Here is a 43,995-nt window from a genome sequence, read left to right as displayed (position 1 = left end):
CAACCGCGTGGAGATCACCTTCGGCGAGCTCACCGACCGCATGGAGCTGGCCCGCCACGGCGCACACACCTTCTGGGGACTACTCACCCGCACCGCCGCCGTCATCGCCGCACATACCCTGCTGCGGACATGCCAGACCGAGCTCGAAGCCGGATAGATCAACCCACATAAGGCGCCTGAGGTCCCCGGGTGGGCCCGGCGCGCGCCGGGCCCACCCTCGCGGACGACTACCTGTCGTCGCGGAGGCCCGACGCCAGTAGCGTCGCGGTGCGATGACCGAGACAGCGAACACCTCAGCCGACAGCACCCCCGAGGTATCTCTCCGGCACCCGGGAGGTGAGCTCCCGCTGCGCGTGGTGCCGGCCACGGAGGGGTCCGCGGGCCTCGACGTCTCCAAGCTCCTGTCGACGACGGGCCAGGTGGCCCTCGACATCGGCTTCGTCAACACCGCCGCGTGCACCTCGGCGATCACCTACATCGACGGCGACGCCGGGATCCTGCGCTACCGCGGCTACCCGATCGACGCCCTCGCCGGGAAGGCCAGCTTCCTCGAGGTCAGCTACCTGCTGATCTACGGCGAGCTGCCCACCGCCGACCAGCTGGGCGAGTTCGACGAGCGGCTGCGGCGGCACACCCTCCTGCACGAGGACCTCAAGCAGTTCTTCAAGGGCTTCCCCCGCGACGCGCACCCGATGCCGGTGCTCTCCTCGGCGGTCAGCGCCCTGTCGACCTTCTACCAGGACTCGCTGGACCCCTTCGACGAGCGCCACGTGGAGATCTCCACCGTGCGGCTGCTCGCCAAGCTGCCCACCATCGCCGCCTACGCCTACAAGAAGTCGGTCGGCCAGCCCTTCCTCTACCCGGACAACTCGCTGGGCCTGGTGGAGAACTTCCTGCGGATGACCTTCGGCTTCCCCGCGGAGCCCTACGAGGTCGACCCCGAGCTGGCCGCGGCCCTCGACATGCTGTTCGTGCTGCACGCCGACCACGAGCAGAACTGCTCGACGTCGACGGTGCGGCTGGTCGGCTCCTCGCAGGCCAACCTCTTCGCCTCGATCTCGGCCGGCATCAACGCGCTGTTCGGCCCGCTGCACGGCGGGGCCAACCAGTCGGTGCTGGAGATGCTCGAGTCCATCCAGCGCGAGGGCGGGGACATCCCGGCCTTCGTCGAGCGGGTGAAGAAGAAGGAGCCCGGCGTCAAGCTCATGGGCTTCGGGCACCGGGTCTACAAGAACTACGACCCGCGCGCGGCGATCGTGAAGAAGACCGCCGACCAGGTGCTCGCCAAGCTCGGCGGCAACAACGAGCTGCTGGACCTGGCCCAGCAGCTCGAGGAGATCGCGCTGTCCGACGACTACTTCGTCGAGCGCAAGCTCTATCCGAACGTGGACTTCTACACCGGGCTCATCTACCGGGCGATGGGCTTCCCGACCCGGATGTTCACCGTGCTGTTCGCCCTGGGGCGGCTGCCGGGGTGGATCGCCCAGTGGCGGGAGATGATCAGCGACCCGTCCACCAAGATCGGCCGTCCGCGGCAGGTCTACACCGGTGAGACCGAGCGGGCCTTCGTCCCGCTCGCCGAGCGCTGACCCGGGCGGGCATGGGCAGCGAGCCGCCCGGCGAGGACGCCCTGGTCCTGCCACCGGTACCGCTGGCGACCGGGCGGCTGCTGCGCCTCGACGACGAGTCCACGGTGGCGGTCACCGCCGTGGAGCTCGTCGTCTCCACCGAGGACGGGGCGGAGCACCGCATCGCGCTGGTACCCCGCCACGGCGCCTGGTGGCCGCCCGACCGCTGACCACGCCCCGTGCACGTCCGCGGAGGTGCCCCGTGCACCTCCGCGGACGTGCGCGTCCGGTGCCCGCGCCCGTCCCCCGTCCGGGCCGACTCCCTCACCCCCTGGGGTGAGGCCGCCTCCCCCCTCCCTCCTCCGGGTCCCCCGCCGCGTCGATCTGACGGCGAGCGCTCCACGGCACGTCCGCCGCGGAGCCGGCCACGCCAGTCGAGACGCCCGGGGGACCCGCAGTGCCCGCACCACGCCGCACGGCCTCCCCGCGGACCACCGGTGCCCCCGCCCCCCGCCGCCGGCTGACCGCCCGCGAGACCGAGGCGCTGCAGGCCCTGCTCGCCGCCCGCGCCGCCGCCGGTGCTCCCGCCCGCCCCCGCCCCACCCGGCCGGCTCCCGGCCGGACGCGCACCGCGACCCGCCGCCGCCCGGCTCCCCGGCCCACCCGCACGCGCGGCCCCTGGCGCGCCCGGCTGCTCGTCGTCGGCCTGGCCACCCTGCTGGTGCCGGTGCTCACCGTGCTGCTGGCACCGGCCACCTCCGCCCCGGGCGCGGCCACCGTGCCCGGCGACCCCACCGGCCTGGCGCTGGCCGCCCGCGGCACGCTGCTGCAGGACGCCGACACGTACCGCCGGCTGCAGACCGAGATCGCCGCCCGCCGGACCGTGGTGGAGCAGGCCCGCGCCGCCGAGGAGGGCGCCCGCGCCGCCGTCGCCGCCGAGCAGGCCACCGTGGGCGGCGCCGCGGCCGACCTCTACCGCGCCTCCGCCCTCACCCGGATGCCGGTGCTCGGCCTGGACGCGACCGCGCCCGCCGGCACCGCCGACGTCCTCTACCGGCAGGCGCTGGCCGACCGCGCCGCCGGCGACCGCGAGGCGGCGGTCGCCCGCGCCGAGCGCGCCGAGGCCGCCGTCCGGACCGCCGCGGCGCGGGTGGCCGCCGCGCAGGCCGCCGTCGACTCGGCCACCGCGCAGGCCCGCTCGCTGCTGGGCGGCATCCGGGCGACCGCCGGTGACCTCGGGCTCGACGTCTCGGTGCAGCTGGCGGCCCTGGGCACCGTGCCCGCCGCCGGCGAGCAGCAGGCGCGCAACGCCGCCGCGCTGCAGCGCTGGCAGGGCTACCTCACCGAGCTGGCCACCGCCGGCATCGAGCCGCCGTCCGCGGCCGAGCTGGCCGACCCCGCGGTGCTGCCCGAGGGCTTCTCCCCCGCGCTCGACGCCGCCGGCCAGGCCGTGCCCGGCGTGGCGTGGGCCGTGGCCGGCAACCGCCCGGTGACCGTGCTGCCCGCCGAGACCGTGGCCGCGGTCAGCAGCGCGCTGGCGCAGGCGGGCCGCCCCTACGTCGCCGGCGCCGCCGGGCCCGACACCTACGACTGCGGCGGGCTGGTGGCCGCCTCCTACCTGCTCGGCGGGTACGCGCTGCCGGCCACCGCGGCCGAGCAGTGGGCCGCCGCCACCGTCGTGCCCGCGTCGCAGCTGCAGGTCGGCGACCTGGTGGTCTCCGACGGGGGCCTCGACGTGGGCGTCTACCTCGGCGGGGACGACGTGCTCGGCGCCTCGGCCGCGAGCTACCAGGTGGGCGTGCGGTCGGTGCCGGCCGACGCCCGCGCCGTCCGGGTGACCCTGCCCGCGCCCGCCGAGCCCAACGCGCCGCTGCCGGCGTCGACGTCGGGCCGGGGCGCCTGCGGTGCCGTGCCCGCGCCGGCCGGCCCGGTGAGCCCCGCGTGGGGCGGCTGGTCGAACGGCCGGATCCCGACCGCGGCCCTGTGCCCCGTCGCCCGCGGCCACGCGCTGCGCTGCGACGCGGCGGCCGGCTACGCGGGCCTGGCGCAGGCCTACCAGGCGGCGTTCGGCACCCCGCTGTGCATCACCGACTCCTACCGGTCGATGTCCGCGCAGGTGGACGCCTTCCGGCGCAAGCCGGCGCTGGCCGCGGTGCCGGGGACGTCGAACCACGGCTGGGCGCTCGCGGTGGACCTGTGCGGGGGGGTCAACGTCGCGGGCACCCCGCAGTGGACCTGGATGACCCAGCACGCCGGCGCGTTCGGCTTCGTCAACCCCGACTGGGCCCGGCCCGGCGGCGAGAAGCCCGAGCCCTGGCACTGGGAGTACGGCCACCTCACGTGACGTGCTGGAACGGCCCCGTCGCAGGGGCCCGCGCCGAGCTCGCGAGGCGTGGGGGGCGACGGGAGAAAGGACCCCTCCGCCCCCCACCACTCGCGAGCTCGCGGCGGGGCCCTGCGGAGGGGCCGCTCAGAGCCAGCGGAGGTCGGGGAGGCGCGACCAGGGCAGCCGGACGCAGGCCTCGCCGGTCTCGCCCAGCCGGGCGGCGACGGCGGCGGAGGCGCACGCCACCGGCCGCATCGGCGTGACCACGACGTGCGGCTCGGCCAGGTCCAGTCCGGCGTCGGCGATGTGGGCGAGCAGCCGGGCGGGGTCGGCCAGGGCCGCCGAGGCCAGCATCGGCGCGCCGGGGTGCGACCACAGCGCCACCGGCCCCTCGACCCGCAGCACGCCCCCGGCCTCGGCGGCGCGTCCGAGCGCGGCGGCCCGGGTGCGGCCGACGACGGCGGCGTCGGCGCGGTCCGACGGCGTCCAGCCGACGGTGCGCTCCCCCCGGCGGACGACGACCCGCCAGCCGACGGCGGCCCGGGCCCGGTCGGTCCAGTCGAGGACGGCGACCCCGGACGCGGCGGCCGCGGCGTCGGGGACCGGGCGGGTGGCGACGAGGTCGGTGAGCGCGGCGGCGACCGCGGCGGCGGTCGGCGGCACGCCGGCGTCGGTCATGTCCTCGGCGAGGTCGCGCAGCGGGGTGCGCACGCGGCGCTCGTCCTCGGCGAGGACCAGCACCGGGCCGCGGGCGGGGTCGGCCAGCACGGCGGCGCGCAGCCGACCGGTGGCCAGGCCCGGGAGCACGGCGGTGGCGGTCTCGTGCAGGAGGTCGACGTCGACCGGCCGGGGCCGCAGCCGCTGCAGCAGGCCGGCGCGGGACCGGCGGGGCTCGGGGCTCACGGGCGGCGGCTCCCGAGGACGGCACGCAGGGCGAGCGGCAGCGCGGCGAGGTCCAGGACGCTGTCGAGCTCGGCGGCCGAGAGCCGCACGGGCAGCACGTCGTCGGCCCAGCCGGTCACCCGGCGCACGCGCGCGGCCGGCGCGGGCCAGACGGCGTCGCGGGCGGCGGCCACGTGCAGCTCGGTGAGCACGTCGGCCAGGTGCACCGCGGCGACCGGGTGCACTCCCGGCTCGGCCATGGCGTCGCGGACGACGGCGGCCAGGTCGCCGCGGTCCCCCTCCGACAGCCAGTGCGGGAGCAGCGCCGCGGCGGCGGGGTCGCCGGCGGGCAGGATGCTCACCCTGCACCTCCCCCCGGACGGCTGTGCGGGTCCGCCCCTCCGGCGCCGGCGGCGCGGGATCGGGCAGGACTCGCGGTCACGCTCTCGGTATCGGCAGGTCCGGGCCCGGATGGACCCGGATCCGGCGGACCGATCGGATCCGTCCCGCCCGTTACTCGTCGAGCTCGGCCAGCCGGTCCTTGAGCGCCCGCTCGACGCGGTCGGCGTGCACGTTCATGTTGCGCACCGAGGTGCCCAGGTCGGCCGAGACCTGCGTCTTGGTCTGCCCGCCCCAGGTGGTCAGGTACCAGGTGGCCCAGCCCAGGACGTTGGGCTGGGCGGCCCGCTGGCCCCGTGCAGCGGTGGGGTCGGGCGCACACGCGGCGGTGAGCGCGTGCGAGAGCAGGGTCTGCTCGGCCTCGTCCATGATCTGGTCGGGCGCCTCGTCGGAGTCGGGCAGCAGCACCTCGGTCGCGTCCGGCGTGCCGTCCAGCGACTGCAGGTTGCGCAGCCCGTTGAGGGTGGCGACGGTCTGCGAGTTGCGGCGCAGGGTGGCCACGCTCTGCCCCATGTAGGCGGCGAGCTCCCGCTCCGTGGGCCGCCGCTGGTGCTCGGCCTGGAAGGCGGCGACCGCCTTCTGCTGCCGGTTCTCGGTGTCGGCCGCCGTCCGGCCGTGCGCGTTGCGGCCCAGGTCGTGCACCCACTTGGACAGCTGCGTGGCCAGGAAGGCCCCGAACGGGACGCCCTTGGTCTCGTCGTACTGGCCGACGGCCTTGAGGATCCACTCCGCGACCTGCTGGGCGAGGTCGTCGGGGTCGGGCAGGTGCAGCCGGATCGTGCTCATGTTGCGCTGCAGCCGCTTGAGGCTGACCGGCATGTAGTGCCGGCACAGGTCCTCGAGGAAGGCCGGTGGCAGGTCGCGCGGCGCGCGCCGGCGGACGTCGGCCTCGGCGCGCAGGCCGACGGTGGTGGCGCCGTGCGTGGCGCACCAGGCGCGGACCCAGTCGGCGAGCACCGCGCCCTGGCCGCAGGGTCCGTCGACCCGGTACAGCCCCTCCCCCTCGTCGTGGCTGACGCTCACGCCGTCGGGCAGGTCGGCGCACAGCCGCGCCAGCGGGAGCTCCCGGTCGGTGCGGAAGTGCACCCGGTCGCGCGGCGTGATGGGCACCCGGGCGAAGCCCTCGGCCTCGGGGACGCCGCCGAAGACGAGCGGCGCGCGGGTGTCGGTGGACGGGGCGGGGGCAGGGTGGCTCACCGGTACTCCTGGGCGATCGCGGGGAAGGCGACGGTCAGGCCTCCCTGTGGGGGCCCGCCCCGAGCGTCAGCGAGGGGTGGGGGGCCGGGAGGTCCTTCTGTTACGCGAGGACGTGGTCGGCCGGCTGCGTGCCACGGGGCCCGGGGACGGCGGCGACCTCGGGGTCGGCCGCGAGGAGGAGGGCCTCCGCGGCGGCGCGCTCGGCGGGGGCGGGCTCGGCGGCGTACACCGGCATGTGGTCGTAGAGGACCGTGAAGAGGTCGCTGACGAACGCGTAGGCGGCCTGGGCCTGCGGCGAGAAGCGCGCGATGGCCTCGCGGGGGCCGAGCTCGACGCCCACGGTCACCCGGACGACGCGCTCGTCCTTGCCGAGGCCGGTGACGCCGAAGCCGACGGTGGGGTGCGCGGCGGCCAGCGCGGCCAGCTCGGCGAGGCAGCGGCGGGTGGACCCGCGCCGCGGGCGGAGCTGGACGTGCACGACGACGGTGTCGGCCGTCGGACCGGTGCCGGCCTCGACGCCGGTCCCCTGCACTGCTGCAACGCTCTGTCGCATGTTCATCGCCCCCTGTGACGTGCTCGGGGCAACTCTGGCGCATGAGCGGACGGTGACGAGCACACAACTCGCCGTGCCCTACGCAATGTGCGGGGACACCTTCGTCAGTTGTTGCTGACGACGGTGTCCGAACGATCACGGCGGGCCGGCGCCACGGCGAGAGTTGCCGAGGCGCCGGGCCGGCGTCCGTGGCGAGTCGTCAGCGGGCGGGCGTCCCCGGCGAGGCGGAGCCCCGCGCGGCCCGCCGCGGAGCGGGTGCGGGAGCGGGGTCGGCGCCGGGCGCGGGATCGGCGTCCCCGTCGGAACGGGGGGCGAAGGCGGCGAGCGCGCCGAGCGTGTCGGCGGTGACCTGCGCGGCGAGCAGGTTGGCCTCGGCGATCTGCCGGTAGACCTCCTCGCGGTGGATGGCCACCTCGCGGGGCGCCTTGAAGCCGAGGCGGACGGTGCCGCCGCGCACCTCGACGACGTGCACCTCGATGTCGTCGCCGATGCGGATCGTCTCGCCGACGCTGCGGGTCAGTGTGAGCACGGGTACCCCTCCATGGGTGTGTGTCCGGCCTTCCGTGGCGGTGCCCGCCGGAGCGGGCCAGGACGGCGGGTGCGCCGTCCCCTTCCTCATCGGCAGAGGCGCCGCCGGATCGGATGACGTCCGTCGGGCAGCACGACCTGGGCGGCCCGCCAGGTGGCCGGGTTGACCACCACCGGGGCGCGCAGGTTCGCCGTCGCGGCCGACGGCCCCCCGGCCGGCACGGTCACCAGCACGTAGACCTGCGCGTCGGCGGGGTCCTCGAGGCCGAGCTCGTCGAGCAGCGCGGCCGGCAGGACGGGGTCGTAGTCGGCGAAGTACCGGGCCGGGGGGATGACCAGGAACCGCGGGCCGCCGACGTCCAGGGACTGCAGCCAGAACAGCAGCCCGTCCCCGTCGGCGGTGACGAGCACGTAGTCGCGGAACTCGGGGAAGCCGGGCAGCGGGGTGACCATGCCCAGCAGGGGCAGGGTGGCGACGGGGGCGAGCGTCACCGCAGGAAGTCCACGAGCGAGGGCTGGATGACCTGCGAGGTGGCCGACAGGGCCGCCTGGTAGCCGGTCTGCTGGAACTGCAGCTGCATGATCGTCTTGGGCAGGTCGACGTCCTCGACCTCGGCCAGCTGCCTGCTCAGCGAGAGCTGCACGTCGGTGTTGGTCTGCGCGGCGGTCTCCACCCGCGCCGCACGGGCGCCGATCGTCGACAGCCCGGTGAGCAGCCGCTCGAGCGAGGCGTCCAGCGCCTCGAGGTCGCCGCCGAGCGCGGCCGGGTCGCTGCCGACGTCGTCGGCGATCTTCCCCACCAGCGCGAACAGGTCGACGCCGGCGGGGTCACCGAAGGCCTCGGGCCCGACGACGTCGATGCGCACGTCCTCCCCGTTGGCGACCCGCCGGGTGGTCGCCACGACCGGGATCCCGGCGGCGCCGCCGACCCCGACGTAGGCACCGTCGTCGCCGTAGGCCGTGGCCCCGGTGGTGATCCCGCCGAACAGCGGCCGGCCGTCGACCGCGGTGTTGGCCAGGCCGATCAGGCTCTTGCGGATCTCCCGCAGCTCGGTGGTGACGGCGGTGCGGCCGCTGTCGGACAGCGCTCCCTCGTTGGACACCTGGACGGTGAGGTCCCGGACCCGCTGCACCTGCGCGGACATGGTCCGCAGCGTGGTGTCGGTGGTGTCCAGCCAGGCCCGCGCGTCGGAGATGTTGCGGGCCTGCTGGGTGACCGCCGCCTGGTCCTGCCGGATCTGCATGGCGCGGTTGACGCCGGTCGGCGAGTCCGACGGCTTGCTGACGACCTTGCCGGAGGTGAGCTGCTGCTGGAGCTTGCCCAGCTCGGTGAGGTTGCGGTTGAGGCCGAGCAGCGCGGTCTGCGCCACGGCCTTCTGGGTGATGCGCACTCAGGTCACCGCCCCACGACGCCGGTGCGGGTGATCAGGGTGTCCAGGGCCTCGTCGATCGCGCTCACCATGCGGGCCGCGGCGTTGTAGGCGTGCTGGAAGGACAGCATGTTCGTCATCTCCTCGTCGAGGTTGACCCCGGAGACCGACTCGCGGGCGGCGTCCACCTGGCTGGAGATCACCGACTGGACCTCCAGGTTGCGGGCGGCCACGGAGGACTCCACGCCCAGGGCGACCACGAACCTGCGGTAGGTGGCGTCCAGGCCGGCGGTGTCGAGGCTGAGCCGGAAGAGCGCGTCGGCGTTCTTGCCGTCGGCCGACGTCTTGCCCCCGAGGGTCGCGGGGTCGGTCGCCGCGGCGGCCACCTGCTCGGGTCGCAGCGACCGCAGGGTGATGGTCGCGGCGGTGACCGTGCTCAGGTCGACGGGAGCCGCGCCGGAGCCGTCGTCGAAGAGGGGCCCGCCCGGCTGGCCCGCGAGGTCGAAGCCCTGGGCGTGCGCGGCGTTGAGCGTGCCGGCCAGCGACCGGGCGAACTCGTCGAGCTGGGTGCGGTAGCCGGGCACGGTGGTGGTCAGCGCGGTGAGCTGGCCGGCCGCGGTCCCGCCCGGGCGCAGCACCGTGCCGCCGGGGACGGTGACCAGCCGGGGCGGGTCGGTGGCGGCGCCGTCGGCCGTGGCGGTGCCGGCCAGCCGGACGCCGACGGCGCTGCCGCCGGAGACCAGGCTGGTGCCGCCGACGGTGACGTCGACGACGCCGTCGGCGCGCGGGACGGCGGTGGCGCCGATCTGCTGCGCCAGCTGCAGCACCAGGGCGTCCCGCCGGTCGGCGAGCTCGTTGACCGGCAGGTCGGCCAGCGTCGACAGCCGGATGGTGGCGTTCAGCTCGGCGATCGCCCGGGTGCTGGTGTCGACCTCGGTGGCGAGGGTGGCCAGGCCGTCGCGGGTCTGGTCCCACTGCTGGTCGAGCGCGGCGCGGGTGGTGTTCAGGCCGCTGGCCAGGGTGTCCAGCCGCTCGAGCACCTGGCTGCGGGAGGCCAGCGTCAGCGGCGAGTTGGCCAGGTCGGAGAACCCGGCCCAGACCGCGGTCAGCATGCTCTGCAGGCCGGTGTCGCCGGGCTCGCGGAAGGCCTCCTCGACCCGGGACAGCGCCGCGCTCTCGGCGGTGAGGCGGGCGGTGTCGGCCGTCTCCAGGTGGGCGCGGGCCTCCAGGAGGGCGTCGCGGACCCGCCGGACCTTCTCGGCGTCCACGCCGCCGTCGACGGCGCTGCTCACCGAGTGGACCGCCGGGACGGCGGTGCCGCCCATGGCCTCCAGGTCGACCCGCTGCCGGGAGTAGCCCTCGGTGTTGACGTTGGCGACGTTCTGCCCGGTGACGTCGAGGCCGCGCTGGGCGGCCCACAGCGCCGTCCGGGCGGTGTTGAGGGCGGAGAAGGCGCTCACAGGGCACCGTCCAGGGTGACCGCGCGGGAGCTGCCGGCCTCGGAGCGGCCGGTGGCGCCGTAGGTGCCGGCCGTGGGCTGGCGCACCGAGACCAGCGCGTCGCCGAGGGCGGCCAGGCCGCCCTCGATGAGCTCGCGGTTGGCGTCGGAGAGGCTGCGCAGGTCGGTGACGAGCACGAGCAGCGCCTCGTGGTGGCGGGTCAGCAGGTCGTTCCACGGCGCGGGGGCGACGTCGGCGAGCTGGCGCAGCGACGGGTTGGCGCCGACGCCGAGCCGGGCGGCCAGCGACTCGGTCACCGCGGCGCGCTCCACCTCGAGCGTGCGCAGCTGGTCGAGGACGACCTCGATCTCGTGGGCGATGCGCGCCAGCCAGCGGGTCTTGCCCGACAGGATGAGGTACTGCTTCTCCTCCGCCTTGAACAGCAGCAGGTCGAGCAGCTCCTGCTCCCGCCACAGCAGCGTCGACAGGTGCTGGAAGTCCACGTCCGCCACCGCCTCCCTCGTCCTGCCGGGCGGGCGGTCCCCGTCCGGCGTCGTCAGCGGTCAGGCCATCGGCACCGGGCGAAGGACCCTCAAGCCGAGATCCCAGGATCGGCAGATGTTGCCCTGCCGGGGTGGTGCGGTCGCCCGCGCGGGCAGCCGAGGAGGGAGGCGTGCCAGCAGCCCGCCTCCCGGTGACCGAGCGCCCACCCGCCCCGCGCCCCGCCACCCCGCGCGGGACGCCGCCCTCCGGCGGTGCCCCGCCGGCGTCGGTGTCCCGGTCGGCGGCCGAAGTGGAGGCGCTGGTCACCGAGCACCTGCCGCTGTGCTCGTTCGCGGTCAACGCGGTGGCGTCGCGGATCTCGCTGCCCGGTCACGTCAGCCGCGAGGACCTGCTCTCCTGCGCCCGGCTGGCGCTGGTGGAGGTCGCCCGCCGGTTCGACCCGTCGGCCGGGGCCACCTTCGCCACCTACGCCCTCCCCCGGCTGCAGGGCGCCGTCCTCGACGAGCTGCGCTCGGGTGACTGGGCCAGCCGGTCGGTGCGGGCCGCCGCGCGGCGCACCGACGCGGCGGCCGACGCGCTGACCATCCGGCTGGGCCGGCCGCCGACGCGCGAGGAGCTCGCCGAGAGCCTGGGCGTGCGCCGCGACGAGCTCGACGCGCTGCAGGTCGACGTGCACCGGGCGGTCATGGTCAGCATCGACGCCGAGAGCGGCGGCGAGGGCGGCTCGCTGGACCTGCCCGACCCCGGCGAGTCCCCCGAGCGCGCGGTGCTGCGCGGTGAGCGGTCGCGCTACCTGCACGACGCCGTGCGTGCGCTGCCCGACCGTCTCGACGAGGTCGTCGAGCGCAACTTCTTCGGCAACGAGTCGCTCACCGACATCGCCGCCGACCTCGGCGTCACGCTGTCGCGCGTCTCGCAGATGCGCGCCCGCGCGCTGACGCTGCTGCACGCGGCGATGAGCGAGGTGTGGGAGGGCCGGGCGGTGCCGGCCGACGGCGGCGTGCGCGCCCGCAACCAGCAGCGCCTCTACGTCGACCGGGTGGCCGGCCGGCACACCGGGGACCGCAACGCACCGCCCGCGGCCGTCCCCCCGCTGCCGGCACCGCGGACGGCGTGGGCGACGGCCGCCCGCACCTACGGGGTCTCCCGACCCGCCTGAGTGAGGCGGCCGGAAAGAAGTCCGGGGTTCGCCTCAAGTCCCGTCCCGTCCCGGCCGTAACACCACCTGCACGCCCCGCAGCACGGATGCAGCGGGAACCTCGAAGACCTGATTCCAAGGAGGAACACCATGGGTCTGCGCGTCAACACCAACATCGCGGCGCTGAACTCGTACCGCAACCTGTCGGCCACCGACACCGCGATGGGCAAGTCGCTCGAGAAGCTGTCGAGCGGTCTGCGCATCAACCGGGCCGCCGACGACGCGGCCGGCCTGGCGATCTCCGAGGGTCTGCGCTCGCAGATCGGTGGTCTCAAGGTCGCCGTCCGCAACACCCAGGACGGCATCTCCGTCGTCCAGACCGCTGAGGGTGCGCTCACCGAGACCCACAGCATCCTGCAGCGCATGCGCGACCTGGCGGTCCAGGCCTCCAACGCCGGTGGCCTGAACAACGAGGCGCGCACCAGCATCCAGTCGGAGATCACCCAGCTCAAGGGCGAGCTGGACCGCATCGCCGACACCACGAAGTTCAACGGCAACTCGCTGCTCGACGGCTCGTTCGACGCCAAGTTCCAGGTGGGCGCCAACGCTGGCGAGACCATCCGGGTCGACATCGACCAGGACATGAGCAGCGCGGGGCTGGACCTGGACACGGTCGACGTCAGCGCCTTCGGCGCCACCGAGACCGCCGCTCCGGGGACGTACAACTTCGCGGCAGGTACTGCTCCGACCGCGCTGACCGTGATCTACAACGGCAGCACCCACACCATCGACACCGCTGGCTGGAACACCGCTGGCACCGCTGCCGCGGCCGAGGCGAACCAGAAGCTGATCCAGGACCAGTTCGACGAGAAGCTCAACGGCACTGGCCTCACCGCCAAGGTCGACTCGTTCGGTGGAGTGGTCATCAACGGCCCGGTGGGCATGGCTGACGGCGAGGTCACCGGCACCCTGACCACCACCTTCGCCGCCGCCGGCCTCACCAGCGGGGCGGAGAGCGCCATCACGGCGCTGGACCTGGCGATCCGGAAGGTCTCCTCCACCCGCGCCGACCTCGGTGCCGTGCAGAACCGGTTCGAGCACACGATCAACAACCTGAACGTCGCGGTCGAGAACCTGTCGGCCTCCGAGTCGCGGATCCGCGACACGGACATGGCGCAGGAGATGGTGAGCTTCACCCGCTCGCAGATCCTGTCGCAGGCCGGCACCGCGATGCTCGCCCAGGCCAACTCCAGCTCGCAGGGCGTCCTGCAGCTGCTGCGTGGCTGATCGCACCCCGTAACAGCGCACCACCCCGGTGAGGGGGGAGGCCCCGGGCCTCCCCCCTCACCCACATCCGCACCCGCCCGACGCAGGAGGATCCGACATGGCAGGGATGGCCGTCGACGGCCTCGTCTCCGGGCTGGACACCACGAGCCTGATCAACCAGCTGGTCTCGGCCGAGGCCGCGCCGCAGACGGCGCTGAAGACCCGGCTGAGCGCGACGACGGCCGCCGCCACCGCCTACCGCACGGTCAACAGCCGCATGGAGTCCCTGCGCAGCGCGGCCGAGGCGCTGACCTCGGCGAACCTCGCCGCCGCGCGGACGGCCACCGCCAGCAGCGCCGACGTCACCGCGAGCGCCACGTCCTCGGCCGTGAACGGCAGCAGCCTCACCTTCTCGGTGACCGCGCTGGCCAGCGCGCACACCGTCACCAGCCACCTCGTGTGGAGCTCGGCCACGGCCGACGTCCGCTCCCCCAGCGCCGGGGGCACCGACCCCGGCTGGCCGCTGCAGATCCGCCAGCCCGACGGCACGGCCGACGGGAAGCTGGTCGCGGAGATCCCCCTGCCGGACAAGGAGCCGCCCACCCTGAACGACGTCGCGGCCGCCATCAACGCGGGCGAGTACGGCCTGCGGGCCACGGTCGTCCAGCTGGGCCCCGGGCAGGTCCGCCTCCAGGTGACCAGCACGGGCACCGGCGCGGCCTCGCAGTTCTGGCTTCGCGGCAAGAACGAGACCACCGAGACGGCGGGCAGCGCCTTCGTCGCCGAGCCGCCGGGCCGGGACGCCGAGCTGCTGCTCACCAACGGCCTGACGGCCCGCTCGGCCACCAACACCTTCGCCGAGCTGCTCTCGGGCGTCTCGGTCACCGTGTCAAAGGCGGATCCCACCGCGACCACCACGGTGCGGGTGGCCAGCGACTCGCAGGGCGTCGCCACCAAGGTGCAGGCGTTCGTGGACGCCGCCAACGCGGCGCTCAAGGAGATCAGGACCCAGAGCTCCTCGGCGCAGGGCAGCACCGCCGTCCTCAAGGGCGACAGCACCCTCACCGGCCTGACCGGCGCCATCCTCAGCGCCTTCGGCACCGGCATCGGGACATCCTCCGCGGCCACTCTGGGCATACAGCTCAACAAGGACGGCACGGTGGCCTTCAAGAAGGAGACCCTCCTCGCCGCCCTGGAGAAGGAGCCGGCGAAGGTCCAGAGCCTGCTCGGCGGTGTCCCGGCGCAGGCCGGTCCGCCTGCCACGGCGGCGGTCGACGGTCTCGCCCAGCGCGTGCAGGCGCTGGCCAAGCAGGCCTCCGACACGACGACCGGGACGCTGACGAGCCTGGCCAAGGGTCGCGACACCCTGGCCAAGGACATCCAGGAGCGCATCGCCGACTGGGACACCCGGCTGAAGCTGCGCAGGGAGACGCTGACCCGCCAGTTCACCGCCATGGAGACGGCCCTGAGCTCCCTGAAGTCGCAGTCGAGCTGGCTGGCCGGCCAGCTCGCCTCGCTGCCCAGCTCAAGCTGACGCCCGCCCGGCCGAACCTGTCCGTACCACCGCTTCCCCAGGAGTCAGCTCGATGAGTGCCGCGTCCCTCCGCGCCCGTTACCTCGGCGACGCCGTGACCACCGCCTCGCCGCAGCAGGTGCTGGTCATGCTGTACGACCGCCTGGCCCTCGACCTCGAGCGCGCCCGGCTCGCCCTCGCCGAGGGACGGCCGGCCGACGCCGAGCCCCAGCTGCGGCACGCCCAGGACATCGTGTTCGAGCTGCTCGGCAGCCTGCGGGTCGACGCGTGGGAGGGCGGTCCCCGCCTGGCCGCGCTCTACAACTGGCTGCTCGCCGAGATCACGCAGGCGTCCCTCAAGCAGGACCGCAACCGCGTCGCGTCCTGCCTGCAGGTGGTCGAGCCGCTGCGCGACGCGTGGCGGCAGGCGGCCGCGAGCCTGGCGGCCACCGCATGACCGCCCTGCAGCGCGTCCCCGCCCCGGGGGCGGAGGACGAGCGCCGCGCCGAGTGGAGCCTCGTCCTCGACGAGATGGAGGGCGAGGTCATCGACGCGGAGCGCTCCATCCGGGGCAACCGCGCCGAGGAGATCGCCGCCTGGGGCCGGCGCATGGAGGACTGGGTGCCGCCCAGCGCGCTGGGCCCCCTGCCGATGGACCTGCGCGAGCGGGCCGCCCGGCTGCTGCAGCACCAGCTCGCCGTCGCCGAGGAGCTCGTCGAGCGGATCACCCAGTCACAGCGCCAGCGCGACCTCGCCGCCCGGATGGCCTACCGCCCCCGCCCGGTCGCCGCCTTCGTCGACCGCGCCCTCTAGCCCTCCCCTCCCCCGACTCCCGGCCGGGTCGCCACACGCGTGGCGGCCCGGCCGTCGTCGTCCCCTGGCCGTCCGCCGGGCACAGGAAGCGACACGCACGTCAGGCCCCCTCCGGACGTGCGGAGAGCCTCCTGTGCCTGGGGGGTCCGGGGCCTCCCGAGTCACACCGGTCCCGGCCGGAACCCCCGTCACCCGTGTGGCGGACGGCGGTCAACCAGCGGGACGCGGGTGCCGATGACGACCCCGCACGGACAGCACCACTCTCGCCACGGATCGGCGGCCCCCTCCCCTCGCGCGCACTCGCGCCAGGGGTGCCCCGACGTACCCGGAGGCCCTCGTGTCCTGCCGTCCTGCCCACCGGCGGTCCGCCCGATGATCAGCGACGTCACCGCGACGACGCTGCACGCCGCCCTCAGCGGCCTCGCCCAGCGCTCCCGGGTCACCGCGGACAACATCGCCAACGTCCAGACCCCCGGCTTCCTCGCCGGCCGGACGGACTTCGAGTCCTCGCTGCGCACCGAGCTGCGCCAGGGGAGGACGCCGACCGTCTCCGGCGGCTCGGTCGCCCGCTCGCTCGAGCCGACCCGCGAGGACGGCAACAACGTCAACCTCGACGCCGAGACGGTCATCGCCACCGAGACCGGCCTGCGCTACCAGTTCGCCCTCACCGCGCTCGACGGCAAGTACAACGGCCTGCGCACGGCCCTCCGGACGGCATGACGTGTTCGACAGCCTCGACATCTCCGGGTCCGCCCTCTCGGTGCACCGCCGCTGGATGGACGCCGTCTCGGACAACATCGCCAACATCAACACGGTCAGCTCGACCGACGGCGAGGCGTTCAAGGAGCGCATGGTCGTCGCCGAGGCCGTGGACTACGGCTCCGGCGAGGGCGGCGTGCGCGTCGCCCGCGCCGAGTTCGGCAGCGGCGAGGGCCGGCTGGTCTACGAGCCCGGCCACGCGCTGGCCGACAGCGAGGGCTACGTGCGCTACCCGGACATCGACCTGGGGGAGCAGATGACCCAGCTGATCATGGCCCAGCGCGGCTACCAGGCCAACATCGCGTCCATGGAGCGGGCGACCGACGCCTACCAGGCCGCCCTGCAGCTCGGGAAGGGCTGACCGTGACCTCCCCCATCGGCGGCGTCTCGCTGCCCAGCTTCCCCACCGTCGGCGGCGTCGCCGGTCTCGGCGCGGCGGCCGGCGTCGCCGACGTCGCGGGCACCGCCGCGGCGGCTCCGGCGGCCGGCTCCGGCGAGGGCTTCGCCGCGGCCCTGACCGGCGCGCTCGACCAGCTCGGCAGCCTGCAGTCGGCCAAGGACGCCCTCGCCGTCCAGGGCGCCACCGGCGACCTGCGCGACGTGCACGACTACATGATCGCCGCCCAGGAGGCGTCCGTGGCCACTGAGGTCGTCGTGACGCTGAAGAACAAGGCGGTCGAGGCCTTCACCGAGATCATGAGGATGCCGATCTGATGCCTCCCGCACTGGCCGGTCCGCTGGGGAAGCTCAAGGGCACCCTCGCCACGATCAGCCTGGGCCAGAAGGTCGTCATCGGCCTGCTGGTCGCCGGGCTGGCCCTCGGCGGCGTCTTCTTCTACCGGTGGATCACGACGCCCACCATGGCGCCGCTGTTCTCCAACCTCGCCTCGACCGACGCCTCGGCGATCGTCGACGAGCTCAACGCCTCCGGCGCGGCCTACGAGCTGGCCGACGGCGGCCAGACGATCATGGTGGCCAACGACCAGGTCTACGACCTGCGGCTGCAGATGAGCGGCAAGGGTCTGCCCGCCGGCTCCGACACCGGCTACGCGCTGCTCGACGAGCAGGGCATCACCACCAGCGAGTTCCAGCAGCAGGTGCAGTACCAGCGCGCCATCGAGGGCGAGCTGGCCAACACCCTCGAGGCGCTCGACGGCGTCTCGACGGCGGTGGTGCACGTGGCGCTGCCCGAGGACGAGGTGTTCGCCACCGACGAGGGCGTGCCGACCGCCTCGGTGCTGCTGGACCTGACCCCGGGCACCGAGCTGTCCGGCGAGCAGATCCAGTCGATCACCAACCTGGTCTCCTCCAGCGTCGAGGGCATGGACCCCGAGCAGGTCACGGTCAGCGACTCCACCGGCCAGCTGCTCTCGGCGGCCGGCCAGGGCGTCACCTCCGCGTCCGGCGACGCCCGCTCGCAGATGGAGACCGACTACGAGACCCGGCTGGCCGCCAACGCCCAGTCGATCCTCGACACCTTCCTCGGCCCCGGCAACGCCCGGGTCTCGGTGCGCGCCGACCTCGACATGTCGCAGCGCGACAGCACCGCGACGACCTACGGCTACACCCAGGGCACGCCGCCGGTCTCCGAGCAGACCTCGCGGGAGACCTACACCGGCGACGGCGCCGCGGTCGGCGGCGTCCTCGGCCCGGAGAACACCGCCGACGCCGCGAACGGCACGACCGGCGACGGGCGGGCCAACTACGAGACCGAGTCCTCGACGGCCAACAACTCCGTCGACCAGACGGTCACCAACACCGTCAGCGCCCCGGGCGAGGTCAACCGGCTGACCGTGGCCGTCGTGCTCAACGACACCGTGGCGGGCAATCTCAACCAGGCGCAGCTAGAGGACCTCGTCGGCAACGCCGTCGGCCTGGACGCCGCGCGCGGCGACGACATCAGCCTCGCCTCGCTGGCCTTCGACACCAGTGCCGCCGACGCCGCGGCCGCGGAGATGACCGCGGCACGCGAGGCCGAGCAGCAGGCGCAGATGTGGTCGCTGATCAAGACCGGTGGCATCGCCCTCGGCATCGCCCTGCTGGTGCTCGTCGTGTGGCTGCGCTCGCGCCGCCGCGGCGAGGACGAGGAGGACGAGGAGGACTACCCGCTCGAGCTGGACGAGGGCGTCATGGCCGAGCTCGAGCGGCTGCGGGTGGCCAGCGCACGGGACGACACCGCCGTCCTCGACAGCCGGGCGCTGGAGCTGGAGGCCGCGGAGCGGCAACGGGTGCGGGGGGAGATCGCGAACATGGTCAGCGAACGACCGGACGAGGTGGCGCAGATGCTGCGCGGCTGGCTGAGTGACGTGCGATGACGCTCGCAGCCGTCGAGCAGCTGGTGGGCGCGGGCGGGACCAACCTGCCCGCACTGCCCCCCAAGCCGAAGCGTCCCGAGCTCCCCGGCCTGCGCAAGGCCGCCGTCTTCCTCGCCCAGATGAGCAAGGAGGAGGCCGGCACCCTGCTGTCGATGCTCCGCCCGCGCGAGGTCGAGGCGATCACCCGCGAGATCATGAAGCTCGGGTCGATCGAGCCCGAGGACGTCGACGGCGTGCTCAACGAGTTCCACGAGCTGATGAACGCGCAGCGCTTCGTCGGCCGGGGCGGCGTCGACTTCGCCCGCGAGATCCTCGCCGCGGGCCTGGGCGAGGACAAGGCCGAGGGCATCCTGGCCCGGCTCAACGTCGTCTACACCGAGGTCCCGTTCGCCTCGCTGCGCAACGCCGACGTCCGCCAGCTGGTGACCTTCCTCAAGGACGAGCACCCGCAGGTCATCGCGCTGGTGCTGGCCCACCTGACCGCCGCCCAGTCGGCGGAGGTGCTCTCGGGCTTCGCGCCCGAGCAGCAGGCCGAGGTGGCCCACCGGATCGCCACGATGGACCGCACCACCCCGGAGATGGTCCGCCTGGTCGAGGAGGAGCTGGGCCGGCGGATGGGCTCGCTGCTCGCCCACCAGGACATGTCCACCGTCGGCGGGGTGGAGACCCTCGTCGAGATCATCAACCGCTCCCCGCGGCCGACCGAGCGCTCGATCCTGGAGTGGCTCGACAGCTCCGACCCGGAGCTGGCCGAGCAGGTGCGCGCGCAGATGTTCGTCTTCGAGGACATCGTCACGATCGACGACCGGTCGATGCAGCTGGTGCTGCGCGAGGTGCAGTCCAACGACCTGGCGACCGCGCTCAAGGGCGTGCGCCCCGACGTCCGGGACAAGGTGGTCCGCAACCTCTCCGAGCGCGCCGCCGAGAACCTCGCCGAGGAGATCGAGCTGCTCGGCCCGGTCCGCGCCCGCACGGTCGAGGAGGCCCAGGGCAAGGTCGTCGCGGTCATCCGCACCCTCGAGGAGCAGGGCGTCGTGACGATCTCGCGGGGTGGGGACGATGAGTTCGTCGCCTGACGTGACCGCCTCCCGGGTGACGGCGCGGGAGTCGGTGCTGCTGCGCGGGGCCTCGGCCAGCGCGGCGGCGCCCTACCGCTCGGTGCCCGGGACGACGGTGCCGCCGCGCCCTCGGCCGGTGCCGGTCCCGCCGCCGGTGGCGCCCGCCTCCCCCGTCGTGGCCACCGCGCCCGAGGTGGTCGTCGAGCGGCGGACGGGCAGCCGGCGCGCCGCCGACGTCCCGGTGCCTAACGGCCGCGGCGTGCTGCGGCTCGGCGACGTCTACGCCGAGGAGCTGACCCGGCTGCGCGAGTTCGCGCGGGCCGAGGGGCACAGCGCCGGCTACGCGGAGGGCCTGGCCGAGGCGGGCCGGGTCGTGGCCCAGGCGGAGGCGGAGGCCGAGGTCCGGCTGGCCGACGTGCAGGCCCGCTGGGAGCGGCGGATGGCCTCGGCCACCGCCGCGCTCGGCGCCGCCGTCGCCGCGCTCGAGGCGGCCACGGCACCGACGGTCGACGACGTCCGCGACACCCTCCTCGAGGGCACCCTGACGCTGGTCGAGGACCTGCTCGGCCGGGAGCTGTCGGTCGCCACCACCCACGGCGTCGACGCCGTGCGCCGCGCGCTCACCCTGGTGCCCTCGGACGCCCCCGCGGTGGTCCGGCTGCACCCCGACGACCTCGCCGCGATGCCGCCGGCGTCGCTGGCCGGGCTGCCGCCGACGGTCACCGTCGTCGGCGACGACTCCGTGGAGCGGGCCGGCGCGGTCGCCGAGTGCGGCGCGCGCCGGGTCGACGCCCAGCTGTCGACGGCGCTGGCGCGGGTGCGGGCGGTGCTGTCGGGCGGGGGTCCGTCGTGACGTCCACAGCCGCCACCCTGTCCCGGGCCCGCCTCGCCGCCCGGCCGGAGCTCACCGGCTCCGTCGTCGGCGCCATGGGCCTCACGCTGACCGTCGAGGGCGTCGTCGCCGCCGTCGGCGACCTCGTCGAGGTCGGCCCCGGCCCCCGCGGGCTGATGGCCGAGGTGGTCGCCGTCGCCCGCGACCGGCTCACCTGCATGCCGCTGGGCGAGCTCGGCGGCGTGCACGCCGGCGCGCCGGTCCGGAACACCGGCATGCCGCTGCAGGTGCCCGTCGGCGAGGCGCTGCTGGGCCGGGTCCTCGACGGCCTGGGCCGGCCGGTCGACGGGCACGGCCCGCTCGGCCCCGGGGTCGACTGGGTGGACCTGGCCAGCGAGACGCCGCACGCGCTGTCCCGCCGCCGGGTGGAGGAGCCGCTGCCGGTCGGCGTCCGCGCGCTGGACACCCTCGTCCCGGTCGGCAAGGGCCAGCGGCTGGGCATCTTCGCCGGCTCCGGCGTCGGGAAGTCGACGCTGCTGGCGCAGATCACCCGCGGCACCGAGGCCGACGTCCGCGTCATCGGGCTGATCGGCGAGCGCGGCCGCGAGGTCAAGGAGTTCCTCGAGGAGAACCTCGGCCCCGAGGGCATGGCGCGCACGGTCGTCGTCGTCGCCACCTCCGACGAACCGCCGCTGGTGCGCCTCAAGGCCGCGTTCGTGGCCACCCGCATCGCCGAGGGTTTCCGTGACCAGGGCCGCGACGTGCTGCTGCTCATGGACTCGATCACCCGCACCGCCATGGCGCAGCGCGAGGTCGGCCTGTCGGCCGGCGAGCCCCCGGCCACCCGCGGCTACCCGCCGAGCGTCTTCGCGATGATGCCCAAGCTGCTGGAGAAGGCCGGACCGGGCGCCACCGGGTCGATCACCGGGCTCTACACCGTGCTCGTCGAGGGCGACGACCACAACGAGCCGATCGCCGACACCGCCCGCTCCATCCTCGACGGGCACGTGGTGCTCACCCGCAGGCTGGCCACCGCCGGGCACTTCCCCGCCGTCGACGTCCTGGAGTCGATCTCCCGCGTCGCCGGCGCCGTCACCGCGCCCGCGCGGATGGCCGACTCCCGGGAGATGCGCCGGCTCATGGGCGCGCTGCGCGACGTCAGGGAGCTCGTGGAGATCGGCGCCTACCAGCCCGGCAGCGACCCGCTGGTCGACCGCGCCCGGATGCTCTCCCCCGCCATCGACGCCTTCCTGCGCCAGTCGCTGGAGGACAGCACCTCACCCGAGGACGCCTGGTCGATGCTGCACCGGCTCGTGACGGCGGGCTGACGTGGGCCGGCGGGCCGGGTTCCGCCTCGAGCCGGTGCTGACGGTCCGCCGCGCCGCGGAGCAGGCCGCCGAGCGGGCCGCGGCCGAGGCGGACGCGGCCGCGCGGGAGGCCGGGCGCCGCGCCGACGAGCAGGCCGCCGCGCTGGCCGCCCGGGTGCCGCCCGCGTCGGCACCCGCGCACGTCTTCCTCGCCGCGATGGTGTCGTCGGCCGCCGCGGCTGCCGATGTTAGAGCTGCACGGGCGACGGCGCAGGCCTCGGCCGAGCAGGCCGGGCTCCTCCGGGCCCGGTGGACCGCCGCGGCCCAGGAGACGCGGGCGCTGGAGAAGCTGCGCGAGCGGCACCTCCTCGCGCTCCGCGCCGCCGAGCTCTCCGCGGAGGAGCGCGCGGTCGACGACCTGGTCACCCGCCGGCACGCCGTCCGGACGGGCGAGAACGGAGAGGAGGAGCCGTGGACGGGCTGACCGCGGTGCACAGCCGCATCGCCGAGATCCAGAACCGGATCCTCACCTTCGCCTCGACCTCGGCGACGTCGACGTCGGCCGCGTGGTCGAGCGCCGCCGCGGCCGCCGGGCTGACCGGTACCTCCGCGACCTCGGCCGCCCCCGCGTCGGCGGCCGGCAGCGGGCCGGAGGCGCGGGTGGTGGCCGAGGCGTCGAAGTACCTCGGCGTGCCCTACGCGTGGGGCGGCACCGACCCCTCAGTCGGCCTGGACTGCTCCGGCCTCGTGCAGCTGGTCTACGGCGGCCTCGGCATCGACCTGCCGCGCACCAGCAGCCAGCAGGCCACCGCGGGCACCCCGGTCGCGAGCCTGGGCGAGGCCCGCCCCGGCGACCTGGTGTTCTTCGACAACTCCCCGTCGCGCCCCGGCATCGACCACGTCGGCATCTACGTCGGCGACGGGAAGATGATCGCCGCCCCGCAGGCGGGCGAGACGGTCAGGGTGCAGGACGTCGGCACCCCCACGCTCATCCGCCGGGTGCTGCCCCCGGCCGCCGCCGCGGCGTCGGCCGCGTCGTCGGCGGGCGCGGGGCTGGCCGGCGTGCCCTACGCCGACCTGTTCACCGCCGCCGGCGCCCGCCACGGGGTCGACCCGGCGCTGCTGGCCGCGGTGGCGAAGGTCGAGTCCGGCTTCGACACCTCGGCGGTCTCGTCGGCCGGGGCCACCGGGCTCATGCAGTTCATGCCGGCCACGGCCCGCGAGCTCGGCGTCGACCCTTCCGACCCGGCGTCGTCGGTCGACGGCGCGGCCCGCTACCTGCGCCGGCTCACCGACCGCTTCGGCTCCACCGACCTGGCGCTGGCTGCCTACAACGCCGGCCCGGGCACGGTCGCCCGCCACGGCGGCATCCCGCCCTACGCGGAGACCCAGTCCTACGTCCGCCGGGTCACCGGAGCCGCGGCGGCCTGGTCGTGACCGGCTCCGCGGACCACCGCACCCGCACCGCACCGTCGGGCCCGCCGTCGGCGGGTACCAGCGAGGAGACCCGATGACCGCACCCGCCCTCTCGGCCGCCCTGCCGGCCGCCGTTCCCGCGCCGGCGCCGGCCGCCGACGGCGGACCGTCGGCCGGCTTCACCTCCGCGCTGGACAGCGCGGTCGCCGACCGCACCTCCGCCGACGCCCGCCCCGACCGGGCGCGGGGCCAGGAGGAGCGGGCCGACCGGCGCGACCGGGCCGACCGGGCCGACCGCGGAAACCGGCCGGACCGGGCCGACCGCGGCGACCGGCCGGACCGGGCCGAGGACGCCGAGCCCGCCGAGGACGGCACGGCGCCGGCCGGCGAGGAGGAGGCCGCCCCGCCCGTGCCCGGCGCGCTCCCGCCCGGCTGGGCGCTGGCGCTGGCGCTGGGCGCCGCCGTCCCCGCGGGCGCGGCGGCCGGCGGGAGCGGGACGCCCGGTACGCCGGCGACCGGCGCGGGCGCACCCGGCGCCGACGCGGCCCGCGGCGCCGTCGCCGCCGGCTCGGTCCCGGTGCCCGGCGTCGCCGTCGGGCTGCCGGCCCGGCCCGACGGGATCCCGCCCGGCACCGGTACCCCCGCCGCGACGCCGCCCGCCACGGCCGCACCCGGCACCCCCGCACCCGGTGCCACGGTGCCGGTCGCCCCGGCCCCGGTCCCGCCCGCGGCGGCCCCGGCGCTGCCCGAGGGTCTCGTCGTCGTCCCGGCCGCCCCGACGTCGGCCCCGTTCGCGCCGGCCGACGGCGCGCCCGCCGACGTGCCCGCCCCGCAGGCCGCGCTCCCCGCCGTCGCCGTCCCGGCCGCGACCGCCGCCCGCGGCGGGCAGGCCGACACCGGCGGCCGGCCGCAGGACCGCCCGGGCGAGGCCGTGCCGGCCGCCGCGACGTCCCCCGCGGCCGCCCCCGCGCCGGCGCCGGCCGCCGTGACACCCGCCGCCCCGGCGGCGCCCCCGGCTCCCGCGCAGCCGGTCGCCGCCCAGGTCGCCCCCGTGGTCGCCACGCTCGCCTCGGGTCCCGACGGGACGCACACCGTGACGCTGGTGCTGACCCCCGAGACGCTGGGCGAGGTCGAGGTCCGGGTGACGGTGTCCGCGGGCACCGTCGACCTGTCGCTGCGGGGCACCTCCGAGCACGGCCGCGCGGCCCTGCTCGACGCGCTGCCCGACCTGCGCCGCGACCTGGAGAGCTCGGGCCTGACCTGCTCGCGGCTGCAGGTCGACCGCGACCCGGCCGGGCAGTCGTCGTCCCAGGCCCAGGCCGGCTGGCAGCAGGCCCAGCAGCAGGCCGGCGACCGCTCCGGCGGCCGGGGCCCCGCCGACGACCGGACGCGCCCGTGGCTGCGCGGCGCCGACCACGACGGGAGCCGCCCGGCTGCCGCCGCACCCCACCCCGGGTCGACCGCGCTCGACGTCCGGGTCTGAGAGGAGCCGACGATGACCACGCCCGTGACCGGGGTGGGCACCAGCCCGGCCGTGACGTCCGCCGCCACGACCGCGGTGGACCGCGCCGACCAGATGGGCAAGGACACGTTCCTGCAGCTGCTGGTCGCCCAGATGCGCTACCAGGACCCCGGCAACCCCACGAGCACGACCGAGTTCATGTCGCAGACGGCGACGTTCACCCAGGTCGAGAAGCTCGAGGAGATCGCCTCGCAGAACGCCTCGCTGCTCGCCCTGCAGCGCTCGCTGTCCGCCGGTGCGCTGGTCGGCCACAGCGTGAGCTGGACCGCCGAGGACGGGACGACGCAGACCGGCACGGTCTCCTCCGTCCGGTTCGCCGGCGACGAGCCCAGCGCGGTGATCGGCGGCGCCGAGGTGCCCCTCGGCCGGCTGACCGAGATCTCCCTGCCCGCGTAGCGGCTCCCGACCCCGACCTCCCCCCTCCTGAGAGGACCTCCCCGTGCTCCGCTCGATGTTCTCGGCCATCTCCGGCCTGCGCGCCCACCAGACCAAGCTCGACGTCACCGGCAACAACATCGCCAACGTCAACACGGTCGGCTTCAAGTCGTCCCAGACCGTCTTCGAGGACACCCTGTCCCAGGTCATCCGCAACGGCTCGTCGCCGACCGCGCAGACCGGCGGCACCAACCCCGCGCAGGTCGGCCTCGGCGTCAAGGTCGCCGGCATCACGACCAACTTCGGCCAGGGCTCGACCCAGAACACCGGCCGCTCGACCGACTTCATGATCAGCGGCGACGGCTTCTTCGTGACCAGCCAGGGCAACGAGACCCTGTTCACCCGCGCCGGGTCCTTCGACTACGACGGCGTCGGCAACCTGGTCACCCCCGACGGCGCCCAGCTGATGGGCTGGACGGCGCAGGACGGCGCGGTCTCCTCCAACGGCCCGATCGGCCCGCTGACCATCCCGTTCGGCCAGGTCATGGCGCCCGAGCCGTCCACCCGCGGCACGCTGACCGGCAACCTGTCCAAGGACGCCGCCACGGGTGCCCAGGCGCAGACCCAGATGACGATGTACGACTCGCTGGGCGGCGCGCACCAGATCACCCTGGCGTTCACCAAGACCGGCACGCCCAACGAGTGGTCGCTGGCGGTCAGCGACGAGAACGGCGCCACCCTGGCGACGACGCCGTCCACGGCCTCGGTCACCTTCGACCCGGCCACCGGCGTGCCCTCGCTCGGCACCTTCGCCTTCACCCCGTCGGCCGCGATGGCGCCCAGCTGGCGCGACCCCGCCACCGGGCTGGTCGCGTCGCCCGACATCGACCTCTCGACACTGCGCCAGTTCGGCGGCAAGACCGCGCTGACCCCCGACGACGTCGACGGCAACGCCATGGGCACCCTGCAGTCGATCTCGCTCTCGAACGACGGCACGATCGTCGGCGTCTACTCCAACAGCATCCGCGAGCCGATCGGCAAGCTGGCGCTGGCCACCTTCGCCAACCCCAGCGGCCTGTCCAAGGCCGGCAACACCAGCTACCGGGTGGGCGACAACTCCGGCCAGGCCGTCATCGGCGAGGCCGGCAGTGGCGGCCGCGGCTCGCTGACCGCCGGCGCACTGGAGATGTCCAACGTCGACCTCGCCGAGGAGTTCACCGGCCTGATCGTCGCCCAGCGCGGCTTCCAGGCGAACAGCCGCGTGATCACCAGCTCCGACGAGATCCTGCAGGACCTGGTCAACCTCAAGCGCTGACCGACCCCCTCGCCCCCGTGACGCGGCCCGGCACCCGATCGTCGGGTGCCGGGCCGCGTCGCGTCGTGGGGCGGTCACCGTGCGGGCCCGGCCCGCGAGGCCGTCGCCCGCCGGTGCTGCTGTGACGTGCGGGGACGCGGTGCCGGCTCACCCGGCAGGGGGATGCGGCGGCCGGTGTTCGGCTCAAGCAGCCCGCGCGCAGGGCCGATGGTCTCTGCGACCGGCGACGCCGCGGTCGCCTCCCCACCCCCGATCGAGCAAGGACCCGCCGTGATCCGAGTGACGCGCCTGAACGGGGAGCACTTCGCGCTCAACCCCGACCTCATCGAGCGGGTCGAGGGGCACCCCGACACCGTCCTGTTCCTGGTCGACGGCCACAAGTACATCGTGTCCGAGGCGGTCGAGGACGTCCTGGACGAGATCCGCGAGTACCGCGCGAGCATCCTCGCCACCGCCTACGCGATGGACCGCGGCACCTACCGCACCCCCACCACGCCCGGCGACGACGCCCCGAGCGCGTCGGTCGTGCCGTTCCCGGCCCGCGAGGAGCGCTGACCCGTGGACCCCTCGACCCTCATCGGGTTCGTCATCTCGCTCATCGCCCTCCTCGCCTTCATGGTCATGGAGGGCGCCGACCCGACGTCGCTGCTGTTCCTCCCCGCCATCGTCCTGGTCATCGTCGCCACCTTCGGCGCGGCGATGTCGGGCCAGACGATGAGCGACCTCACGAAGATGGTCGGCTGGTTCAAGCTGGCCCTGACGCCGGCCAAGGTGCCGCCGGCGACCGACCAGATCCAGACGCTGGTCACCCTCGCGGAGAAGGCCCGCAAGGAGGGCCTGCTCGCGCTCGAGGCGCAGGTCAAGGCGATCGAGGACCCGTTCCTCAAGCGCGGCCTGCAGATGGGTATCGACGGCACCGACCCCGAGGAGCTGCGCGCGGTCCTGGAGAGCGAGATCGCCGCGAAGAAGGCCGAGGACAAGGTCGCCGCCAAGTTCATGAACACGATGGGCGGCTACGCGCCGACCATCGGCATCGTCGGCTGCATCGTCGGCCTGATGAACGTCATGGGGAACCTCAGCAACCCCGAGGCGCTCGGCCCGATGATCGCCTCGGCCTTCGTCGCCACGCTGTGGGGCGTCATGGCCGCCAACTTCTGGTTCCTGCCGATGGGCGCGAAGATCCTGCGGGTCAGCGAGCTGCAGGCGGCGCAGATGGAGCTGCTCGTCGAGGGCATCTCCGAGATCCAGGCCGGCACCAGCCCCCGCGCGGTGCGGCTCAAGCTCAACTCGCTGATCCCGCCCAGTGAGGTCGCCAAGGAGGCGGCATGAGCTCCGGCGGCCACGGCGGCCGCCGGGGCAGGAAGCACCCCGAGCACGAGGAGCACGAGAACCACGAACGGTGGCTGGTGTCCTACGCGGACATGATGACGCTGCTCCTGGTGCTGTTCGTGGTGCTCTTCGCCATGAGCCAGGTGGACAAGGCGAAGTTCGCCGCCCTGGCCAGCGGCCTGTCGGAGGCCTTCGGCGCCCCGGTCAGCGCGATGCAGGGGTCGGCGAGCAACCCCGACGCCTCGGTGCTCGACGCCCTCGACGCCGCCGTCGACGTGCAGATCCCGCCGGCCCCCGCCGAGCAGGAGTCGGTCGACGCCGCAGCCGCCCAGGCCGCCGCCGACGAGGCCGGCCGCGTGGCCGCCGAGGCGCAGGCCGAGTACGACGACCTCGCCGCCGCGCGCGACGCGATCGACGCCGCGCTCGCCGCCGCCGGCCACGCGGGGAAGGCGCGCTACGAGATCGACGAGCGCGGCCTGGTCGTGCACATCGTGTCCGACCCGGTGCTCTTCGCCCCCGAGGAGGCCGACCTGCAGCCCCAGGGCCGCGACGTCCTCGACGCGGTCGCCCCGACGCTGGCCGCCCTGCCCAACCAGATCGGGGTCGAGGGGCACGCCAACCACCTGCCGGTCACCCCCGGCGGGCAGTGGCCGTCGAACTGGGAGCTGTCGGCCTACCGGGCCACCACCGTCGTCCGGTACCTCGCCGCCGGCGGCGTGCCGCAGGACCGGCTGTCCGGCACGGGCTACTCCGACACCCGGCCCCTGGTGCCGGAGGGCGACCCCAGCGCCATCACCGTCAACCGCCGCGTCGACATCGTCGTGGTGTCCGACGCCTCGGCCGAGGCCCGCCAGCTGCTGCCCGGCCTCGACGCACCCGCACAGGAAGGCACCCCGTGAGCACCAAGACCAAGGACAAGAAGGCCGCCAAGGACGTCGAGGACGGCGAGGAGGCCAAGGGCGGCGGGAAGAAGAAGCTGCTGCTGATCGTGGCCGCGCTCCTGGTCGTGGCCGGCGCCGCCGCCTACTTCCTCCTCTTCGCCGGCAGCGGGGAGGCTGAGGCCGTCGAGCCCGAACACGGCGGGTACACCGCCCTGGAGCCCGTCGCGGTCAACCTCGCCGGCGGTGGCTACCTCAAGATCGGCATCACGCTGGAGTACACCGCGGAGGCCGCCGCGGGCGGGCACGGCAGCGGCGGCGTCGACGGCTCCAAGGCCCTCGACATCCTCATCGCCACCTACTCGCAGGCCCAGCCGGCCGACGTCACCGGGGCCCGTGAAGCGCTCAAGGAGTCGCTGGAGCAGCAGATCGTCGAGGCCTACACCGAGGACGGCGTCCCGATGGTCATGCACGTCTACCTCACCGAGTACGTGACCCAGTAGGTCGGGTGGCCCGGCGGGGACTCCCACCGGACCGACCGATCGGCCCCCGTCCCACCCGTCCCACCCCAGCGACCTCCCGGCGCACCACGCGTCACACCCTCCCCGGCTGACCGGCGGCGCACCGCGCCGCCGGTCAGTTCGCGTTCCGGCCCCGCCGATGAGGGACCCGTGACCCGCCCCGAGATGCCGACCGCCCCCAGCGGGCCCGGTCCGCAGTCGCCGGCCGTGGGCGGCCGCAGCCGGCGAGGTGCTCCCCGCACCTACGACTTCCGCCGCCCCACCAAGCTCTCCCGCGAGCACGTGCGGGTGCTGCAGATCGCGCAGGAGGCCTTCGCCCGCCAGGCGACGACGGTCCTGACGACGATGCTGCGCACCGGCGCCCGCCTGGAGCTGCTGGGCATCGAGCAGCACTCCTACGACGACTACGTCGCGACGCTGCCCAAGCCCTGCTTCCTGACGACGTTCACCATCGAGCCGCTGGCCGGCAAGGGCCTGCTGGCCTACCCGCTCGACCTCGCGATGGCCACCGTCGACCACATGCTCGGCGGTTCCGGCGCCGCCCAGCAGCCCGAGCGGCCGCTGACGACGATGGAGACCACCATCACCGGCCAGCTGCTCACCCGGCTGCTGCAGGAGTTCGCCGCCGCCTTCACCCACGTCGCCGACGTCCGGCCGGTCTCCGACGGCATCGAGTACGACCCCGCCCTGGCCCAGGCCGCGGCCGGCTCGGACACGGTGATGGTCGCCCGCTTCACGCTGTCGATCGGCACGCGGGAGGGCGCCGCCTCGCTGGTGCTGCCGTTCTCCTCGTTCGCGCCCGCGCTGTCCGACGCCGCCTCCCCGCAGCTGTCGGAGTCGGCGCAGCGGGAGCGCCAGCGCGCCGCCGAGGCGCTGACCGAGCGCCTCGAGCTCGTCCCGGTCGACGTCAGCGTGCGCTTCACGCCGCTGGAGGTCTCCTCCGAGGACCTGCTGTCGCTGACCGTCGGCGACGTGCTGCTGCTGCGCCACCCGCGTGACGCGCCGCTGGAGGTCACCACCAACGACGTCACGTTCGCCCACGCGATCGCCAGCAACCACCGGCGTCGGCTGGCCGCCGCCATCGTCCCCACCCCGTCGGCCGCGAAGGACCCCGCATGACCGCCACCCTCGACCACACCCAGGCCTCGGAGACGATCACCGCCGTCGTCGTCGCCGCCGCCCGCGCCGCGGCCGCCCTCGTCCCGGCCAGCAGCGAGCTGGTGCCCGGGGCCGCGGTGACCGACCCCGACGCCGTCCCGCTCCCGCCGGCCGCGGCCGCCGCGGTCAGCGCCCGGCTCTCCGGGGAGGTCTCCGGCGACGTCGTCCTGGTGCTCTCCGCCGACGTCGTCGAGGCCCTCGACAACTCCCCCGTCGGCCCGATGGACGTCGCCACCGCGCTGCGCCCGGCGCTCGAGGCGGCCGCGGCCACCCTCGGGCGGGTCCGGGTGGACGCCGAGCGCACCGAGGACCCGGTCACCGCCCTCGACGGGCTGCGCGACAAGGGCATGTTCGTCGCCGTCCCGCTGCTGGCGGGGGACGACCACCAGGCCACCCTCGCCCTACAGGTCACCCTGCCCGACGCCGCGCCGCGCACCCAGCGGGGCAGCCTGGACCTGCTGCGGCACGTGGCCATGGAGGTCACCGTCGAGATCGGCCGCACCCGGATGACCGTCGGCGAGCTGCTCTCGCTGCACCCGGGCGAGGTGGTCGAGCTCGACCGCGCCGCCAGCGCCCCGGCCGACCTGCTGGTCAACGGCACGCTCATCGCCCGCGGCGAGGTCGTCGTCGTCGACGAGGACTTCGGCCTGCGGATCAGCGAGATCGTCACCGACGCCGCCACCGAGCTCGGGCAGGCCGCGCCGTGACCTGGATGATCATCCGGCTGGTGCTCTCGCTGGCCTTCGTCGGTGGCGTGCTGTGGTTCGCCGCCCGGGTCGCGCAGAAGCGCGGGCTCGGCTCCTCCGGCGGGCTGGTCGACGTCGTCGCCCGCCAGCGCCTGGGCCGCACCAGCACGGTGAACGTGGTGCGCGTCGCCGACCGCGTGCTCGTCGTCGGCGCGACCGAGGAGCACGTCACCCTGCTCGCCGAGCTCGACGGCGAGGCGGTGGAGGCCGTGGAGGCCACCCTCGCCGCGCGGGTCCCCGCCCCGCGCAGCAGCCAGGACGGCGAGGACGGCGAGGACGGCGGGCCGCTGCCCGCACCCCGGGTCGGCGGCGGCCGGGTGGGCGGCGCGCTGGCGGGGTCGGTCCTCGACCGCGGCGGCTGGGCGTCCTTCGTCACCCAGCTGCGCGACCGGACGGTCCGCCGCTGATGACCGCCTCCTCCCCCGGGCGCCTGCGCCGCGCCGGCGTGGTCCTGCTCGCGCTGCTGGGCTGCGGCCTGGCCGGCGTGCTGACCGCCGGCGCCGCGGCCGCCGCGCCGACGGCGCCGACCGCCCCCGTCCCGCCGGCGGTGCCCGCCGTCGACGGCGGCGTGGACATCTCCGTCGGCAACGGCAGCCCCAGCACCTCGATCACGCTGATCCTGGCGGTCACCGTGCTGTCGGTGGCGCCGTCGGTGCTGCTGCTGTGCACCTCGTTCACCAAGATTGCCGTAGTGCTGTCGCTGACCCGCAACGCGCTGGGCCTGCAGTCCTCCCCGCCGAACTCGGTGCTCACCGGCATCGCGCTGTTCCTGACCCTGTTCGTGATGGGCCCGGTGTTCAGCGACGTCAACGAGGTCGCCGTCACGCCCTACATGGACGGCGCGATCACCGTCTCGCAGGCCTACGACGCCGGCGTCGTGCCGCTGAAGGAGTTCCTGCTCGACAACACCCGCGACGACGAGCTCGAGCTCATGATCGGGCTGTCCGGCGAGGAGCAGCCCGCGGACCGCGCGGCGGTCAGCATGACCACGCTGGTGCCCGCCTTCGTGCTCTCCGAGCTCAAGAGCGCCTTCATCATCGGGCTGGTCGTGTTCATCCCGTTCCTGGTGCTCGACATGCTGGTCAGCGCCGCGCTGATGGCGATGGGCATGATGATGGTGCCGCCGTCGATCGTGTCGCTGCCGTTCAAGCTGCTGCTGTTCGTCGTCGTCGACGGGTGGGCGCTGATCACCACCGCGCTCGTCGGGAGCTACACATGAGCGAGCTCGCGAGCTCACGCATGAGCACGGCAGCGCCGCGAGCGACGGCGACGAGCGCCAGCGAGGAGTCGTCGTGAGCGACGCCGACGTCACCGAGATCGCCGTGCAGACCATGACGGTGGCCGCCAAGGTCGCCGCCCCGGTGCTGCTGACGGCGCTGCTGGTCGGCTTCCTGATCTCGCTGTTCCAGGCGGCGACCCAGATCCAGGAACCGACGCTGTCCTTCGTGCCGAAGATGATCGCCGTCGCCGTGGCGCTGCTGGTCACGGGCAACTGGGTGCTCGCCGAGCTGGTGAGCTTCACCGAGGCCCTGTTCGACTCGCTGCCTCGGCTGCTCGGGCGGACCTGACCGGCATGGACCTCGAGGTCCCGGCGGTCACCCTCGCGGCGCTGCTGCTGGCCACCGCCCGGGCGGCGGGCTTCGTCCTGCTCGCCCCGCCGTTCAACACCCGCGCCGTGCCGGCCCCGGTCAAGGGCGCGCTCGCGCTGGCCCTGGCGGTCGCGCTGGTGCACCAGGTGGCGCCGGGCCTGCCCGAGCCGACCACCGGCTTCCTCGTGGTCACCGCGGTGACCGAGGTGGCCATCGGCGCGGCGCTGGGCTTCGTCGTCCAGCTGTTCTTCACCGCCGTCCAGTTCGCCGGCGAGCTGCTCGACGTCACCGGCGGCTTCACCCTCCAGCCGGCCTACGACCCGCTGGCCATGACGATGAACTCCGTCGTCGGCAAGCTGCACTCGCTGCTGGCCACCACGCTGCTGTTCACCAGCAACGGGCACCTGCTCATCGTGCGCGGCTTCGCCACCTCCTACGAGGGGCTGCCGGTGTCGGGCGGCTACCCGGCCGGGGCGGTCGCCGAGGTGGTGCTCACCGCCTTCTCCGCGATGTTCCTGGCCGCCCTGCAGATCGCCGGCCCGATGGTCGCCGTGCTGCTGCTGGCCGACGTCGCCCTGGCGCTGCTCTCCCGCGCCGCCCCCGCGCTCAACATCTTCGCCATCGGGTTCCCGGTGAAGATCATGCTCACCCTGGGCCTGCTCGGGCTCACCTTCCCGCTGCTGCCACCGGCGCTCGACGCGCTGCTCGAGCAGGCCACCCGTGCGGTGGTCGCCCTCCGGAGCGGGTGAGCCGTGGCCAAGGACGGACCGGGCGGTGAGAAGACCGAGAAGCCCACTCCGAAGCGCCTCAAGGAGGCGCGCAAGGAGGGGCAGATCCCGCGGACCCAGGAGCTCGGCACCTGGGCCGGGGTCGCGGTGGCCAGCGCCCTGCTGCCGATGGTCGTGGGCAACGCCTTCGACGCCGTCGGCCGGCTGTTCGTGCAGGTGGGCACGGTGGCCCAGCACCCCGAGACCGAGGCGGTCACCCGGCTGCTGGGCGTGGCGCTGGACGCGTTCCTGTCCACCCTGCTGCCGACGGCGATCGGCCTGATGCTGGTCGGCGCGCTGGCCTCGGCGGCGCAGGGCGGGGTCAGCCCGTCGGCCAAGCCGATGAAGCCGACGCTGAAGAAGCTCAACCCGTTCCCCGGGATGAAGCGGATGTTCGGCACCCACGGGCTGTGGGAGGCGGTCAAGGCCGTGCTGAAGACGGCGGCGCTGGGCACCGTCGTCGCCGTCACCAGCAGCCGCGCGCAGACGCTGGTGTCCGCCTCCGGCGCGCTGCCGCTGTCGACGGTGGTGTCGACCTTCGCCGACAGCGCCGTGCTCATGTTCCGCGTCGTGGCCGTCACCGGCCTGGTCATCGCGGTCGCCGACTACGTGATCGTGCGGATGCAGATCATGAAGAAGCTCAAGATGAGCAGGTACGAGATCCAGCAGGAGCACAAGCAGTCCGAGGGCGACCCCCACGTCAAGGCGCAGCGGCGGGCCACCCAGATGGCCATGTCGCGCAACCGGATGATGGCCGAGGTCGCCACGGCCGACGTCCTGCTCGTCAACCCCACCCACGTCGCCGTCGCGCTGCGCTACGAGCCCGACCGCGGCGCTCCGCGGGTGGTGGCCAAGGGCGCCGACGAGCTGGCCGCCAAGCTGCGCGAGAAGGCCGCCGAGGCGCGGGTGCCGCTGGTGCAGGACGTGCCGCTGGCCCGGGCGCTGCACGCCTCCTGCGAGATCGGCCAGGAGGTGCCGCCGCAGCTGTTCACCGCGGTGGCGCGGGTGCTGGCCTTCGTGATGCAGCTGGGCCGGCGCGGCGTCCGCGGCGGCTTCCACCGGCCGGGCTTCGAGGCCCCCGACCTCACCGGCCTGCCGCGGGCCGGCCGCAGGAGGACGCCGGTCGCGTCCTGAGCTCCGCAGGCACTGGAGGCAATCCGCACGTCCGGGACGCCCGGGACGTGCGGAGTGCTTCCTGTGCCTGCACTCCTGGGGCGGGAGTGACGGGTGGGCCGCGCTGTGCCCGGAGCGGTGCCGCACTCGACTGGAGCTGCCGATGCAGGACCCGTGCGAGGGATGACGAAGGCCGCCGTGCCCATCGGCGTGGTCGCCATCGTCCTGATGCTGGTCGTGCCGCTGCCCGCCGCGGTGCTCGACCTGCTGCTGGGACTCAACATCACCGCGTCGCTGCTCATCCTGCTGGTGGCGATGCAGATCAAGCGGCCGCTGGACTTCGCCGTCTTCCCGTCCCTGATCCTCATCGCGACGCTGTTCCGGCTGGCGCTCAACGTCTCCTCGACGCGGCTGGTGCTCAGCGACGGCTACGCCGGCAAGGTCATCGAGGCCTTCGGGCACTTCGTGATCGGCGGCTCGCTGGTCGTCGGTCTGGTGATCTTCGTGATCCTCACGATCATCCAGTTCGTCGTCATCACCAACGGTGCCGGGCGCGTGGCCGAGGTCGGCGCCCGCTTCACCCTCGACGCGATGCCCGGCAAGCAGATGGCGATCGACGCCGACCTCAACGCCGGCCTGATCAACGAGAAGCAGGCGCGCAAGCGGCGCACCGAGGTCACCGCCGAGGCCGACTTCTACGGCTCGATGGACGGTGCCTCGAAGTTCGTCAAGGGCGACGCCATCGCCGCGATCATCATCACGCTGATCAACCTGATCGGTGGCTTCGCCGTCGGGATCGTGCAGCGCGGCATGGCGCCGGGCGAGGCGGTCTCCGCCTACTCGCTGCTGACCGTCGGCGACGGCCTGGTCTCCCAGATCCCCGCGCTGCTGCTGTCGACCGCGACCGGCATCATCGTCACCCGCTCGGCCAGCGAGGGCGACATGGGCAGCGACCTGCTCGCCCAGCTCGGCCGCTTCCGGCAGCCGGTGCGGATCGCCGGCGGCGCCGCGCTGGCGCTGTGCCTGATCCCCGGCCTGCCCAAGCTGCCCTTCCTCCTCATCGGCACGGTCTTCCTCGTCATGGCCTCGCGGATGCAGGAGACCCTCCCGGACGACGACGCCGAGGCTCCCCCCGCGGCCGCCGACGAGCCGACGCCGGACTCCCCCGAGGCGATCGCCGAGAAGATGCGGGTCGACCCGCTCGAGCTCGAGGTGGCCTTCGACCTCGTCGACCTCGTCGACAGCTCCCGCGGCGGCGACCTGCTCGACCGGGTCAAGGCGCTGCGCCGGAAGGTCGCCATGGACACCGGCCTGGTCATCCCGCTGGTCCGCACCCGCGACAACCTCGACCTGCCGGCCTCCCAGTACGTCATCTGGCTCAACGGCGTCCCCGCCGCCAAGGGCTCCTCCCCGGCGGGCACCGTGCTGGCCATCGGCGACGCCCTCGACGGGCTGCCCGGCCGCCCCACCCGCGAGCCGGTGTTCGGCCTGCCCGCCAAGTGGGTGCCGGTCGAGCTGCAGCGGCAGGCGGAGATGGCCGGCGCCACCGTCGTCGACCGCTCCTCGGTCATCACCACCCACCTGGCCGAGGTCGTGCGGCAGAACGCCGCCGAGCTGCTCGGCCGCGAGGACGTCCGGCTGCTGGTCGAGATGGTCCGCCGCTCGCACCCGGTCGTGGTCGAGGAGCTCACCCCCGCGCTGCTCACCCTCGGCGAGGTGCAGCGGGTGCTGCACGCGCTGCTCGCCGAGAACGTCTCCATCCGCGACCTCGTGCGCATCTTCGAGGCGCTGTCGGTCCGCGCGAAGGTGTCCACCGACGTCGACGGGCTGGTCGAGGCCGTCCGCGCGTCGCTCGGCTCGGCGATCAGCCACCCCTACGTCACGCCCGACGAGCGGCTGCACGTGCTCACCCTCGAGCCCGCGTTCGAGCAGCGGCTCCTCGAGGCGGTCCGCTCCAGCGACGGCGGCCAGGTGCTGGCCCTCGACGCCAGCTCGGTCGACGCGCTGGTCACCGGCTGCTCCGGCTTGCTGGAGGAGGCCGAGAGCCACGGCTTCGCGCCGGTCCTCGTGTGTTCCCCCCAGGTCCGGGCGGCCCTGTCCCGCCTGGTCCGCCAGGTCCTTCCCCGCCTGCCGGTGATCTCCTACTCGGAGGTCTCCCGCACGGCCCAGATCGAGTCACTGGGAGTGGTGAGCGGTGCCGTTGCCATCCGTTGAGGCGCCCACGCCCGAGGCCGCCGTCGCCGCCGCGCGCGAGCGGTACGGGCACTCGGTGCGGATCACCGGCGTGCGCCGGATCCGCTCGGGCGGGGTCCTGGGCTTCTTCGCCACCGAGCGCTTCGTCGCCGAGGTCGAGGAGGTCGAGCCGGCCCGGCGCACCCCCGCGCCGCGGTCGGAGTCCGCCCGCCGCATCGAGGCCGCGCTCAGCCGCGACGCCGGGGTGCTGGCCGACTCCGACATCCGGCCGCTGTCCGGCTCGCGCCGGCCCGCCACCGCGCGGCACGCCGCCCGGCCGGCGCGCCCGGTCGCCGAGCTGCCCGACCCGGTCGACGAGCTCGCCGGCCTGCTCGGCGGCGGCGACCGGCCCGAGGTCGACCTGTACTCGCGCGCCGCGTTCCCCGCCGCCGGACGCCGGACGGCGACCGCCGCCCGCCCCGCGGCCCACAGCAGTGCCGCCGCACACGCCGGTGCCGCGGCGCGCTCGCCGCGTGCCGCCGACCGGGGCGACGGCCTCGCGGACGCCCTCGCGGCCGCCGGCCGCCCGGCCGCGTCCGCCGGCCGCCGTCCGAACCGACCCGCGGCGCGGCCGCCGGCGACCCCGCCGGCCGAGGGGGGCCCGTCGCTGTTCACCGCCGCCCTGGCGCAGGTCGTCGCCGGCGACCGGGAGGTCCGCGAGGCCGTGGACGACGCCGTCGCCACGGCGCTGCGGACGGCGCCCGAGCCGGTGCAGGAGGAGGCCGCCGCCCGCTCGGTCGTGCGGCCGCCCGCCGCCGCGCCGACCCCGCCGGCCGTGCCCTTCGCCGCCGCGCTGGCCGCGGTGGCCGCCGCCGCGCCCGCCCCTGCCGCTGCCCCGGCTGCCGCTCCGGCTCCCGCGGCCGAGGCCGTGCCGGCTCCCGCGCCCGAGCCGGCGCCGGTCGCCGAGTCCCCCGCGCCCGTCGTCGAGCCCGCCCCCGTCGTCGAGCCCGCCCCCGTGGTCGAGGAGCCCGTCGCCGCCGAGCCCGTCGCCGTCGAGGAGCCGGTCGTCGAGGAGCCGGTGGTGGCCGCGGCGCCCGAGGTCGACATGTGGGCCGACATGTGGGCCGACCCGGCCCCCGCCGTCCGCACCGCCGCGCCCGCCCGGCCCGCCCCGGTCGCGCCTGCCGAGGAGCCGGTCAGCGACGAGCAGGCCGAGGCCGCCGGCGAGCAGTCGCTGCTGGCCGAGCTGCTCGGCGACGCCGACGAGGACGACGCGCCCGCCGTCCCCCGGGCGGCCGCCGCCCGGGGAACCGTCCCGCAGCTGACCGCCCGCCCGGCTCCCGCGCACCGGACCACCGAGCTGGCCGTCATCGACGACGAGCCGATCACCGACGTGCTGCCCGCCGTCGTCGTGGCGCCGATCGAGGTCCCCGCCCCGCAGCCGGTGGTCCCGGCGTGGGCGCCCGGCGAGCCGGACTCCGGCCCGGCCACCGGCCGCGAGGAGGCGATCGCCGAGGTGCTGCGGGCCGCGCTGGCCCACGACACCCCCGACGACGCGCTGACCGACATCCTGCGCGGGGTGCTCGCCAGCGCCTCGACCCAGGGCGGTGTGCACCGCGGCCGCCCGCCGGTCCCCGCCCGCACGCGGGTCGCGGCCGAGGAGCCCGCGTGGGTGGACGCCTCCGCGGAGTCCGACGAGTGGGAGGTCGCCGAGCAGGTCGGGTCCGAGCGGCTGGCCCTCGCGGCGACCGCCAGCGACCCGGCCCCGGTGGCGCTGGACTCCACCGCGGTCCTGCCCCCGCTGTCGCTGCTGCCCCCGCCGACCCCCGGCAAGGCGCTGGCCGTGCCGCCGCTGCTGTCCCGGCCCCCGGTCCCGCCCGCGCGGCGGCGCCCCTCGGTGCCCGGCCAGGCCGTCGCCCGGATCGCCGCGCCCCGGCCGTCGTCCGGGCTGGCCACGGTCACCCGCCTGCCGGTCGACTCCCGCGCCGGCGGCCGGGTCGTCGTCCCGTCGGTGCGCGAACGCGGCCCCTCCGGCCGCGACCTCGCCGACTCGCGGATGGCCGAGGCGGCCGGCACCGTCGCCCGGCTGCGCGCCCTCGGCGTGCCCGAGGAGGTGCTCGACGCGGCCTTCACCGCCGAGGTCGCCGCCCACGGCACCTACGCGGCGCTGACCCGGGCGCTGGGCGCAGCGCTGCCCGCGGCGCCGTCGGCCCCGGCCGGCCCCGGCGACGTGCTGCTGGTCGTCGGCCCCGGCGTCGAGACGCTGGCCGCCGCCCGCTCGCTGTCGCTGTCGCTGCGCCTGGACGCCGACCGGCTGCAGTGGGCCACCCGCGGCGACCTGTCCGCGCTGGTGCCCGAGAGCAGCCGGATCACCTCGGTGGAGGCCGCACTCGCCCGCAAGCAGGAGGCCGCCGCCGCGGCGACGCCGACCGTCGTGGCGGTCGACGCGCCGATGCGCGCCGGCGGCCGCACCTGGCTCGAGCAGGTCCTGGCGGTGTTCTCGCCGGTCAGCGTGTGGGCCGTCGTCGAGGCGACCCGCAAGCCCGAGGACGTCGGCCCGTGGCTCGGCGCGCTCCCGCGGGTGGACGCGCTCGTCGTCCAGGACACCGACCTGACCGCCGACCCCGCCGCCGTCCTCGGGCGGACGACGGTGCCGGTGGCCCTCCTCGACGGCGTGCGGGCGACCGCGCACCGGTGGGCCTCGCTGCTGTGCGAGCGGCTGGAGACCGCTGAGGCATGAGCCCGCTGCGCTGGGACGTCCTGCTCGCGGGGCTCGTGCTGGCCCTGCCGGTGCTCGCGCTGGGCCTGCGCGGCGACTTCACCGCCCACGAGGTCGCCGCGCGGCTGCCCTGGTGCCTGCTCGCGGGCTGGGGCGCGGTGGCGCTGCTGCGGTTCGCCGCGACGCCGCCGCGCACCCCGCCGGCCCGCCACCGCGGCGCCGTCCCGTCGCCGGCCGACCCGGACCCCGACCCGGCCGCCTGACCCCGGCGTTGCCGGTGTTCCTCGACCACCGCCGGTGCTGCGGCTCCCGCACCGCACGAGGAACACCGGCAGCATGGCCGTCCACAGGCGACGGCGCCGTCCACGGGTCCGCGTCGGGTGGCTCGACGGAGAGGCCGGGCGAGCCACCGTCTCGACGTGGACCCGACCGCCCTGCCCCCACTGGCCCTCCGGCGTGACCTGGTCACCGTCGGCTGGGACGACGACGAGATCGCCCGCGCGCGCCGGTCGGGTGACCTGACCCGCCTCCGCCGCGGGGCCTACGTGGACGGCCCACTGCCTCCCGAGGTCGCCGACCGCCACCGTCTCCTGGTGCGGGCGACCCTCGCCGGCCTGCGCCGGCCGGCCGTCGTCAGCCACGAGTCGGCCGCCGTCCTGCACGGGCTGCCCACCTGGGGGCTGCGGCTGGGCCGGGTCCACGTGACCCGCCGCCCGCCGGCGTCGAGCGACGCCTCCCGCACCCTGCGCTGCCACGTCGCGCGCCTGGCCGACGACGAGGTGGTCGTCCTCGACGGGGTGCCGGTCACCGACTCGGCGCGCACCGCGCTGGACCTCGCCCGCTGCCTGCCGTTCGAGGCCGCCGTCGTGGCGCTCGACGCCGTGCTGGCCCTCGGGTTGGCGAGCCGGTCGCAGCTGCGGGACCGGGTCGCCTCCCTGGCGGGCACCCGCGGGGCGCGCCGCGCCGCACGCGCGGTGACCTTCGCGGACGGGCGCAGCGACAGCGTCGGGGAGAGCCGGAGCCGGGTGCTGCTCGACCGGCTCGGCCTGGCCCCGAGCGGCCTGCAGCACCCGGTCCACGCCGCGGACGGGACGTTCCTGGGCCGCACCGACGTCGTGTGGGAGGCGGAGCGGCTGCTCGGGGAGTTCGACGGGCGCGTGGAGTACGGCCGGCTGCTGCGCCCGGGTCAGGAGCCGGGCGACGCGGTGTTCGACGAGAAGCGCCGGGAGGACGCCATGCGGGCCGAGGACCACGGCATGGTCCGCTGGACCTGGGGCGACCTCGACCGACCGGGGGTGGTCGCCGGCCTGGTCGGACGGGCGCTCCAGCGGCGCCGACGACGCGGGGCCTGACCACTGCCGGTGTTCCTCGCGCTGTGCCGGTCCGGCAGGACCCCCACAGCGCGAGGAACACCCCAGGAGGAGGTCAGAAGGGCAGGTCCTCGAGCATCTCGGTGACCAGGGCGGCGATCGGCGAGCGCTCGGAGCGGGTCAGCGTCACGTGCGCGAACAGCGGGTGCCCCTTGAGCTGCTCGACCACCGCGGCGACGCCGTCGTGCCGGCCCACCCGCAGGTTGTCCCGCTGGGCGACGTCGTGGGTGAGCACTACCCGCGAGCCCGAGCCCAGCCGCGACAGCACGGTGAGCAGCACGCCGCGCTCGAGCGACTGCGCCTCGTCGACGATCACGAACGAGTCGTGCAGCGACCGCCCGCGGATGTGGGTCAGCGGCAGCACCTCGATCAGCTCCCGCGAGGCGATCTCCTCGAGCACGTCCCGGGAGACCAGCGCGCCGAGGGTGTCGTAGACGGCCTGCGCCCAGGGCGACATCTTCTCGCCCTCGCTGCCGGGCAGGTACCCGAGCTCCTGCCCGCCGACGGCGTACAGCGGCCGGAAGACGACGACCTTCGCGTGCGCCCGCCGCTCCATCACCGACTCCAGGCCCGCGCACAGCGCCAGCGCCGACTTGCCCGTCCCCGCCCGCCCGCCGAGCGAGACGATCCCGATCTCGGGGTCGAGCAGCAGGTCCAGCGCGATGCGCTGCTCGGCCGAGCGCCCGTGCAGTCCGAACGCCTCCCGGTCGCCGCGGACCAGGCGCACGTGCTTGTCCGGCGTCACCCGCCCCAGCGCCGACCCGCGCGAGGACAGCAGCACCAGCCCGGTGTGCGCCGGCAGCTCCGCGGCGGCCGGCACGCGCACCTCCCCGGCGTCGTAGAGGGCGCCCAGCTCGGCGTCGTCCACCGACACCTCGGCCATCCCGGTCCACCCGGCGTCGACGGCGTCCAGCGCGCGGTACTCGTCGGTGTCCAGGCCGACGGCGGCCGCCTTGACCCGCAGCGGCACGTCCTTGGTGACCAGGCAGACGTCGCGGCCCTCGGCGCGCAGGTTGAGCGCGACGACCATGATCCGGCTGTCGTTGCTGTCGTTGCGGAAGCCGGCCGGCAGCACCGCCGCGTCGCTGTGGTTGAGCTCCACGTGCACGGTGCCGCCCTCCTCGCCGACCGGCACGGGCGCGTCGAGCCGGCCGTGGGCCACCCGCAGGTCGTCGAGGAAGCGCAGCGCCTGCCGCGCGAACCAGCCCAGCTCGTGGTGGTGCCGCTTGTCCTCGAGCTCCCCGATCACCACGAGCGGGAGCACCACGTCGGCGTCGCCGAAGCGCAGCAGCGCGCCCGGGTCCGACAGCAGGACGGAGGTGTCGAGGACGTACGTGCGGCGAGCGGTCACGGATTCTCTCCCGACGGGCGCGGCGCGCCCCGGCTCGAAGGTGGCCGGGCCCCGGCACAGGGGCCGGGCACCGGCCCCCAGGTCGACGAACTCGTCAGCACCAACCGGGCCTCCCGTGGGCGGCGGGGCGGGCCCGTCGTCCACCCCGGACGCTAGAGCGGGGAGGTGACGGTCACATGACGGACAGGAGGCGTGTCCTCCGACGGAGGGACCACCGGTCCCAGCCGCACCACCCGTCGGGGTCAGCGGCGACGGCGGTCGGAGGTGCCGGGCGGCCACGGCTGCTGCCAGGACGCCGGCATCTCCCGGGTGGGCGCCGGCCGGCCGGGGGGCGGGACGTCGTCGTGGGGCGGCCAGCCCCGCAGGTCGTCGTCGGCCTCCCCGTACGCCTGCCGTCCCCGGGCCCGCGGGCGCCGCGGCCGCAGCGCCACGGCCGCCCAGAGCAGGGGCACCAGGAGCACCGGCCACTGCACCGAGAGGTCGCCGAAGCGGAGGATCCCGGCCACCAGCAGCGCGAACAGCCAGCCCGCCGTCCACAGCCCCAGGACGCGGGCCTCCCCCGGATCGCGGCGGGCCACGGGCTCAGCCGGCCGGCAGCTCGGCGGTGACGACGGCCGGGGTGAGCGGCTCGTCGAGCAGGCGGACGAAGCGGTCGGCGACGTCCTGCCCGGCCGGCCGGGCCGCCAGCCAGCGGTGCAGCAGGTCGTAGCCCTCCACGTAGGTGGTGATGTAGGCCCGCCACAGCGGGTGGGTGAGGAAGCGCAGCTGCTGGCGGGCGCGCTCGGCGCTGACCAGCGACCAGCGCTGGATGTAGGCGGCCACCTCGTCGGCGTCGGCGCCGCGGTCGTGCAGCAGGACGGCGGCGTCCTGGCGCACCCGGTTCAGCGGCGCGGCGGCCGCGGCGATCCGCTCGGCCAGGTGCCCGTCGAAGCGCAGCCCGAGGTCGCCGAGCACCTCGGCGGCCCACGGCCCCCAGCCCGCGCCGATGGAGGCGTCGACGCCGAGGTCGGCCAGCCCCTCGGCCATCAGGCACTCGGGGGTGTTGACCAGGAACACGGTGTGCTCGAGGTGCCCGGCCCGCTCCACCAGCCCCCGCTCCTTGCGGCAGTGCTCGGTGTGGTGGCCGGGGTAGGACTCGTGCGCCACCAGGTGCGGCAGCTGGCTGAGCCGGTGCGGGAGGTCGGCGTTGATGGCGACCCGGGACCGGTAGTCGCCCTCGTAGTAGTTGAAGCCCGACCAGGGCTTGTCGGTGACGATCTCGTAGCGCACCGTCTCGGCCTCGGGCAGGCCGTAGCGGCCGCGGACCCGGTCGCGCAGCGCGCTGGACAGCGCGTGCACCGCCTCGCCCAGCCGCTGCGGCGGGCACTCCTCCCGGCGGCGGTGCGCGGCGTACCGCTCGGCGAGCGCGCCCTCGCCGGGCAGCAGCGTGTCGAGCTCGGCGTGCGCGGCGGCGTAGTCCGCCGGCTCGCCGAGGGTGAGGTCGACCTGGAAGTAGCTGCGCACCTCGTCGAGGAAGCCCACCGGCTCGTCGCTCATCTTCCGGGCGCTGCACTCCAGCCCGGTGAGCTGGGCGCGGATGAAGCCGGCCCGGTCGGCGGGCAGCCCGGAGACCTCGAGCTCCTGCAGCAGCGCCCGCGCCTGGTCGCGCAGTCCCTGCGGCGTGGGCGCCGGCTCGCTCTCGACCTCGGCGCGGATCCGCTTCTCACCGGTGTAGGCGTCGACGAGACCGGACTCGAGGCGGTCGAAGCGCAGGCCCAGCCGGACGTACTCGAGGGGGACGTCGACCGCGCCGGCTGCCATGTCCCCGAGTCTGTCACCCACCGAATCGGCGGTGCCGCGCCGCGTAGGCCCGCAGCGCGCGGAGGAAGTCCACGCGGCGGAAGTCCG

48 protein-coding genes (1 of these 48 cut by a window edge) are annotated in these 43,995 nt (G+C 75.3%); 35 read left to right on the top strand and 13 right to left on the bottom strand.

The annotated features are described in order from the left end of the window. Positions 1-272: 272 nt before the first annotated feature. From LY71_RS10720 to LY71_RS10710, 3 genes are all read left to right on the top strand, one after another. Positions 273-1,589, top strand: a complete 1,317-nt coding sequence (locus LY71_RS10720; RefSeq protein WP_106277151.1) for a citrate synthase — start codon at positions 273-275, stop codon at positions 1,587-1,589. A gap of 11 nt (positions 1,590-1,600) precedes the next feature. Next, positions 1,601-1,798, top strand: coding sequence for a hypothetical protein (locus tag LY71_RS10715; RefSeq protein WP_091109621.1), 198 nt, complete (start codon positions 1,601-1,603; stop codon positions 1,796-1,798). 227 nt (positions 1,799-2,025) lie between these two features. Next, a complete protein-coding gene (locus tag LY71_RS10710) occupies positions 2,026-3,912 on the top strand; it encodes an NlpC/P60 family protein (protein WP_106277148.1) in 1,887 nt (628 codons plus the stop codon). 126 nt (positions 3,913-4,038) lie between these two features. On the opposite strand, the gene LY71_RS10705 is transcribed toward LY71_RS10710, so the two are convergent. From LY71_RS10705 to LY71_RS10665, 9 genes are all read right to left on the bottom strand, one after another. Continuing rightward, on the bottom strand, positions 4,039-4,797 hold the full coding sequence (locus LY71_RS10705) for a hypothetical protein (protein ID WP_106277146.1): 759 nt from the start codon (positions 4,795-4,797) through the stop codon (positions 4,039-4,041). Then, positions 4,794-5,138: a hypothetical protein gene (locus tag LY71_RS10700; protein ID WP_106277144.1), complete on the bottom strand. Its 345-nt coding sequence runs from the start codon at positions 5,136-5,138 to the stop codon at positions 4,794-4,796. Before LY71_RS10700 ends, LY71_RS10705 begins: the two co-directional genes overlap by 4 nt. Before the next feature lie 151 nt (positions 5,139-5,289). Next, the gene (locus LY71_RS10695) at positions 5,290-6,372 is read right to left on the bottom strand and encodes a sigma-70 family RNA polymerase sigma factor (RefSeq protein ID WP_106277142.1); all 1,083 of its coding nucleotides are present in this window, start codon (positions 6,370-6,372) and stop codon (positions 5,290-5,292) included. Positions 6,373-6,472: 100 nt separating this feature from the next. Beyond that, a complete protein-coding gene (locus LY71_RS10690) occupies positions 6,473-6,904 on the bottom strand; it encodes a hypothetical protein (RefSeq protein WP_245887821.1) in 432 nt (143 codons plus the stop codon). A 220-nt stretch (positions 6,905-7,124) separates the two neighbouring features. Further along, positions 7,125-7,454: a carbon storage regulator CsrA gene (csrA, locus tag LY71_RS24665; protein WP_281261597.1), complete on the bottom strand. Its 330-nt coding sequence runs from the start codon at positions 7,452-7,454 to the stop codon at positions 7,125-7,127. Between the two features lie 86 nt (positions 7,455-7,540). Continuing rightward, the gene (gene fliW / locus LY71_RS10680; RefSeq protein ID WP_106277140.1) at positions 7,541-7,945 is read right to left on the bottom strand and encodes a flagellar assembly protein FliW; all 405 of its coding nucleotides are present in this window, start codon (positions 7,943-7,945) and stop codon (positions 7,541-7,543) included. Next, positions 7,942-8,844, bottom strand: coding sequence for a flagellar hook-associated protein FlgL (flgL, locus tag LY71_RS10675; RefSeq protein WP_106277137.1), 903 nt, complete (start codon positions 8,842-8,844; stop codon positions 7,942-7,944). Before flgL ends, fliW begins: the two co-directional genes overlap by 4 nt. A 5-nt stretch (positions 8,845-8,849) precedes the next feature. Further along, complete coding sequence (gene flgK / locus LY71_RS10670; protein WP_106277135.1) at positions 8,850-10,283, bottom strand: flagellar hook-associated protein FlgK; 1,434 nt, start codon at positions 10,281-10,283, stop codon at positions 8,850-8,852. After that, entirely contained in the window at positions 10,280-10,774 is a 495-nt protein-coding gene (locus LY71_RS10665) for a flagellar protein FlgN (protein ID WP_245887820.1), read from the bottom strand. The genes flgK and LY71_RS10665 overlap by 4 nt, the downstream gene beginning before the upstream one ends. Before the next feature lie 161 nt (positions 10,775-10,935). Here LY71_RS10665 and LY71_RS10660 point away from each other — a divergent pair, with 161 nt between their 5' ends. The 32 genes from LY71_RS10660 to LY71_RS10505 all read left to right on the top strand — a co-directional run bounded on the left by LY71_RS10660 (position 10,936) and on the right by LY71_RS10505 (position 40,739). After that, entirely contained in the window at positions 10,936-11,925 is a 990-nt protein-coding gene (locus tag LY71_RS10660) for a sigma-70 family RNA polymerase sigma factor (protein WP_106277133.1), read from the top strand. 129 nt (positions 11,926-12,054) lie between these two features. Beyond that, positions 12,055-13,191, top strand: a complete 1,137-nt coding sequence (locus tag LY71_RS24460; protein WP_106277131.1) for a flagellin N-terminal helical domain-containing protein — start codon at positions 12,055-12,057, stop codon at positions 13,189-13,191. A gap of 97 nt (positions 13,192-13,288) precedes the next feature. Beyond that, entirely contained in the window at positions 13,289-14,704 is a 1,416-nt protein-coding gene (fliD, locus tag LY71_RS10650) for a flagellar filament capping protein FliD (protein WP_106277129.1), read from the top strand. A gap of 52 nt (positions 14,705-14,756) precedes the next feature. Next, complete coding sequence (gene fliS, locus LY71_RS10645; RefSeq protein WP_106277127.1) at positions 14,757-15,140, top strand: flagellar export chaperone FliS; 384 nt, start codon at positions 14,757-14,759, stop codon at positions 15,138-15,140. After that, entirely contained in the window at positions 15,137-15,496 is a 360-nt protein-coding gene (locus LY71_RS10640; RefSeq protein ID WP_106277235.1) for a hypothetical protein, read from the top strand. Before fliS ends, LY71_RS10640 begins: the two co-directional genes overlap by 4 nt. A 372-nt stretch (positions 15,497-15,868) precedes the next feature. Further along, a complete protein-coding gene (locus LY71_RS10635) occupies positions 15,869-16,216 on the top strand; it encodes a flagellar basal body rod protein FlgB (protein WP_106277125.1) in 348 nt (115 codons plus the stop codon). Between the two features lies 1 nt (position 16,217). Then, positions 16,218-16,616 carry a flagellar basal body rod protein FlgC gene (gene flgC, locus LY71_RS10630; RefSeq protein WP_245887819.1) on the top strand — a complete coding sequence of 133 codons (399 nt, stop codon included), beginning with the start codon at positions 16,218-16,220 and terminating at the stop codon, positions 16,614-16,616. A gap of 2 nt (positions 16,617-16,618) precedes the next feature. Further along, positions 16,619-16,969 carry a flagellar hook-basal body complex protein FliE gene (gene fliE, locus LY71_RS10625; RefSeq protein ID WP_106277122.1) on the top strand — a complete coding sequence of 117 codons (351 nt, stop codon included), beginning with the start codon at positions 16,619-16,621 and terminating at the stop codon, positions 16,967-16,969. Further along, complete coding sequence (gene fliF, locus LY71_RS10620) at positions 16,969-18,570, top strand: flagellar basal-body MS-ring/collar protein FliF (protein ID WP_106277120.1); 1,602 nt, start codon at positions 16,969-16,971, stop codon at positions 18,568-18,570. Before fliE ends, fliF begins: the two co-directional genes overlap by 1 nt. Then, entirely contained in the window at positions 18,567-19,646 is a 1,080-nt protein-coding gene (gene fliG / locus LY71_RS10615) for a flagellar motor switch protein FliG (protein WP_106277118.1), read from the top strand. The genes fliF and fliG overlap by 4 nt, the downstream gene beginning before the upstream one ends. Next, the gene (locus tag LY71_RS10610) at positions 19,630-20,481 is read left to right on the top strand and encodes a FliH/SctL family protein (protein ID WP_106277116.1); all 852 of its coding nucleotides are present in this window, start codon (positions 19,630-19,632) and stop codon (positions 20,479-20,481) included. Before fliG ends, LY71_RS10610 begins: the two co-directional genes overlap by 17 nt. After that, positions 20,478-21,788: a FliI/YscN family ATPase gene (locus LY71_RS10605; protein ID WP_106277114.1), complete on the top strand. Its 1,311-nt coding sequence runs from the start codon at positions 20,478-20,480 to the stop codon at positions 21,786-21,788. Before LY71_RS10610 ends, LY71_RS10605 begins: the two co-directional genes overlap by 4 nt. A 34-nt stretch (positions 21,789-21,822) precedes the next feature. Next, positions 21,823-22,251 carry a flagellar export protein FliJ gene (locus LY71_RS10600; RefSeq protein ID WP_245887818.1) on the top strand — a complete coding sequence of 143 codons (429 nt, stop codon included), beginning with the start codon at positions 21,823-21,825 and terminating at the stop codon, positions 22,249-22,251. After that, a complete protein-coding gene (locus tag LY71_RS10595; RefSeq protein ID WP_106277110.1) occupies positions 22,239-23,204 on the top strand; it encodes a transglycosylase SLT domain-containing protein in 966 nt (321 codons plus the stop codon). Before LY71_RS10600 ends, LY71_RS10595 begins: the two co-directional genes overlap by 13 nt. A 73-nt stretch (positions 23,205-23,277) precedes the next feature. Then, complete coding sequence (locus tag LY71_RS24455) at positions 23,278-24,666, top strand: flagellar hook-length control protein FliK (RefSeq protein WP_106277107.1); 1,389 nt, start codon at positions 23,278-23,280, stop codon at positions 24,664-24,666. 12 nt (positions 24,667-24,678) lie between these two features. Next, a complete protein-coding gene (locus LY71_RS10585) occupies positions 24,679-25,101 on the top strand; it encodes a flagellar hook assembly protein FlgD (RefSeq protein ID WP_106277105.1) in 423 nt (140 codons plus the stop codon). Between the two features lie 43 nt (positions 25,102-25,144). Further along, positions 25,145-26,395 (top strand): flagellar hook protein FlgE, encoded by a 1,251-nt coding sequence (locus LY71_RS10580; RefSeq protein ID WP_106277103.1) that lies wholly within the window; start codon positions 25,145-25,147, stop codon positions 26,393-26,395. A gap of 270 nt (positions 26,396-26,665) precedes the next feature. Beyond that, positions 26,666-26,950 carry a flagellar FlbD family protein gene (locus LY71_RS10575; RefSeq protein WP_106277101.1) on the top strand — a complete coding sequence of 95 codons (285 nt, stop codon included), beginning with the start codon at positions 26,666-26,668 and terminating at the stop codon, positions 26,948-26,950. A gap of 3 nt (positions 26,951-26,953) precedes the next feature. Then, on the top strand, positions 26,954-27,724 hold the full coding sequence (locus LY71_RS10570) for a motility protein A (protein ID WP_106277099.1): 771 nt from the start codon (positions 26,954-26,956) through the stop codon (positions 27,722-27,724). Beyond that, a complete protein-coding gene (locus LY71_RS10565; RefSeq protein WP_106277096.1) occupies positions 27,721-28,623 on the top strand; it encodes an OmpA/MotB family protein in 903 nt (300 codons plus the stop codon). The genes LY71_RS10570 and LY71_RS10565 overlap by 4 nt, the downstream gene beginning before the upstream one ends. Further along, a complete protein-coding gene (locus tag LY71_RS10560) occupies positions 28,620-29,105 on the top strand; it encodes a flagellar basal body-associated FliL family protein (RefSeq protein ID WP_106277094.1) in 486 nt (161 codons plus the stop codon). Before LY71_RS10565 ends, LY71_RS10560 begins: the two co-directional genes overlap by 4 nt. Before the next feature lie 168 nt (positions 29,106-29,273). Continuing rightward, positions 29,274-30,242: a flagellar motor switch protein FliM gene (locus tag LY71_RS10555; protein WP_245887816.1), complete on the top strand. Its 969-nt coding sequence runs from the start codon at positions 29,274-29,276 to the stop codon at positions 30,240-30,242. Beyond that, positions 30,239-30,988 carry a flagellar motor switch protein FliN gene (gene fliN / locus LY71_RS10550; protein ID WP_106277092.1) on the top strand — a complete coding sequence of 250 codons (750 nt, stop codon included), beginning with the start codon at positions 30,239-30,241 and terminating at the stop codon, positions 30,986-30,988. The genes LY71_RS10555 and fliN overlap by 4 nt, the downstream gene beginning before the upstream one ends. A gap of 5 nt (positions 30,989-30,993) precedes the next feature. After that, the gene (locus LY71_RS10545; RefSeq protein ID WP_245887824.1) at positions 30,994-31,434 is read left to right on the top strand and encodes a FliO/MopB family protein; all 441 of its coding nucleotides are present in this window, start codon (positions 30,994-30,996) and stop codon (positions 31,432-31,434) included. Further along, complete coding sequence (gene fliP, locus LY71_RS10540) at positions 31,434-32,246, top strand: flagellar type III secretion system pore protein FliP (protein ID WP_106277086.1); 813 nt, start codon at positions 31,434-31,436, stop codon at positions 32,244-32,246. Before LY71_RS10545 ends, fliP begins: the two co-directional genes overlap by 1 nt. A gap of 73 nt (positions 32,247-32,319) precedes the next feature. Next, positions 32,320-32,595 (top strand): flagellar biosynthesis protein FliQ, encoded by a 276-nt coding sequence (gene fliQ, locus LY71_RS10535; protein WP_106277084.1) that lies wholly within the window; start codon positions 32,320-32,322, stop codon positions 32,593-32,595. Between the two features lie 5 nt (positions 32,596-32,600). Beyond that, positions 32,601-33,365 (top strand): flagellar biosynthetic protein FliR, encoded by a 765-nt coding sequence (gene fliR, locus LY71_RS10530; protein WP_106277081.1) that lies wholly within the window; start codon positions 32,601-32,603, stop codon positions 33,363-33,365. Positions 33,366-33,368: 3 nt separating this feature from the next. Next, entirely contained in the window at positions 33,369-34,517 is a 1,149-nt protein-coding gene (locus tag LY71_RS10525) for an EscU/YscU/HrcU family type III secretion system export apparatus switch protein (protein ID WP_106277078.1), read from the top strand. Between the two features lie 162 nt (positions 34,518-34,679). Next, on the top strand, positions 34,680-36,710 hold the full coding sequence (gene flhA / locus LY71_RS10520) for a flagellar biosynthesis protein FlhA (RefSeq protein ID WP_106277076.1): 2,031 nt from the start codon (positions 34,680-34,682) through the stop codon (positions 36,708-36,710). Then, complete coding sequence (locus LY71_RS10515; RefSeq protein WP_106277074.1) at positions 36,691-39,408, top strand: hypothetical protein; 2,718 nt, start codon at positions 36,691-36,693, stop codon at positions 39,406-39,408. Before flhA ends, LY71_RS10515 begins: the two co-directional genes overlap by 20 nt. After that, positions 39,405-39,650: a hypothetical protein gene (locus LY71_RS10510; protein WP_106277072.1), complete on the top strand. Its 246-nt coding sequence runs from the start codon at positions 39,405-39,407 to the stop codon at positions 39,648-39,650. Before LY71_RS10515 ends, LY71_RS10510 begins: the two co-directional genes overlap by 4 nt. A gap of 156 nt (positions 39,651-39,806) precedes the next feature. Next, the gene (locus LY71_RS10505) at positions 39,807-40,739 is read left to right on the top strand and encodes a type IV toxin-antitoxin system AbiEi family antitoxin domain-containing protein (RefSeq protein WP_106277069.1); all 933 of its coding nucleotides are present in this window, start codon (positions 39,807-39,809) and stop codon (positions 40,737-40,739) included. Positions 40,740-40,812: 73 nt separating this feature from the next. On the opposite strand, the gene phoH2 is transcribed toward LY71_RS10505, so the two are convergent. From phoH2 to LY71_RS10485, 4 genes are all read right to left on the bottom strand, one after another. Continuing rightward, complete coding sequence (gene phoH2, locus LY71_RS10500; RefSeq protein WP_106277066.1) at positions 40,813-42,108, bottom strand: RNA 5'-3' helicase PhoH2; 1,296 nt, start codon at positions 42,106-42,108, stop codon at positions 40,813-40,815. A gap of 242 nt (positions 42,109-42,350) precedes the next feature. Continuing rightward, entirely contained in the window at positions 42,351-42,686 is a 336-nt protein-coding gene (locus LY71_RS10495; RefSeq protein WP_106277063.1) for a hypothetical protein, read from the bottom strand. A 4-nt stretch (positions 42,687-42,690) separates the two neighbouring features. Beyond that, positions 42,691-43,908, bottom strand: a complete 1,218-nt coding sequence (locus tag LY71_RS10490) for a DUF885 domain-containing protein (RefSeq protein ID WP_106277061.1) — start codon at positions 43,906-43,908, stop codon at positions 42,691-42,693. A 13-nt stretch (positions 43,909-43,921) separates the two neighbouring features. Beyond that, positions 43,922-43,995, bottom strand: the final stretch of a protein-coding gene (locus LY71_RS10485) for an isoprenyl transferase (RefSeq protein ID WP_106277059.1). 706 nt of this gene lie beyond the right edge of the window; only the last 74 of its 780 coding nucleotides appear in the window; its start codon lies off the right edge, out of view; its stop codon occupies positions 43,922-43,924.

This window comes from Geodermatophilus tzadiensis, from assembly GCF_003002915.1.
Classification (GTDB): domain Bacteria; phylum Actinomycetota; class Actinomycetes; order Mycobacteriales; family Geodermatophilaceae; genus Geodermatophilus; species Geodermatophilus tzadiensis.
The sequence above is the reverse complement of the archived record's forward strand: the minus strand, read 5'-3'. Positions and strand labels throughout refer to the sequence as shown.

Excerpts from the sequence above, each read along its gene's own strand:
- LY71_RS10720 (WP_106277151.1), top strand. The coding sequence starts at position 273 with ATGACCGAGACAGCGAACACCTCAGCCGACAGCACCCCCGAGGTATCT.
- LY71_RS10715 (WP_091109621.1), top strand. The coding sequence starts at position 1,601 with ATGGGCAGCGAGCCGCCCGGCGAGGACGCCCTGGTCCTGCCACCGGTA.
- LY71_RS24460 (WP_106277131.1), top strand. The coding sequence starts at position 12,055 with ATGGGTCTGCGCGTCAACACCAACATCGCGGCGCTGAACTCGTACCGC.
- fliD (WP_106277129.1), top strand. The coding sequence starts at position 13,289 with ATGGCAGGGATGGCCGTCGACGGCCTCGTCTCCGGGCTGGACACCACG.
- fliS (WP_106277127.1), top strand. The coding sequence starts at position 14,757 with ATGAGTGCCGCGTCCCTCCGCGCCCGTTACCTCGGCGACGCCGTGACC.
- LY71_RS10640 (WP_106277235.1), top strand. The coding sequence starts at position 15,137 with ATGACCGCCCTGCAGCGCGTCCCCGCCCCGGGGGCGGAGGACGAGCGC.
- LY71_RS10635 (WP_106277125.1), top strand. The coding sequence starts at position 15,869 with ATGATCAGCGACGTCACCGCGACGACGCTGCACGCCGCCCTCAGCGGC.
- fliF (WP_106277120.1), top strand. The coding sequence starts at position 16,969 with ATGCCTCCCGCACTGGCCGGTCCGCTGGGGAAGCTCAAGGGCACCCTC.
- fliG (WP_106277118.1), top strand. The coding sequence starts at position 18,567 with ATGACGCTCGCAGCCGTCGAGCAGCTGGTGGGCGCGGGCGGGACCAAC.
- LY71_RS10610 (WP_106277116.1), top strand. The coding sequence starts at position 19,630 with ATGAGTTCGTCGCCTGACGTGACCGCCTCCCGGGTGACGGCGCGGGAG.
- LY71_RS24455 (WP_106277107.1), top strand. The coding sequence starts at position 23,278 with ATGACCGCACCCGCCCTCTCGGCCGCCCTGCCGGCCGCCGTTCCCGCG.
- LY71_RS10585 (WP_106277105.1), top strand. The coding sequence starts at position 24,679 with ATGACCACGCCCGTGACCGGGGTGGGCACCAGCCCGGCCGTGACGTCC.
- LY71_RS10565 (WP_106277096.1), top strand. The coding sequence starts at position 27,721 with ATGAGCTCCGGCGGCCACGGCGGCCGCCGGGGCAGGAAGCACCCCGAG.
- fliN (WP_106277092.1), top strand. The coding sequence starts at position 30,239 with ATGACCGCCACCCTCGACCACACCCAGGCCTCGGAGACGATCACCGCC.
- LY71_RS10545 (WP_245887824.1), top strand. The coding sequence starts at position 30,994 with ATGATCATCCGGCTGGTGCTCTCGCTGGCCTTCGTCGGTGGCGTGCTG.
- fliP (WP_106277086.1), top strand. The coding sequence starts at position 31,434 with ATGACCGCCTCCTCCCCCGGGCGCCTGCGCCGCGCCGGCGTGGTCCTG.
- fliR (WP_106277081.1), top strand. The coding sequence starts at position 32,601 with ATGGACCTCGAGGTCCCGGCGGTCACCCTCGCGGCGCTGCTGCTGGCC.
- flhA (WP_106277076.1), top strand. The coding sequence starts at position 34,680 with ATGACGAAGGCCGCCGTGCCCATCGGCGTGGTCGCCATCGTCCTGATG.
- LY71_RS10510 (WP_106277072.1), top strand. The coding sequence starts at position 39,405 with ATGAGCCCGCTGCGCTGGGACGTCCTGCTCGCGGGGCTCGTGCTGGCC.
- LY71_RS10490 (WP_106277061.1), bottom strand. The coding sequence starts at position 43,908 with ATGGCAGCCGGCGCGGTCGACGTCCCCCTCGAGTACGTCCGGCTGGGC.